Origin of the sequence: Micromonospora craniellae (genome assembly GCF_014764405.1) — a bacterium.
Lineage (GTDB): Bacteria > Actinomycetota > Actinomycetes > Mycobacteriales > Micromonosporaceae > Micromonospora > Micromonospora craniellae.
Genome location: NZ_CP061725.1, coordinates 4876539 through 4934209 on the forward strand (window position 1 = coordinate 4876539; position 57671 = coordinate 4934209).

The following is a 57671-nucleotide window of genomic DNA, read 5'->3' on the forward strand; positions in this document are numbered from 1 at the left end:
ACCAACCGGTTCGTGGTCGAGGAAGACGCCGCCGAGGACTTCGCCGCCCGGGCCCACGCAGCCCTCGCCGCGCTCTCCGCCCGGCCCGGCTACCTGCGAGGACAGCTCGTCCGGGCACTGGACGCCCCGCGCCACTGGTGCCTGGTCACGGAGTGGGAGTCGGTGGGCACCTACCGTCGTGCCCTCGGCGGCTTCGACGTCAAGATCACCGCCGTGCCGCTGCTCGCCGAGAGCGTCGACGAGCCGTCCGCGTACGAGGCGCTGGCGACCGCGGCACCCGGCGGGGACGTGGTGGTGGTCGCCAGCGATCGGGCCGCGGGTCCTTACCGGTGAGCCGTCGGGCACTACGCTGGCTTCCATGACCGCTCCCGGACCGGCAGCCCCACCACCGCACCAGCCGCTGCCCGGCCAGCAGGGACCTCAGGTCCCGGTCGAACCCGGCCCACCGCCGGCCCCGTCCGGCGTGCCGCCCACCGGCGGCCCCGGCGCGCCGTACCCGCCGAACGGTGTCGGGCTTCCGCACCCGCCCGCCGGTGCTCCCGGCCTGCCGCACCCGCCCGGTGGATCGGACCCCGGCGTACCAGCACCGCCTGCCGGGCCCGGCGTGGCCCCGCCGTTCGCGGCCCCACCGACCGAGGGGGGTCGGTCCCGGCTCTGGCTCGGCCTCGGTGCCGGCGCCCTGGCCCTGGTGCTGTGCTGCGGTGGCGGCGGTACGGCGATGGTCGGCCTGCTGGTGAGCGGGGTGCAGGCGATCGACGAGCAGGGGCGGACCGTCTCCGGCGACTACTACCGGGCCCTCGCCGACGGTGAGTTCGGCCGGGCCTACGACCAGCTCTGTGAGGACGCCCGGCGGCGCGAGTCGCGCCAGGAGTTCGAACGCCGGGCGGCTGCCGAACCGCAGATCTCCTCCTACCGGGTCGGCGAGGTGGACACCACCACGCTCACCGTGCCGGTGGACGTGACCTTCAGCGGCGGCGGTCAGGAGCGCCAGCAGGTCGTGCTCCAGCAGAGCCAGCAGACCGGTGGCATGGAGGTCTGCGGAGTCAACTGACCGACCGCAGGTAATGTGCTGGGTCCGGGACGGCCGCGGTCGTACCGTGATCCCGGACCGTTCGATCCATCCCACCGTGTCCCCGCCGACCGCCAGTCGGCGTAGGAGGAAAAATGCCAGCCGACCGTATCGACGCCGTCGTCAGCCTCGCCAAGCGTCGAGGCTTCGTCTTCCCCTCCAGCGAGATCTACGGAGGCACCCGGTCGGCGTGGGACTACGGTCCGCTCGGCGTGGAACTCAAGGAGAACGTCCGCCGGCAGTGGTGGAAGACCATGGTCCAGCAGCGTGACGACGTGGTGGGCCTGGACTCCGCGGTGATCCTCTCGCGCGACGTGTGGGCCGCCTCGGGTCACCTGGACGCCTTCGTCGACCCGCTGACCGAGTGCCAGTCGTGCCACAGGCGGTTCCGCGCCGACCACCTTGAAGAGGCGTACGAGGCCAAGCACGGCAAGCCGCTCGCCGCCCTGACCGAGCTGAACTGCCCCAACTGCGGCAACAAGGGCACCTTCACCGAGCCGCGGATGTTCAACGGCCTGATGAAGACCTACCTCGGCCCGGTGGAGAGCGACGAGGGCCTGCACTACCTGCGGCCGGAGACCGCCCAGGGCATCTTCGTCAACTACAAGAACGTCGAGACCGTCGCCCGCAAGAAGCCGCCGTTCGGCATCGCGCAGACGGGCAAGTCGTTCCGCAACGAGATCACCCCGGGCAACTTCATCTTCCGCACCCGCGAGTTCGAGCAGATGGAGATGGAGTTCTTCGTCGAGCCCGGCACCGACGAGCAGTGGCACGAGTACTGGTTGCAGGAGCGCTGGAACTGGTACATCGATCTCGGTCTGGCCGAGGAGAACCTGCGCTTCTTCGAGCACCCGCAGGAGAAGCTCTCGCACTACTCGAAGCGCACCGTCGACATCGAGTACAAGTTCCGGTTCGGCGGCACCGAGTTCGCCGAGCTGGAGGGCATCGCCAACCGCACCGACTTCGACCTGTCCACGCACAGCAAGCACTCCGGCGTCGACCTGTCGTACTTCGACCAGACCAAGCAGGAGCGCTGGGTCCCGTACGTGATCGAGCCGGCCGCCGGCCTCACCCGTGCGGTGCTGGCGTTCCTGCTGGAGGCGTACGACGAGGACGAGGCGCCGAACACCAAGGGCGGCGTGGACAAGCGCACCGTGATGCGCTTCGACCCTCGGCTGGCCCCGGTGAAGGTGGCGGTGCTCCCGCTCTCCCGCAACGAGGCGCTCTCGCCGAAGGCCAAGCAGCTCGCCGCCGACCTGCGCAAGCGCTGGGTGGTCGAGTTCGACGACTCGCAGGCGATCGGCCGCCGCTACCGCCGGCAGGACGAGATCGGCACCCCGTTCTGCGTGACGGTCGACTTCGACACGCTCGACGACAACGCGGTGACCATCCGGAACCGGGACACCATGGCCCAGGAGCGGATCGCGCTGGACCAGGTCGAGCGCTACCTGATCGACCACCTCCCCGGCTGCTGACGCGGCGCTGCTGACGTGAAAGGAAGGGCCCCCTGTTAACGCCTGGTGCATAGCAGGGGACCCTTCCTAACACCGTCAACCGCGCGGATCGCCGGTCGGTGGTGTCGGCGTCACCGATACGTCGACCCGCAACCGGACGCCGGCACCGAGGCCGCGCCGGGACTCGTACGCCTCTTCCACCGACCGCCGCACCCGGTGCGGCTCGCGGCGGATCTGTGCCGGCGTGAAGTGCAGTACCAGCACGCCGAGTCGGCTCAGCTCGTTGTGCCGGTCGAGGGTCCGTGCCCAGTCACCGGGGCGGAAGTGGTACTCCTGCGAGTCGACCTCCAGAGCCACCGCCGCCTCCGGCAGGTAGCCGTCGGGCGTCGGCACCGCCCGGCCTCCCACGTCCCGGAGCCGGGGATTCCACAGGATCTCCGACAGCACCGTGCTGGCCGCCAGGCAGTCCCGCAGCTCGGCCTCCGGTGCCGACCGCACGCCCTGCGTCACCTCGGCGAACGCCTTCCTGACCAGCGCCGTACGGCTGCGCCGAGCCCGACGGATCTCCTCGTCCAGGTCGGCGAGGTCCGCGTACCCCCGCTGCACGGCCTCGGCGACGACGGCCCGCACCGGACGGAGTTGCCGCAGGTCGCGCGCCGCGTCGACCACCGCGCGGGCCGGTGAGCACACGGGGTAGAGCGGCGTGGCGCGGGCCCGGCTGTCCAGCGTCAGGGCCCGCGAGATCACCGCGAAGCCGGCGGACGTGCGGCGTGCGTGATGCGGTACGACGAACTGCACGGCGTCGGTGCGCGGGCTCTGCCGGAAGCCGTACCAGATCAGCGCGGCGAGACCGGTCAACTGCGCCTCCGCTCCGGCGTAGAGCGCCGCCGAGATCCGCCGCTGCTCGTCGGTCAGAGCGCCGGTGACCAGGGCGTACGTCGCGGGCAGCACCCGCTGCCACAGGCCGCGTCGGGTCTGCCGGTAGAGATACATGTCGTCGAAGCCGGCGGCGAGCAGTTGAGCGCGGCTGACGATCTGCTGCTGGTGTTCGGCCAGGTCAGCGAAGTGGGGAGGATGGCTGCGCATGCCGGACAGCATCGATCGTGACCCTGTCCCGCGTCCGGCCCCCGGCCGTTCCTGTGGACAGCCGCCGGGCCTGTGGACAACCCCGCCGCGCCTCCGCCGATGTGGTATGCGTCGCGTTAGCAGGGGACCCCTGCTATGCACGAGGCGTTAGGAAGGGGCCCTTCCTTACACTTGGGCCCGTGCCGACGACCGCTTCCGTACTGCGCCCGCTGACCATCGGGCGGCATCAGGTGTGGCCGCCGGTGGTGCTGGCGCCGATGGCCGGCATCACGAACGTCGGGTTTCGCCAGCTCTGTCGGGAACAGGGCGGCGGCATCTACGTCTGCGAGATGATCACCACGGTCGCGTTGGTCGAGCGGAACCCGAAGACGCTGCGGATGATCGCCTTCGGGGCGGACGAGAGCCCGCGCAGTCTCCAGCTCTACGGCACCGACCCGGAGACCACCGCCGCCGCCGTGCGGATCGTGGTCGAGAAGAACCTCGCCGACCACATCGACCTCAACTTCGGCTGCCCGGTGCCGAAGGTCACCCGCCGTGGCGGCGGTGCGGCCCTGCCATGGCGGCGCCGGCTCTTCGCCCGCCTGGTGCGGGCCGCTGTGGACGCCGCGTCACCCGCCGGCGTGCCGGTCACCGTCAAGATGCGCAAGGGCATCGACGACGACCACCTGACGTACGTCGAGGCGGGGCTCGCCGCGCAGGAGGCCGGGGTGGCTGCGGTCGCCCTGCACGGGCGTACGGCGGCGCAGCGGTATTCGGGGACGGCGGACTGGGACGCCATCGCCACCCTCAAGCAGGCGCTGGACGTGCCGGTGCTCGGCAACGGCGACATCTGGGAGGCCGACGACGCGCTGCGGATGGTGGCGCACACCGGTGTCGACGGGGTGGTGATCGGGCGCGGCTGCCTCGGTCGGCCGTGGCTCTTCGCCGACCTGGAGGCCGCGTTCGACGGCCGTGCCGAGCGGCGACTGCCCGATCTCGGCGAGGTGGCGACGACCATGCGATGGCACGCAGAGTTGCTGGTGGAGCAGTTCAGCGTCGGGGCGCGTGACCCGGCCCGCGGCGAGCGGGACGGCTGCACCGACTTCCGTAAGCACGTCGCCTGGTACCTGAAGGGTTTCCCGGTCGGCAGCGAACTGCGCCGAGCACTGGCGATGATCGACAGCCTGGCCCAGCTCGACGACCTGCTCGGCAAGCTCGACCCGACGGTGCCGTTCCCGGTGGAGACGCTCGGCCAGCCACGCGGGCGGACCAACTCTCCGGGCAGGGTCTTCCTGCCCGACGGCTGGCTGGCCAGCCGCGACGACGACACCGTTCCGGTCGGCGCCGAGCTGGACGATTCCGGCGGCTGAGCTCCGCCGCCACCGCACCCACGCCGTGGGCCGGAGTTAGGAAGGGTCCCCTGCTATGCGCGAGGCGTTGGTAGGGGGCCCTTCCTTGCACGCGGAACGGCCGGCCCCCGTGGTGGGGGGCCGGCCGTTCGTGGTCAGGAGGTGGCGTAGCCGCGGGTGGCGATCCAGTTGGCGAGGTTGTCGATGTCGAGGTGGTAGCGGGCGTGGTGGGGGTTGGCGGAGTCGGCGATGGTGACGGTGTTGCCGTTGTCGGTGTAGCCGGTGACGCTGATGTAGTGGCCGCCTTCGAAGCTGTGGGTGGCGCCGGTGGTGTCGGTGGTGGTGCCGGCGATGTTGGCGACTACTGCGCGGCCGTCGTTGATGGTGCGGACGATGTCGTCGCGGAGGGTGTCGGTCTGGGTGGTGTTGGCGGTGGGGGTGTTGATTTCGACGGATTTGTAGACGTCCTTGCCGGTTTCGCGGTTGAGGACGGGGGTGATGTCGTTGATGGAGTCGGTGCCGTTCTCGGTGGTGCCCATGTCCTTGGCCATGGTGTGGACGTCGATGTTCTTGCCCTGGACGCTGAGGGCGTTGCGGGCGGCGGCGGGGCCGCAGTAGTAGAAGTTGGGCTGGGCTTCGTAGCGGACGTCGAGCTGGCGTTCGCTGTGGCCCTTGCGGTCGGCCTGCACGGCGACGGCGGGCTGGCCTGCCGGAGCGGCGTACGCGGTGGTGATGGGGCCGGCGATGGCGCCGCCGGTGAAGGCGAGGCCGGCAGCGGTCAGGGCAGCCTTGCGGAAGATAGCGGTACGCATGATGATCGGAACCTTTCGTTCGGGGGTGCGCGCGGCCCACATGGGGGTGTGCCGGGGCCGTGCGAAAGGGGGAAGTTCGATCCGGATCGCCGGGGGCCGCTCGCGGCGTCCGAGCCAGGTGTAACGCTGGGGGCGCCCGGTCATTCCGACCCGGGATGCACCCGGGGAGGCGTCGCGGTCATGCCATGTACAACCCCCGGCCGGGGCCGATGATTCCGCGATCGCGGTGGCCGGAGCCACCCCCGACCGGGCACGAATCGGACATCCGGGCCATGAATATCGGGTACGAACCGGATCTTCGATGGGAAACCGAATGCCCCCTCGCAGCCGGAGTGTCCGTCGGCGAGACCTCGACACCGCCTGTTACGCGCGAACCCGCCCAGGCTTGAGGCGCGGTGTTAGGAAGGGTCCCCTGCTATGCACCAGGCGTTAGCAGGGGACCCTTCCTTACATCCTGGTGTGGTCGGGGAGTGGGGATGTGCGCGTCGGTCGGCCAGGGCACCTCGGGTGCGTGGTGGAAAGCGATGCCGGCCCGGGTCCAGCGCGGACCGTGCTGTGCCAGACGCCTGCGGAAGCCCTCCCAGTCGTGGGTGCCCTGCGGCGACCAGCCCAGCTCAGCGATGGCGGGCAGGCGGGGGAGCAGCATGAACTCGATCTCGGCGAGGTTCGTCACCGATTCGGTCCAGAGCGGCGCCTCCACCCCGAGCACGGCCTCGGCGGGTACGCCGGGCAGGTGGGTGGCCGGGTCCCACTCGTACGCCCGGCGTACGTCGATGAGACCGGCCCAGTCGTGCCCGATCGGTGTGTCCGGGGCGTACTTCATGTCCAGGTATGCGTGGTTGCCGGGGGAGAGGATCAGCCGGGCCCCACGGCGGACGGCGTCGGCGGTCACCGGGTCGTCGCCATTGGTGCCCCACCATTGCAGGATCCGCCCGTCGACGTGCCCTGCCGGGGCGATCTGGTGCCACCCGACGACCGTCTTGCCGAGCCCGGCGACGATTCGTTGGACCCGCTCGACGAAACCGGCGTAGACGTCGGCGGGCACCTTGAACGCCTCGTCGCCGCCGATGTGCAGCCACTGGCCGGGGGTGAGCGCGGCGAGCTCGCCGAGGACGTCGGCGACGAAGTCGTACGTCCGCTCCTGCGCCGGGTCGACGTAGCTGAACCCGACCTCGGTGCCGGTGTACGGCGGCGGGGCGGTCCGGTCCGGTGACAGCTCCGGGTACGCGGCCAACGCGGCATTGGTGTGCCCGGGCAGGTCGATCTCGGGGATGACGGTGATGTGCCGGGCTGCGGCGTACGTCACGATACGGGAGTAATCGGCCCGGGTGTAGTGCCCGCCCGGCCCGCCGCCGACCTCGGTCGCCCCGCCGACGGTGCCCAGGTCGGGCCAGGAGTCCACCGCGATCCGCCAGCCCTGGTCGTCGGTGAGGTGCAGGTGCAGCCGGTTGATCTTGTGCCGGGCCAGGTGGTCGATCACCCGCAGCACGTCGGGTACGCCGAAGAAGTGCCGGGCCACGTCGAGCATGGCACCCCGGTGCGGGTAGCGGGGCCGGTCGAGGATCGATCCGCCGGGCAGCACCCAGCGTCGGGCGACCGGGGTGGGGCTCTCGACGTCGGCGGGCAGCAGTTGGCGCAGGGTCTGGACCCCGTGGAAGAGACCGGCGGCGGTGCCGGCGGTGAGCCGTACCCCGTCGCGGGTGACGTCCAGCCGGTAGCCCTCCGCGCCGAGGTCGGGGTCGCCGGTCAGGTCGAGGGCGATGCCTCCGGCCGGGGTGGGCGCGGTGGTGTCGGTCACCGGCAGCGGGTACCCGGTAGCGGGGCGCAGCAGCGCGGCGAGCTGCTCGGCGACGGCGAGGGCGGTGGGATCGGCGCTGACCCGGATCACCGCGTCGGCGGCGAGCAGGTGATCGGCGGTGGCGTCCGGGGTGACCCGTTCCGGGGCCGGCACCACGTCGCGGAGCCGGCCCGGTGCCGGCCGCGCGAGCAGCGCCGCCGCTTCCCGCGCGGCCGTTCCGGCCAGTTCCCCGGCGGTGCGTACCGCCTTGCCGGGCGCGCCGGCGGCGGCGGTCTCGGGGGCGGAGTTCTCGGCGGCGGTGGGCGGCGGCGTGTGGTCCGCGACGCCGTCGACCCGCGCGGCGGGTACGCCGGCCGGGTCGGTGTGCTCGGGCGGTTCCGGGGCGGTGGTGGAGGGCGTGGACACGACGACGGCTCCGAGGGGTGTAGTCGCGGCGGTTCTGGCAATGGTGCGAGCGTGACGCTGCGTGCCGTCAAGGGTACGGGGAAGTGGGCCGTTGCGTATTCGTGCACGTGGAAACGTTCCCAAAGACCGTGACGAACACCCCCGGCCGTGATTGCTGTGCCCATTGTCACCGAATGGTCCCGGGACTCGCGAAGTTCGCTTAGCCTTCGCCCACCGATCGGAAAAGTCCCGGATTGCCAGTGGTTGATGCCGGGGTATCCGGAAACTGAACCTTCGTTAAGTGTCAATCCGGGCGCGTGGGAGGCTCTGGTGACGCAGGAAACGGTCGAACGCAAGTACGTCTACGATTTCGCCGAGGGCAACAAGGACCTCAAGGACCTGCTCGGCGGCAAGGGCGCCAACCTGGCTGAGATGACCAACCTCGGCCTGCCGGTTCCGCCCGGCTTCACCATCACCACCGAGGCATGCCAGGCGTACCTCGCCACCGGTGCGGAGCCCGACGGGTTGGCCGACCAGATCGCGGGTCACCTGGCCGCTCTGGAACGGGGGATGGGCCGCCGGCTCGGTGACCCGGACGACCCGCTGCTGGTCTCGGTGCGGTCCGGGGCGAAGTTCTCCATGCCCGGGATGATGGAGACCGTCCTCAACGTCGGGCTCAACGACCGTAGCGTCGAAGGGCTGGCCCGGCAGGCCGGCGCCTCCGCCGATCCGGCCGCCTCCGGCGGCAGCGACAGGTTCGCCTGGGACTCCTACCGCCGCCTGATCCAGATGTTCGGCAAGACCGTCTGCGAGGTGCCTGGGGAGGAGTTCGAGCAGGCGCTCGACGACGCCAAGCGCGCCCGGGACACCACCGACGACCTCGACCTGGACGCGGACGACCTGCGGGGACTCGTCGACGCGTACAAGAAGATCTTCAAGGAGCACACCGGGCGGGAGTTCCCGCAGGAACCGCGCGAGCAGCTCGACCTGGCCATCCGGGCGGTCTTCGACTCGTGGAACGCGGAGCGGGCGATGGTCTACCGGAGGCAGGAACGCATCCCGGCCGACCTCGGCACCGCCGTCAACGTGGTGGCGATGGTCTTCGGCAACCTCGGGCCGGACTCCGGCACCGGGGTCGCCTTCACCCGCGACCCGGCCAGCGGCGCGCAGGGCATCTACGGCGACTACCTGGCCAACGCCCAGGGCGAGGACGTGGTCGCCGGCATCCGCAACACCGTGCCGTTGCAGGAGCTGGAACGGATCGACCGCAACTCCTACCACGAACTGCTCGACTACATGGCCCGCCTGGAGCGGCACTACCGGGACCTGTGCGACATCGAGTTCACCATCGAGCACGGCAAGCTCTGGATGTTGCAGACCCGGGTGGGGAAGCGGACCGCCGCCGCCGCGTTCGTCATCGCCGGGCAGCTCGTCGACGAGGGCCTGATCGACCTCGACGAGGCGCTGCACCGGGTCAACGGCGCCCAACTGGCCCAGCTCATGTTCCCGCGCTTCCAGCTCGACCACGGGTTCCAGGCGGTCGCCACCGGCATCGGCGCCTCGCCGGGGGCCGCGGTCGGCGCGGTCGTCTTCACCTCGGCCCGCGCGGTGGAACTGGCCGGCGAGGGCCGGGACGTCATCCTGGTCCGCCGGGAGACCAACCCGGACGACCTGAACGGCATGATCGCCTCCCGGGGCGTCCTCACCTCGCGCGGCGGCAAGACCAGCCATGCCGCCGTGGTGGCCCGGGGGATGGGCAAGACCTGCGTCTCCGGTGCCGACGAGCTGGACATCGACGTACCCGGCCGGCGGTTCACCGTCGCCGGACAGACGGTCACCGAAGGTGACGTGGTCTCCATCGACGGCACCACCGGCAAGGTCTACCTGGGTCGGGTGCCGGCCACCCCGTCCGAGGTGGTGCAGTACTTCGAGGGCGAACTCGACCCGGAGACCACGAACGACGCGCTGGTCAAAGCCGTACACCGGATCATGTCGCACGCCGACGCCGCGCGGCGGCTGGCGGTACGCACCAACGCCGATACCGCCGCGGACGCCGCCCGGGCCCGGCGCTTCGGTGCCGAGGGCATCGGCCTCTGCCGCACCGAGCACATGTTCCTCGGCGACCGGCGGGAACTGGTCGAACGGCTGATCCTGGCGCGGGAGCCGGACGAGCGGGAGGCGGCGCTGGCCGCGCTGCTGCCCTTGCAGCGGGCGGACTTCGTGGAGATCTTCCGGGAGATGGACGGGCAGCCGGTCACCGTCCGGCTCATCGACCCGCCGCTGCACGAGTTCCTGCCCCCGCTGGAACAGCTCGCGGTCGACGTGGCGGTCGCTCAGGAGCGTGGCGAGGACGTCGCCAAGGAGGAGGCACTGCTGGCCGCCGTACGCCGGATGCACGAGGAGAACCCGATGCTGGGGCTGCGCGGCGTACGCCTTGGCCTGGTGATCCCCGGTCTGTTCGCGATGCAGGTACGGGCGATCACCGAGGCGGCGGTGGAGTGCACCCGGCAGGGCCTGCGCTCCTGCCCCGAGATCATGGTGCCGCTGGTCGGCGCGGTGCAGGAGCTGGAGACGGTACGCGCGGAGGCAGAGCGGATCATCGGCGAGGTGGTCGGCGGCAGTGACATCGAGGTGCTGATCGGCACGATGATCGAGGTGCCCCGGGCGGCGTTGACCGCCGGCCAGATCGCCGAGGCGGCCGAGTTCTTCTCCTTCGGCACCAACGACCTGACCCAGATGGGCTGGGGTTTCTCCCGCGACGACGTGGAGGGTGCGTTCTTCTGGCGCTACCTGGAGCTGGGCATCTTCGGGATCTCACCGTTCGAGTCCATTGACGCCGACGGGATCGGCCGGCTGGTGCGGATCGCCGCTGAGGAGGGACGGGCGGCCCGTCCCGGGCTGAAGATCGGGGTCTGCGGCGAGCACGGCGGTGACCCGGACTCGGTGCACTTCTTCCACTCGGTCGGGCTGGACTACGTCTCCTGCTCGCCGTTCCGGGTGCCGGTGGCCCGGCTGGAGGCCGGGCGTGCTGCGGTGGTCACGACGGGCTCGGACAGCCGGTGAGCGGACGGGTCGGTGGACGGGCGTCCGCCGGCCCGGTCCCGGGCCGGTGTCATCGGCTCACATCGGCGGTCGACGCCAGGTGATGTGCGGGTCGCGGGGCGGGCGTCGGCTGGGCAAGGTGGCCATCGGGGTGCGTACCGCCAGCGGGGCGTGCGGATCGTGCCGTTGCATCGGCAACGTCGGGCGGTGTCGGGCGGCGAGCGCCGCACCGGCCCGGTGGACCACGCCCCGCGCCTCCTCCCGCAGCGCGACCAGATCCGCGCCCGGCTCGGCGACCAGGGTCAGCAGGGCGTCCTGCCCGGCGGGATAGGTGACCACGCAGCCGGCCGCGGTGTGCACCACGGACTCGTGGAACTCTCCCCGCCGGACGGTGGTGGCCATCCGGTGTCCGAGGCCGAAGCTGGCGGCGGCCAGGGCCGCGAGGTGGGTGGCGTCGGTCGTGGGCAGGTCGCTGGAGATCAGCAGGCCGTCCATGCCGGCGAGGACCACGCCGGCGATCTCGGGGCGGCGGCGACGCAGCCCACGCAACTCGGTGCCCATCATCGTTTCCGCGTTCACGAGCGTGTCTCTCCCCCCGGTTGTGTCTCCGCCTCAACAGGTGACGTTCCGCAGTGGCGACGCTACCGGTTGGCGTCACGTTAGGCGATCCCGTAACCGTCGGCGATCGGTCGGCAACTCTCGACTGATCGGGGGATGTGACCACGACGGGGCACGTCGTGACTCAGCCGTACCGGCCGAGCGGGCGTAACCTGGGCTCGCCCGTGGACCGTCGCGAAGGGTGGCCGGATGGAATCGCATACCGTACTGCTGGGAAGTCCTGCCGACGGCCGGCCGGCGGTGTCGGCATGACCAGCGTCTGGACCCAACTGACCGTGGACGCCCGCGACCCCGGCCGGCTGGCCCGCTGGTGGGCCGAGGCGCTCGGCTACCAGGTGGTGCGCGAGCTGCCCCACGAGGTCGAGATCCGGCAGTCCGCCGACCGACTGCCCGGCATCCTCTTCGTGCCCGGCGGGGTCAAGGAGGGCAAGAACCGGCTGCGCCTCGACCTGCGTCCGGCCGACCGGGAGGCCGAGGTGGAGCGGTTGGTCGACATGGGAGCGCGGCACGTGGACGTCGGCCAGGACGGCGACGACTGGACGGTGCTCGCGGACCCTGAGGGCAACGAGTTCTGCGTACTGCGGCAGGCGGACGATTGAACGCTGACGGCGCCGAGGCGCGTTGGGTGGCCGAGCCGGCCAAGGACACCGGCCACGGCCGGTCGCCGTACGAGCGGGACCGGGCGCGGGTCCTGCACTCGGCGGCGTTCCGCCGGCTCGCCACCAAGACCCAGGTGCACACGGCCGGCACGGACGACTTCCTGCGTACCCGGCTGACCCATTCGCTGGAGGTGGCGCAGATCGCCCGCGAGATGGGCGCGCGGCTGGGCTGCGACCCGGACGTGGTGGACACCGCCGGGCTCGCCCACGACCTGGGGCACCCGCCGTTCGGGCACAACGGCGAGGCGGCGCTGGACGCCGTCGCCGCCGACTGCGGGGGCTTCGAGGGCAACGCGCAGACGTTGCGCGTGCTCACCCGCCTGGAGGCCAAGGTGTACGCCGCCGACGGCACCTCCGCCGGGCTGAACCTGACCCGTGCCGCGCTGGACGCGGTCGGCAAGTACCCGTGGACCCGCCGACCGGGCCGCCGCAAGTTCGGGGTGTACGCCGACGACCTGCCGGTCTTCGACTGGCTGCGGGAGGGAAGCCCGGCCGGCGAGCGTCGCTGCCTGGAGGCGCAGGTGATGGACTGGGCCGACGACGTGGCGTACTCGGTGCACGACGTCGAGGACGGCATCCACGGCGGGTACCTGACGTTGGCGCCGTTGCGGGCCGACGCCGACGAGCGGGCCGCGCTCTGCGCCGACGTGGCCGCCGTCTACTCGGCCGAGTCGCCAGATTACCTGGGGCAGGCGCTGGTGGACCTGCTCGCCGACCCGGTGCTCGCCCCGCTGGCCGGGTACGACGGCAGCCACCGGGCGCAGGCCGCGCTCAAGGTCACCACCAGCGTGCTGACCGGCCGTTTCGTGGCGACCGCGGTGGCGGCCACCACCGACCGGTACGGGCCCGGCCCGCACCGCCGGTACGAGGCCGACCTCGTCGTACCCCGGCCGTTGTGGGCCCGGTGTGCGCTGCTCAAGGGCATCGCGCTGCGGTACGTGATGCGCCGACCCGGCGCGTCGGCACGGTACCAGCGGCAACGGGAGATCCTGACCGACCTGGTGGCCGTGCTGGCGCGGCGGGCGCCGGAGGCGCTCGACCCGGTGTTCGCGCCGTCGTGGCGGGCCGCGCCGGACGACGCCGCCCGGCTGCGGGTGGTGGTCGACCAGGTGGCCTCGCTGACCGATCCGGCCGCGCTCGCCTGGCACGCCCGCCTGCGCGACGGCTGACCGGCCGGGGTGTGATGTAAGGAAGGGTCCCCTGCTAACGCCTGGTGTATAGGAAGGGACCCCTCCTAACATCAGACCCCGCCGCGTGCCGTCGGCGGCGGCGATCGGGCACCGGGGTGGACGACCACCCGGCGAGTTAGGTTAGCCTAACCAGATGACGGAGCGCCCGATCAAGGTCACCACCGCCCGCGTGCTGCGCACCGGGCGGCCCACCGCGCACGTGATCCGGCTGGTGCTGGGTGGGGAGGAACTGGCCGGCCTGCCGCTCGGCGAGTTCACCGACACCTACATCAAGATCGTGTTCCCGGTCGACGGTGTCGACTACCCACGTCCGCTGGACCTCGCCGTGATCCGGCGCGAGCTGCCCCGGGAGCACTACCCCCGGCTGCGGGCCTACACGGTCCGGAACTGGGACGCGGTGGCCGGGGAGATGACCGTGGACGTGGTGCACCACGGCGACGAGGGGCTCGGCGGGCCATGGGCCGCCGCGCTGCGCCCCGGCGACGAGGTGCTGTTCGTCGGCCCCGGCGGGGCGTACGCGCCGAGCCCGGAGGCGGACTGGCACCTGATGGCCGGCGACGAGAGCGCGCTGCCGGCGATCGCCGCGTCGCTGGTCCGGCTGCCGGCCGGCGCACCGGCGTACGTCTTCGTCGAGGTCGACGGGCCGCTCGACGAGCAGCCGCTGCCCAGCCCCGGCGCGGTGGCGGTGACCTGGCTGCACCGGGGGGCCCGTCCGGTGGGCGAGGCGCTCGTCGACGCCGTACGCGGGCTCGACTTCCCGCCCGGTGCCGTGCAGGCGTTCGTGCACGGCGAGGCGGGTTTCGTCCGTCAGTTGCGCCGCCTGCTGCGGGTGGAGCGGGGTGTGCCGCGCGACGCGCTCTCCATCTCCGGCTACTGGCGGCGGGGCATGGACGACGAGGGCTGGCGGGCCAACAAGCCCGACTGGAACCGTCAGGTCGATCTCGACGAGCAGTCCCTGGTCGGTTGATCAAGGGCCTGAGCCCGTATCCCTCGGCCAGGACCCGCCTCGCCTCCACCGCCCTGTGTCACCGGTCGCTCTAACGTCATGATCCAACAGGGTTCGAGGCGCCCGAGCCCTCCATGAGCGTCCCCGTCCTGTCGGCGGCCACCATCGGTGTGCCGCCGATTTCCTGGTCCCGTCAGGGTGATTCGTGCTGATTGCGGCACGCGCCGGTGCAGGGCCGGGAGGATTGGCTCGGGGCGACCATGAGCGAAGAGGCACCGCAGCGGCCCGACCGGACGGCCGGTGAGGTCGACCGGATAGTTCTCGGGCTGGGCGTCGGCGGAGTGCTGACCGTTCGTGGTGGTGATGCTCGGGCTGGCCGCCGCGCTGGTCAGGGAGATGTCCGACGATCCGCTGCTCGCGCCGCCGACCCGCAACCGCCGGTACGGCCTGGCCGCCGCCGTCCGCACCGCCCGCTCGTACGACGACGAGGATCCGCCGCCCGTCCGGCACTACCTGCGCCGCCGCCCCCGCTGAATCTGGTGTTAGGAAGGGACCCTTGCTATACCGCAGGCGTTAGTAGGGGGCCCTTCCTTACAGCGTCGGTGGGGCAGGGCAGGATGTAGCCCGAGGAGGTGGCGACATGGCGGGGCGGATCCGGGACGAGGACATCGCGCTGGTCCGCGAGCGCTCGTCCATCGCCGAGGTCATCTCCGACACGGTGACGCTCAGGTCGGCCGGCGGCGGCAACCTCAAGGGGCTCTGCCCGTTCCACGACGAGAAGTCTCCCTCGTTCAACGTCTCACCCGCCCGTAACGTCTGGTATTGCTTCGGCTGCGGCGCGGGCGGCGACGCGATCAAGTTCCTGATGGACGCCGAGCACCTCAGTTTCGTCGAGTCGGTGGAGCGGCTCGCCGAACGGGCCGGCGTGCAACTGCGCTATATCGAGGACGACCGGTCCACCCCGCGCAGCCGCCCGCAGCAGGGCCAGCGGCAGCGGCTCGTCGCCGCGCACGCCGCCGCCGTGGAGTTCTACACCGCGCAGCTCACCACCGCCGGTGCGCGTACCGCCCGGGAGTTCCTGGCCGAGCGGGGGTTCGACCGCGCCGCCGCCGAGCGGTACGGTTGCGGCTTCGCCCCGGAGGGCTGGGACCCGCTCACCAAGCACCTGCGCCAGCGCGGGTTCACCCACGACGAGCTGGTCACCGCCGGGCTGTCCCGACCGGCCCGCTCGGGCAGCCTGATCGACCGGTTCCGGCGCCGGCTGCTCTGGCCGATCCGCGACCTCACCGGCGACGTGATCGGTTTCGGCGCCCGCAAGCTGTTCGACGACGACGACGGCCCGAAGTACCTGAACACCCCCGAGACGCCGATCTACAAGAAGTCGCACGTGCTCTACGGCATCGACCAGGCCAAGCGGGAGATCGCCAAGCAGGGCCGGGTGGTGGTGGTCGAGGGGTACACCGACGTGATGGCCTGCCACCTCGCCGACGTGCCGACCGCCGTGGCGACCTGCGGCACCGCGTTCGGCGCCGACCACATCGGCGTACTGCGCCGGCTGCTGCTGGACACCGACGCGGTGGCCGGCGAGATCATTTTCACCTTCGACGGGGACGCCGCCGGGCAGAAGGCCGCGCTGCGGGCCTTCGAGGACGACCAGCGGTTCGTCGGGCGTACCTTCATCGCGGTCAGCCCCGACAACATGGACCCGTGCGAGCTGCGCCTGGCAAAGGGCGACCTGGCCGTACGCGACCTGGTGGCCCGCCGCGAGCCGCTGGTCGACTTCGCGCTACGGCACATGCTCAACCGCTTCGACCTGGACACCGTGGACGGTCGGGTGGAGGCGATGCGCCGCGCCGCGCCGCTGGTGGCCAAGCTCAAGGACCAGGAAAAGCGTCCCGAGTACGTCCGCAAGCTCGCCGGTGACCTCGGCATGGAGATCGAGCCGGTGCAGCGGGCGGTGCTGGCCGCCGTCTCGGGGCGCCCGGCGGAGACGTCGACGCGTTCCGCCCGCGCCGAACCGGCGGTGGACAGCCCGCAGTCGATGGTCGAGCGAGAGGCCCTCAAGCTCGCCCTCCAGGAACCGGCGCTGGCCGGGCCCATGTTCGACGCCGTCGAGGCGAGCGACTACCGGCACCCGGTGCACGTGGTGGTCCGCGAGGCGCTGGCAGCGGCTGGCGGTGCCGCGTCGGCGGCCGGTGGCGCGGTGTGGATCGAGTCGGTCCGGGACGCCTGCACCGACCTGGCGGCCCAGGCCCTCGTCGGTGAGCTGGCCGTGGAGCCGCTGCGGATCGACGGCGAGCCCGACCCGAGGTATGTCTCGGTCACCATGGCCCGCCTCCAGTGGGGCTCGGTCACCGCCCGCATCCGAGAACTCAAGTCGCGGATCCAGCGGATAAACCCGGTGAACAACAAGGACGAGTACTTCGCCACCTTCGGCGAGTTGTTGTCGCTGGAGCAACACGCCCGCGCGCTGCGCGAGCAGGCGGCAGGAGGGCTGTAGAGATGGGGCTGTTCCGCCGCCGACGCAAGCTGCCGCCGACCGACCGGCCGCCGCTGGAACGCGACGAGCGGGTGCTGGCCTGGTCCGCCGCCGGCAACGGCGAGGGGGATGGCGTGGTGGTGGCCACCAACCGGGGGCTCTGGCTGCCCGGACGCGGCCACCGGATCGGCTGGCACGACATCGTCAAGGCGGTCTGGTCGGGCCGGGAGCTGACCGTCACCCCCGGTGAGCAGGTCTCCGAACGGGACGGCTACGTGGTGGTCGCCGACTGCCCCGCCGAGCGCTACCTGTTGCTCGACCCCGGTGAGCTGCCGCACCAGATACGTACCCGGGTCACCAAGTCCGTGGCGTACACCCAGCACCACGCCCTGCCCGGCGGCGCAGGTCGGATCGTCGGCCGCCGGGTGTCCGGCATCGACGGCCTGACCTGGATGGTCCGCTACGACCCCGGCACCCCCACCGACGCCCCGGACGTACTCGCCGAGACCGACCACCTCGTCGCCGCCGCCCGCGCCGCCACCACCCCCACCGACCTCTAACTCGGAAGTAGACCCATTTCCTCCCGACTAGGCCGTGTGTCATAAGTGCCCGTGGCCCTGCTGTGAGGTGATCGGCTGGGTGTGTCGGTGATCGATATGCGGTGAGGTCTCCGGTAGATGGGTTATCGACCAAGACAACCATCTGCACGGAGACCTCGTGGCCAGCGTAGCGGTGACGAGGCGGCACGACCTGACCGACGCGCAGTGGGCGGTGCTGGAGCCGTTGCTGCCCGGGCGGAAGAAGCCGGGTCGGCCGCCGAAGTGGAGCAAGCGGCAGCTCATTGACGGGATCAGGTGGCGGGTCCGTACGGGTGCGCCGTGGCGGGACGTGCCGGACTGCTATGGGCACTGGCGCACGGTGTACGGGCTGTACCGGCGCTGGCAGCGGGCGGGGGTGTGGGCGGGGATCCTGGCCGGGTTGCAGGGTAGGGCCGACGCGCTCGGGTTGATCTCCTGGGACGTGAGTGTGGACTCCACGATCGTGCGGGCGCATCAGCACGCCGCCGGCGCCCGCCGGGGCAGTCACACGCAGGTCGAGCCGCCGGGCGGCAGCAGCGCCGCCGAGCCGGCGGATCACGCGCTGGGCCGGTCCCGGGGCGGTCTGACGACCAAGCTGCACCTGGCCTGCGAGCAGGGCCGCATGGTGCTGGCGTTCGTCATCACCGGTGGGCAGCGCGGCGACAGCCCGCAGTTCACCACTGTGCTGGACCGCATCCGGGTGCCTCGTCTCGGTGTCGGCCGGCCCCGGTGTCGGCCGCAGCGGGTCCTGGCGGACAAGGCGTACAGCAGCAAGGCCAACCGCGGCTACCTGCGGCGCCGTGGTATCGGCTGTGTCATCCCGGTCAAGGCCGACCAGGCCGCGAACCGCCGTAAGAAGGGCTCGGCGGGTGGCCGGCCACCCGCCTTCGACCCCAGCGCATACCGGCAGCGTCACGCCGTGGAGTGCGGCATCAGCCTGCTCAAACAGCACCGTGCCGTGGCCACCCGCTACGACAAACTCGCAGTGCGCTACGAAGCCACCGCCACCATCAGCATGATCGACAACTGGCTCCGGCGCCTCGAACGGCACTTATGACACACGACCTAGGGCCGCTTCGCGTAGCGGAGCGACAAGGACTAACCCCGCCCCGCTGCCTGTCCTCGCCGTCCGTCGGGGCGGCCACTCGCGTCGATCATGGACTTGTGGCGAGGAGAAAAGAGGGCAAAGCGCAATCTTTCGGGTGCCACAACTCCTTGATCGGCAGGGGCCGGGTGGTGCGAGGGCAGTGTGCGATCGGGTGGCATGGGGTCGGCAGGGCGGTGTGGGGTGGGTCAGCGGGGGCGGGCCCAGGTGAGGAAGCGGGCGGCCAGGGCTTCCGGTGGGGAACTGCCATCCAGGTCACCGGCGGCGTCGTACATCATCGAGCCGAGGTAGACGAGCAGGCCGGTACGGTTCTCCCGGTACTCGCCGAGCAAGGCCAGCCGGGCCGGCGAGCACGGCCAACAGGCACCGCAGACCCGGCACCGCCAGGACGGTCGGGCCGCGACGTGGGGGCGGTAACGGGGCATCAACGCTCCCTGCTCCTGTAGGGCGACGACATCCACCGTCCGGCATTGGCCCGCCACCGTCCGGCGAGGGTGAGCCACCCCAGAGGTCCCGGCCCGTTGAGCGGAAGTATCTCCGTCGGGGCGCTCGCCCAGGCAGGCCGCACGGCGGGAGCATGCCCGGCCGTTGGCAGCGCGAGGGCGGTCGGCAGAGGGCTGGTGTGCGCTCCGTGCCGGGGGAGTGGGACGGGGATTGTCGGGGGCGGGCATCGCCAGAACCGGAATCGCATGAGGGCCTCCGTCGAGGTGAATGGGGCGCCGGCCGAGTCGGGTACGCTGACGCCCCGGCCTGGTTCCGCCCGCCGTCCGATCCCGTGAGCGGTCCCGCTGCGTGACAGCCTGGTGAGGACGCGACTACGGTGGGAGGCTTGGCGCGGTGACGACGAGCGAGTCCCGAGCCGTCCCCAGGCGGTACGACGATGTACGGAGGGTGTCCGTGGACCGCTCGTCCATGCTGGAGCATTTCGCGGAGGAGTTACGGCTGGTCCGAGCCACCGCCGACATGTCGCAGACCGCGCTGGCCGAGGCACTCAGCTACTCGGCGGCGCTGGTGGCGAAGGTGGAGACCTGCGAGCGGAAGCCGAGCCTGGACTTCGCCCGCCGCTGCGACGCCGTGTTCGGCGCCGACGGACGCTTCGAGCGCATCCAACGCCGACTCAGCCGGGAGTCCGTGGTGCCGTGGTTCCGCGACTGGGCAGGCATCGAGGCAGAGGCCACCGCGCTGCGCTCGTTCGAGCCGCTGTGTGTGCCGGGGCTGCTGCAAACTGAGGCATACGCCCGTGCGTTGCTGTCGGGTGGCGGATTGTTCGCTGACGACGAGGTCGAGCAGCAGGTGACCACCCGGTTGGATCGCCAGGCGGCGCTGACCCGTGACCGGCCGCCCCTTTTCACTGTGGTCATCGATGAGTATGTCCTGCGCCGCCGGATCGGCGGGCAGGAGGTGATGCGGGAGCAACTGCGACACCTGGGGAAGACGGGCTCAGTCATGCCCCGGGTTCGGATTCAGGTCGTGCCGCTGGCAGCCGGAGCATATGCAGGGCTTGGCGGCCCCTTCGTGATCGCCACCTCGGCCAATGGAGACGATGTCGTCTACCTGGAGGGCCAACGCCACGGGCAGGTGGTGGACCGTCCCGACTACGTTCAACAGATGGTCGAGGTTTGGGAGTCGATCCGGGGTGAGGCACTATCGCAGCAGCAGTCCCTCGATCTGATAGCGGAGTTGGCAGAGACATGGAGCTGACCGGCGCCCGATGGCGCAAGACCACCCGCAGTGGTCCCGATGGAGGCAATTGCGTGGAGGTGGCCGACAACCTGTCGGGTGTGGTGGCCGTACGTGATTCCAAGGATCCAGCTGGGCCGGTGTTGGTCTTCGGTCCCGGCTCCTGGCGTGCGTTCGTCAGCCAGCACACCCAACGCCCATAGCGGACGCCGGAGAGGCCCGAACGGACCTTGGTGCGAAAGCACCCCTCCGAGGGCACTTCCGCACCATGATCTATCCCGTCCGACGTCGAGGCAGCGCGGCGGCGGCGGTCAGCCGCCCTGGTAGTAGCGGGCGGCGCCGGGGTGCAGGGGGATCGGGTCGGTGGAGGCGGCGCTCTGGCGGTCGAAGTTGCGCGCCTCGGGATGTGCCAGGGCCAGGTCGGTCTGGTACGTGAAGAGGAGTCGGGTCAGGTCGTACGCCAGTTGTTCGGGCATGTCGACGTTCACCAGGATCACGTTGGCCACCGTGACGGTGGGGGTGCCCCTCGGCGTGTCGTAGGCGTCCTTGGGCAGCTCGGCAGTGGTGTAGACCGAGCCGTGCTCGGCGTTCAGCGACTCGACCAGGTCGGCGATCGGCAGCAGGGCGAACCGGCCCGGTGCGCTGCTCAGCAGGTCGGCGATGCCGGGGGTGGGTAGGCCGCCGGAGAAGAACATCGCGTCCAGGCTTCCGCCGCGCATCCGGGTCACCGTCTCCGGCAGGGACAGCCGGGCCCGGCGTACGTCCCGGTCGGGGTCCAGACCGGCGGCGGTGAGCAGCCGGGCGGCGATGACGTCGGTGCCGGACTTGGGTGAGCCGGTGGAGACCCGCTTGCCACGCAGCGCCGCAAGGTTGGTGATCTGGGCGTCCGCTCGGACGATCACGTGGGTGTAGTTGCTGTAGACGCGGGCCAGGGCCCGGACCGGTTGGGGCTGGCCGGCGAAGGCGCCACGGCCGGCGCTGGCGTCGGCGGCGGTGTCGGCCAGGCTGAAGGCGATCTCCATGTCGCCCTCGACGAGGCGGGTGATGTTCTCGCCGGAGGCCCCGGTCGGTTCTGCGCGGGCCTCGTAGCCGGGCAGATGCCGGCTGATGACGTCGGCGTACCCGCCGCCGAGCTGGTAGTAGACGCCGGTGGTGTTGCCGGTGGCCAGGAAGATGCGCCCGTCGTGCCACGGGCGGGGCTCCGGAGTGGCCTCGGCACCGCAGCCGGTGACGAGCGCGACCGCCAGCACCGCCGCCACCAGACGCCGACCCCGCCCGGTCACGCCGGTACCCGGCCCGGTCACGCCGGCACCCCGCCGTGTTCCGCCCAGGTCCGGGTCGCCGGTTCGAGTGCCTCGGCGACCCGCTGGACCAGGGTGGCCGTCTCGTAGCCGATCTGGCCCAGGTCGCAGCCGGCGGAGGCGAGCACCCCGATCAGGGCGCGGTCGCCGACCGCCATCACCAGCAGCACCCCGCCGTCCATGTCGACGATCTGCTGGCGTACCCGGCCGGCGGACATCAACCGCGCCGCGCCGACGGTCAGGCTGGCCAGACCGCTGATCACGGCGGCGAGCTGATCCGCCTGGTCGGTGGAGAGGTGGGGTGAGGCGGCCAGTCGCAACCCGTCGCCGGAGACGGCGAGGGCGTGCGACACGTCCGGAACCTGCTCGGCGAAGTTCGCCAGGAGCCAGTCCAGGCCGGCGCTGACGTTGGGCATCATTCTGGTCTCCCGGTGTGTCTGGTCTGCTGGTTGCGTCGCATTGCCTGGGCCACCCCGGCCGACAGGGCGGTGAGTCGGGCTCGGACCACCTCGGGGTCGAGCAGGTCGGTGCCGGCCGGTGGGGGTGGCGTGCCGTGCAGTTCGGACTGCAACCCGACGCCACGGGTACGCCGGGGCAGCCCGTTCGCGGTCGCCGCGCCGGCTGTCGACCAGGTGGGGCGACCGTCCGAGGGGGCGTGCGCCGACCAGTCCGGCGGCGGTTGTCCCGTCCCGGTGCCGAGCCAGCTCGGCGGTGCCTGGCCGGGCCCGCCGCCTGCTCCGACGCCCGTCCCGGCACCTGCCCCAGCGCCCGTCCCGGCACCCGACCAGCCGGACGAGCCGTTGGCGGCGGCGCGGACCACCGGCAGGGTCATCGTCGGGGCTCGGTGGACGTTGAACTGCTCCGGCGCGGTGCCCACGTCCACCCGGGGCCGCGGTACGCCGACCCCGCCGGGCTCACCGTCGTGCGACCGGAACCAGGCGGTGCCGGCGGGCGTGGCCCGGGGTGCGGCGGACGGCCGCCCCTTGACCTCCTCGACCCGGGTGAGGATCGCCTCGGGCACCTCGACCTGGGCGAGCGTGCCGGCACCGGCGCTGTGCAGCCGCACCTGGACGCCGTGTCGGGCGGCCAGGTGGGCCACCACGTGCAGGCCCATGCTGCCGGCCGCCGCGCTGGACAACACGGCCGGAGCGCGCAGCCGCTCGTTGATCTCGGCCAGCCGGCCTTCGCCGATGCCGATGCCCTGGTCGTGTACGCGCAACGTCAGCCCGTCGACCGTGCGCCGACCGTCCACGTGCACCTGTGCGTGCGGCGGGGAGTAGGCGGTGGCGTTCTCCAGCAGCTCGGCGAGGAGGTGGACGAGGTTGCCCACCGCCGAGCCGTGCACCGCGGCGGCCGGTACGTCGATCTCGACCCGGGCGTACTCCTCGATCTCCGAGGCGGCGCCCCGGACCACGTCGGCCAGCAGGTGCGGGCCCTCGTGCGAGCGGCCCGGTTCGCCACCGGCGAGGACCAGCAGATTCTCCCCGTTACGCCGCATCCGGGCGGCCAGGTGGTCGAGCGCGAACAGCCGGGCCAGCGCGTCGGGATCGGTCTCCTCCCGCTCGAACTCGTCGAGCAGGCGCAGCTGTCGGGTGATCAGGGTACGGATCCGCCGGGCCAGCGCCTCGACCATCCGGGTCACATCCATGCGCAACTCGGCCTGCTCGCCGGCGAGCCGCAGGGCGGCCCGGTTCACCGTGTCGAACGCCTCCGCCACCTGGGCGATCTCGTCACGTCCACGACTGATACCGGCGGTGATCTGGGAGGCCGGACCGGCGCCGGAACCGCTGTCGCCGGCCGAGATAGCGGTGATCCGATCGGGCAGTTCCCGATGCGCCATGGTCAACGCCGCCACCCGCAGCCGCCGCAGCCGGCGGCTGGTGCGTACCGCAAGCATCGCGGCGGCGATCAGCGAGGCCAGCGCGAGCGCGCCGGTGGCGCCGCCGGTGACCAGGGCCCGCTGGCGGGCGTCGGCGGCCAGCGCGGCGGCCCGGCGGTCGAGTTCGTCGGAGAGTTCGCGGCCGAGCAGGTTGAACCGGCGGATGGTGCCGCTCTGCGCCACGAACCAGGCGTCGCCGTCGGTGCCGAGCGCGGCCGGCTCGCGGTCCGCGTTCAGCGCGCTGTCGCGCATCCGCCGGGCGGTCGAGACGTCACCGCCGGCCAGCAACCGGGTGTACGCGGCGGTGGCGTCCGCCCCGGCGATGCGGGAGAACTCGGCCTGCCGCTGTTCCGCCGCGCCCCGCAGCCGGCCCAGCCGGACCAGTTCGCCCTCGGCCAGCTCGCCCCGCACGAACACGGTCCGCAGCAGGTCACGTTCCAGCGAGGCCAGGTGCTCCTGGGCGGCGACCGCGGCCACCTCCCGGGCCCGGTTGGCCAGCTCCGGGTCGCGTACCTGGGCGGGGAGCGCGTCGGCCACGGTGAGCAGCGACTCGACCAGCGCCACGTAGGTCGGGTCGGCGGTCGCGGAGCCCAGCGCGGCCACCCGCGCCTCGTCGAGCTGAACGAGCTGTTCGTCCACGCCGTCCAGCGAGCGGCCCAGGTCGGGAGCGGCCCGTCGGGCGTCCTCGCTGGCCGACCGGTACCGTGCCACGGCCTCGTCGACGCGCTGCCGCTGGGCGTCGACCAGTTGCCGGCCGGAGGTCCCGCCGCGCTGGCGCAGGGCGGCCGTTTCGCCGAGTTCCCGTTCCACCTCGTGCACCAGCGACACGGTGGCGGTGGCGGTGCCGGCCAGTACCCGGGCGCGTTCGGCGTCGGTGCTGGCGGACAGGGCGTTCCCGGTCTGGATCGCGCCCAGGGCGAGCAGTCCGGCGGTGGCGACGAGGATCGGCGCGAGGAGTTGTGTCCGCACCGACCACAGTCGACCGGTGTGATCGGACGGACGGTTGTGCCGGCGTACGCGCGCCAGTGAGGGCAGCGGCACGGGGGTCTCCCGAGGTAGTGGTGGCCGGGCCGGGCCCCCCACGGGAGGCACTGGCCCGGCCGGGTCGGTCAGCTCGCGCCGAGGTCCTGCAACGCCTTGTCCGCACCCCTGTGCAGACCGACCGGGTCGGTCTTGCGGGCGGTGTCCAGGGCGATGCCCTTGGCAGCGGGGTTGGCCTGGGCCAGCGCGTCCTTCTTCTCGAACACCGTCCGGGTGATCGCACAGGCCACGTTGGCGTCCAGGTCCTTGCGGACGAGCAGCACGTTGGGGACCACGATGGTCGGGGTGTCCGCCACAGTGGAGTACACGTCCTTGCCGATCGTGCCGGCCTGGTACGCGGGGTTCAGCTCGCTCATCTTAGGCAACAACGGCGTGATGTCGATGAACTTGACCTTGTCCCCGGCAGTGGTGAAGAGATCCGTCACACCGCCGGTGGGTACGCCGCCGGACCAGAAGAAGCCGTCGAGACTGCCGTCCTTGACGCCCTCGACCGTCTTGGTCAGGTCCAGACGCTGGGCCTGGATGTCGGCGGCCGGATCGAGTCCGGCAGCCTCCAGCAGGCGGTTCGCGATGACCTCGGTGCCGGACTTGGGGGAGCCGGTCGATATCTTCTTGCCCTTCATGTCGGCCACGGAGTTGATTCCCGCGTCGGCCCGGACGACCACCTGGGTGTAGTTGTCGTAGATCCGGGCCAGCGCCTCGACCGGCTGCGGAGTGGTGAAGGTGCCCTTGCCCTGCACCGCGTTGACGGCGGTGTCGAAGAGCGAGAACGCCACGTCGTACTGGCCGCCGACGAGCTGTTCGATGTTCTGCACCGACGCGCCGGTCTCGGCCGCCGTGCCGGTCAGCCGGCCGGCGGTGCTGTTCGAGAGCTGCCCGGCCAGGGCGTTGCCGACCACGTAGTAGACGCCGGTGGCGTTGCCGGTGGCGATGCCCACCCGGGTGTTCTCGGCCACCTCGCAGGTGACGGCGTTCGCGGTGTCGTCCGTGGCGGCGGCGCCCTGACGGCCGCCGCAACCTGCGGTACCGGCCGCGACGAGGGCGAGTGCTCCCACTCCCGCCACGAGCCGCACGTTGATCCGTCCCACTCTTGCTCCTTCCTCGGTCATGCCGGTGATCCGGCTCGCGTCCCGCCGGAGGAGCCGACGGATCCGCGTCGTACGAAAACGCCCACCGCCATGACGCCGGCCAGTACGGCACCGATGGCGACGGGTACGGGTTCCAGCCAGAGCAGAGTCAGCCCGGCGACCGCGCCGATCACGCGTTCCGGTACGCCCGCCGGGCCGACACCGGGCAGCCAGCCGCCCGCCGCGACGGCCAGCACCGCGACGCTGAGTGCGGTGACCGTGCCGGCGACGAGGATCCGCTGTGGACCACCCATGCCGAGCAGGCCGAGCCCGGTCGGGGTGACCACGAAGGCGAGCGGGATGAGATAGGCCGGTAGCGCGTACCGCAGGGTGTGCCACATGGTCGGCACCACCCGGCCGCCGGTGACCGCGGCGGCGGCGACGGCGGCGAGCGCGGTCGGCGGCGACACCTCGGACAGCACCGCGAAGTAGAAGACGAACATCGCCGCGGCGGGGCCGCTGACCCCGAGGTCGAGCAGGGCCGGGCCGATGATCACCCAGCCGATCACGAAGGACGCGGTGACCGGGATCGCCAGGCCGAGCAGGCTCAACGCGACGGCGGCGAGCAGCGCGGTGAGCGCCAGCACCACGGCCGGGTCGGAACTGACCGCACCGGCGGTGTCGACCAGCAGCGCCGCCGCCTGCGGCCCGAGCCCGGTCTTCGTGGTGGTGGCGGTGATGATGCCGGCCGCCGCGCAGACCACGGTGACCGCGAGGACCCCGCGTGCGCCGCCGGAGAACGCGTCGAGCAGGCGGGGCGGGGTGAGCCGGGGGCGCCGGTCCAAGTAGGACAGCACGATCGCCAGCAGGGTCGCCAGCACCACCGCGCGGGTGGCCGACACACCGACGGCGAGCAGGCCGACGATCGCGAACAGCGAGGCGAAGTGGTAGCCGGAGCGGGCCAGCAGCCGCCAGGCGGAGGTGGCCGGCAGGGCCGCCGCCCGTACCCCGGAGCGGCGTGCGTCGATCTCCACCGAGAGCACGATGCCGAGGTAGTAGAGCACCGTCGGCACCATCGCCCAGCCGAGCACCTGGAGGTAGGAGACGCCCAGGTACTCGGCGATGATGAACGCCGCCGCACCGAGCGTGGGCGGGGAGAGGATCGCCCCGACACCGGCCGCCGCGAGCATGCCGCCGGCCCGCTCCGCCGGGTAGCCGGCGCGGCGCAGGATCGGCCAGGTGACCGCGCCGATGCTGACGGTGGTGGCCGCACCGGAGCCGGAGACGGTGCCGAGCAGGAAGCCGGAGGCGACCGCAGTACGGCCGGCGGCGGTACGGGAGCGACGGAACGCTGCGGCGGACAGGTCGACGAAGAATCGGCCCGCGCCGGAGCGGTCGAGCACCGCCCCGTAGATGGTGAACAGCACGATGTACGTGGCGGCCACGTCCAACGGGGTGCCGTAGAACCCGCTGTCGGAGTTGTAGAAGGCGTCCACGAGTTGGCCGAAGTCCAGCCCGGCGTGGGCCACCGCCCAGGTCTGCGGCAGCAGTCCGCCGTAGTAGCCGTAGCCGAGGAAGAGCAGGCACACCAGGGGCAGGATCCAGCCGGTGGTGCGTCGGCACGCCTCCAGCAGCAGGAGCAGCAGGACGGTGCCCATCACCACGTCGGTGCCGACGAGCAGGCCCTGCCGGTCGAGGAAGGCGTCGTAGCCGCCGCCACCGCCGGCCAGCGCGACCGGCAGCACCGGGTAGAGGCAGGCGGCCAGCGCGGCGACGGCCAGCGCCCAGTCGACCCCGCTGGGTCCGGTGCGCAGCGGCCGGGCCTTGGCCGGGGGCGTGGCGTTCCCGTCGGTGGCGGCGGGGATGGCCGCGCCACGGCGGAGCCGGGGCAGCCGCAGGTCGGCCGGGTAGGCGAGGAAGACCAGCGGGAGCACGCCGGCCAGGAAGAAGACCAGGTAGTACTTGCTGCCCTGGGCCAGGGGCCGGAACACCTGCCAGAGCGCGAGCAGCGCGATGACCAGGGTCGCGCCGGTCAGCAGGACCGCGACCGGACCGGTCAGCGTACGACCGGGCTTCTCGTCCTCGAAGCGGCCGGCCAGTTCCCGAGCGTCCACCTCCGGCGGCGCGTCGGTGCCCCCGGTGCCGGGTGCGAGTCGGTCGCTCTCGCCCGTGGCGCGATCCGGGCCGGACCGTTGCCGGGGGACGGTGACCGGGGTGCTCCGGGCGTCGGGCGCATCGGCCTCGGGGTCGGCCTCCGCCACGCGGGCACGGGCGCGATTGCCCTCGGGTCCGGAATCATCGGTGAATCGGATAGCCGACACGAGGGGGGACGATACGCGAATAGACACTTCGTTGGGAACATAGTCGACCATCAGTCTCCCTGAGTGACTTTCATTTTGTTTCAGTCGCTCCCCGCTGCGGATGTTTCAGAATCGGTTTCGCGATCGGTGCGGGACGTGCGCGTTAGTCTGCGGAGCGTTCCGTTCCGCCTCGCGCGCCGGTGCCCGGTTTCGGAGCCTTTGGTGGCAGTTCACTGTCACATGTCGACGTCGAAATGACAGCGAAACGATTACTCTCCGTATATCTCGTGACGGATCGTGGCGGTGTCCTCGGGGTGGGTCACCGCAGTGCGGAGGAGAGGTGGGGGCGCGTACCGGTACGGTGCCCGGCGCGAGTCGGCCGCCGGGTTACCCGAGCGTCCTGGCGGGGCATGTGTCGGGCGAGAACACCGAGCTGAGGGGAGGGGCGATGGCCTCCGAGAAGTCTTCCCGTCCGGACGGGCACGACGTGGTGCGGCGGCCCGCCGACGATCCGCAGAGCGGTGCGGGCCGTCCGGCGGTCGACCGGGACGCGCCCGACGGGCCGACCCGGCTGTCGCGGGCCGCATGGGTGGCGGCGGCGCGGCGCACGGTGCGGGAGTTCAGCGCCGACGGCCTGACCGACTGGGCGGCCGCGCTCACCTACTACGGGGTGCTCTCCATTTTCCCCGGCCTGCTGGTGCTGGTCTCGGTGCTCGGCCTACTCGGCCCGAGCGCCACCCAGGGCGTCCGGGACACCGTCGACCAGGCGGTGCCGGAGCAGAACATCCGCCAGATCCTCGACGCCGCCATCGACCAGGCGCAGCAGAACGGCGGCCTCGCCGGCCTCGCCGCCGTGGTCGGTCTGCTCGGCGCCTTCTGGTCGGCCTCCGGCTACGTTGCCGCCTTCATGCGCGCCTCCAACGCCATCTACGACGTGCCGGAGGGACGCCCGATCTGGAAGACGCTGCCGATCCGGGCCGGCGTCACCGCCGTGATCGGAGTGCTGCTGCTGGCCAGCGCGGTGATCGTGGTGTTCACCGGACGGTTCGCCGAGCAGGTCGGCGACGCGATCGGGGTCGGTCGTACGGCGGTGACGGTCTGGGACTACGCCAAGTGGCCAGTGCTGCTGATCCTGGTCAGCCTGATGTTCGCCATCCTCTACTGGGCGTCGCCGAACGCCCGGCAGGGCGGCTTCCGCTGGATCAGCCCGGGCGGGGTGCTGGCGGTGGTGATCTGGCTGCTGGTCTCCGGCGTCTTCGCGCTCTACGTGGCCAACTTTGGCTCGTACAACAAGACCTACGGTGCGCTCGCCGGTGTGATCATCTTCCTGGTCTGGCTCTGGCTCAGCAACGTCGCGATCCTGTTCGGCGCCGAGTTCGACGCCGAGTTGGCGCGCGGCCGGGCGATCGCGGGCGGGCTGCGCCCCGTCGACCGGGAGCCGTACGTCGACCTGCGCGACGACCGCAAGCTGCGGCAAAACGGTGACGACGACCAGCAACCCTGACTTCCGGACGGTCGTGCCGTAGGTGCGTGACGGATTCGCCGGAACTTTTGCTAGATCGCACAAAAGTTACCGGCGAATCGTTCTAAGGTCTGGACAAGCGCGGGCCGAAGCCTCCTACTGTATCGGGCGCCACACATCGGTGCCTGTCGATGTAACCCGAGCCACGTGGAGGTGAGCCGTGCACGCCGCCGACCCCCTGCACGTACGGCTGTTGCGGCTGCTCCGTGACGAGGGCGCGCTCTCGCGGGCCGAGCTCGCGGACCGCCTGCAGATGCCCCGACCCAGACTGCTCGCCGAGCTGGAACGACTGGTCGCCCTCGGCTCCGTCGCCGAAGCCGGCAAGGCCGCGTCCCGGGGCGGTCGCCGCTCCACGCTTGTCGAGCTGAGCCCGCACCTGCGGTTCGCCGCCGTCGATCTCGGCGCCAGCTCCATCGACCTGACGCAGTACGTCACCGGCCAGCGGATCGCCGGGGTCAGCGCGGTCACCGAGACGTTCGTCAAGGAGCGGCCGTTGCCGACCGGTTCGAGCGGGCTGGCGGCGCAGGCTGACGGTGCCGCCGCCACCGGCCCGGTGACCGTCGACGACGCCGCGATCTTCGTGGCCCGACTCGACGGTGGCGCGCTGGCCACCTTCCGCAACCGCGCGCCGCGTGCCTAGAGTGAAGGGCGGCGACCGGGAGGTGGCCGGTGCACCGACGGGAGGCGCAACCCGTCGGTCCCAGGCGCCACCGCGCCCACCGGTTCACCCCCTCAAGGTCGCCGCATCCGGCCGCCCTCGCCCCGGTCACGCAGGTAGGGAATTCCCACCACACGCACAGGGGAGAAGGACATGGCGCGACCGATCACGCTGTTCACCGGCCAGTGGGCCGACCTTCCGTTCGACGAGGTGTGCCGGCTCGCCGCCGAGTGGGGCTACGACGGGCTGGAGATCGCCTGCTGGGGCGACCACTTCGAGGTCGACAAGGCCCTGGCCGACGACTCGTATGTCGACCGCAAACGGGAGACGCTGGCCAAGCACAACCTCCAGGTCTTCACCATCTCCAACCACCTGGTCGGCCAGGCGGTCTGCGACCACCCGATCGACGAGCGGCACCAGGACATCCTGCCCGCCCGGATCTGGGGCGACGGCGAACCCGAGGGCGTACGCCAGCGGGCCGCCGAGGAGATCAAGGACACCGCCCGCGCGGCGGCGAAGCTCGGCGTCAACACCGTCGTCGGCTTCACCGGCTCGTCGATCTGGCACACCCTGGCGATGTTCCCGCCGGTGCCGCCAGCCATGATCGAGCGCGGCTACCAGGACTTCGCCGACCGGTGGAACCCGATCCTGGACGTCTTCGACTCCGTCGGCGTCCGCTTCGCCCACGAGGTGCACCCGAGCGAGATCGCGTACGACTACTACACCACCAAGCGCACCCTGGAGGCGATCGGGCACCGGCCGGCGTTCGGACTGAACTGGGACCCGTCGCACTTCGTCTGGCAGGAGCTCGACCCGGTCAACTTCATCTTCGACCTCGCCGACCGGAGCTACCACGTCGACTGCAAGGACGCCAAGGTACGCACCGGCGACGGTCGGCGCGGCCGGCTCGCCTCCCACCTGCCCTGGGCGGACCTGCGGCGCGGCTGGGACTTCGTCTCCACCGGGCACGGCGACGTGCCGTGGGAGGACTGCTTCCGTGCCCTGAACGCGATCGGCTACGACGGCCCGATCTCGATCGAGTGGGAGGACGCCGGCATGGACCGGCTGGTCGGTGCCCCCGAGGCGCTCCAGTTCGTCCGACGCCTCGCCTTCGACGCCCCGTCCGCAGCCTTCGACGCCGCCTTCAGCAGCAGGGACTGACCACCGTCGACCGGGGGCCGGCGGCACGCCCGCTCCCGGTCACCGTGGCCTGCGCACATAGCCCGGCCCACCCCTGGGGCCAACCGGGCCCGCGGCGACCCGTGGCGAGGATCGCCCGTCCGCCGGTCAGCCGACGGCGAAGACGTGTTCGCTGGCCAGCCGGGCCGCGCCCACCAGGCCGGCCCGGTCCGGCGTCGCCGCAGTACGCCTCCACGCAGCCGACCTCCCCGCACGCGCAGGTCGGCCCCTCCTCGGCCAGCACGTTCAACTCGCCGTCGGTGATCGCCACGCTGACCCGATCGGCCCCCACGAGGACGCCGACGAACCGCGCCCCGGCGGCGAGCCTGAGCAGCGACGAGCGCCAGTCCGCCCCGGGAGGCACGGCCGGGCCGGCCGTCGCGACCAGGCCACGGCCGACGAGGCGATCCTGCTCGGTGGTGAGGGTGGTACGCGACAGCCAGAGCAGGTCACCCAGCTCGACCCGGGACCGAGGGCCCTCGTCGCGCAGCAGCCGGACCAGTCGCGCCTGCTGCGGTGGGGGGATCGGTTGGTGGGTACATCTGTGGTCGCCGGAGCGACCACAGATGTACCCACGCTCGGCTCGGCCGGGGCGGTGGCACAGCGACAGGCCCGGCCGCCGAGGTGGTGGCCGGGCCCGTTCGCGTACGGCTCAGAGTGTGCTGCCGTTGGTGCCGGACGACTTGCTGCGCGGGGCGGCCGACGTCGAGCTGGTCGCGCTCGACGAACTGCTGCCCGCCGTCGCCGGGGTGCCCGCGTAGGTGTCGTCGGCCGGGGTCAGCCCCTGCTTGCCATTGCTGTGCAGCTTCTCGCCCAGCTTGGACTGGCCGAGCTTGTCCTTGCCCTCCTGGTAGAGGCGGTTGGCCTGGGCCTGCGCGACCCCGGCTGCCTCCTGGACCGTCGGATGGTCGAGGACCTTGCGGCCCTGGACCATCAGCTCCTCGTACTTCTCACGGCCGGCACGGGCGCCCAGGACGAACCCCGCAGCCAGCCCGCCAAGGAACATGATCTTTCCGCGCATGGCGGCTCCTTTCGTACCTGGCGCACTGTCTTCCGCACCCCGGAGACCGGGTGGCGATCGATCAGACTCGCGCCTGCGTCATGTCGTCGGCAGTTATCTACCCATCCTCCTCTCCGCTCATGCCTCCTTGTGCTGGGATGGCGATTTATCCGCTTGAGTCCGGTTGGTGGCCTGCCGGACAAGAGGGTAACCCCCTGGACCATGACCCCCCGGAATCCTGTACTCTTGTGCCGGTCGCGCGGCGCCGGAGAGATTCGCACCGAGCGGTCGCACGGTCCCCCGTAGCTCAATTGGCAGAGCAGCCGGCTGTTAACCGGCAGGTTTTTGGTTCGAGTCCAAACGGGGGAGCTCACCTTCTCATCCCAACGCCCACCGGCGATCCGGTGGGCGTTCGTCGTTCCGAGCCTGACCAGTGCCGACCCCCGGGACCGGCTGACTCGGACCTGCCCGCACGGCGGCGCCGGGCAGCGAAAACGGGGACACCGGAGCCGAAGATGATCGTCTATCATCCTCGCCATGCCCGCACCCCTCCCGCCGGTGATCTTCGACATCGCGGCGGCATATCCGCAGGTCGCGGCCGGTCGTAGCGCCCTGGCCGCCGGCGACTGGCCGGCCCTGCGCGCGCTCGTCGACGCCCAGGACGCACACGGAGGGACCATCCTGGTCGGCGAGGTCGGCGGCGCCCCCGACGCGGAGCAGGCACTGCTCGGGGTACTCGCCGAGCACCCCGAGGACCCGGTGGCCGGCGCGATGCTCGGCGCGCACCTGATCCGGGCCGGCTGGCGCATCCGTACAGCCCAGCGGGCCCAGTACGTCAGCCGGAAGCAGTTCGCCGACTTCTTCGCCCACCTGCGCCGGGCCGAGCAGATCCTGATCGAGGTCACCGCCCGCCACCCGCAGGACGCGGCGGCCTGGACCCAGCGGGTCACCAGCGGCCGGGGGCTACAGGTCGGGCAGGCCGAGGCCCGCCGCCGCTACGACCGGCTCGCCGCCCGCCACCCGCACCACCTGCTGGCACAGGCGTCGCTGCTCCAGCAGTTCTGCCCCAAGTGGAGCGGCACCTGGGAAGAGACGCACGCGTTCGCCCGCGAGTGCGCCGAGGCCGCACCACCCGGCGCCCCCAACGCGGTACTCGTCGTCGAGGCGTACCTCGAACAGGCTCTTGAGCACGACCGGGTCTCTGCCACGAGCCAGGTCCTGCGCGACCCGGCGGTGGCCGCCGGGATCCGCGCGGCGGCGGAACGCTCCGTCTGGCACCCCGACCACCGCGACGGCTGGGGTTGGGTGTGGGTACGCAGCACCTTTGCCCTCGCGTTCTGCCTGATGCAGGAGTGGCACCCGGCGGCGCCGGCGAGCCCAACCTCAGCCTCGACGAGCACCGCGCCGCGCTGAGGGCGGTCACCGTGGCCGACCTGCACGACGTCGCCCAGGAGGCGCACGCCTCGGCCCTGCTGATGGTGCCCGAGGGCACCCGCGCCGACTGGGCCGGTTTCGTCGCCGCCCCCACCGTCTCCGAGGCGATCCCCGCCGGTACCACCCACCGCTCCCGTGACGACGACGGCCAACTCCGCGTCGGTCCCGACGGCATCAGCTACCTCGGCGACGGCGGCCCGCTCACCGTCCGCTACGCCGACTGCGCCGTCATGCTCGCCTGGCCCGACGGCGCCCGCCAACTGATCGGCCACGACGCGATCGTGCTGCACGTCGAGCCGACCCTGTTCGACCTGCGCCCACCCGGACTGGCCCTGCTGGACACCGCCGTACCCGCCGACCGGCAGGTCGCCATGCCGCCCCGCGACCCCCAGCAGATCCCACAACCCGGCGCCGCACGCGAGTACCGCGAACACCTCGCCCGACCTCGGCGCGCCTGGTGGGAGACCCTGCTCATGGCGCTCAGCGGTCTGGCCACCCTCGGCATCGGCGGCTTGACGCTGCTGCTCACCATCGGCATGTTCATGGAACCCGCCGTCGGGGCGACGGCTGGCTGTGGGGTGCGGTCGCCGTGGGCTGGCTGCTCACTGTTATCCTCGCGTTGCCCATCGTGCTGTTGGCGCGGGGGCGACGCCGGTGAGAACCGTCCACCGATGCTGGCCGGTGATCGACTGGGCGGGATAAGATCCGCGCGGTGCCGGGGCGGTAGCTCAGCCGGTTAGAGCAGGGGACTCATAATCCCTCGGTCACGGGTTCGAGTCCCGTCCGCCCCACCGACCGCACCATTGTGCGAACCGGTGGTTGTTCATCGTGAGTGCCCCCGTCCGGGTTGGGCGGGGGCATCGTCGTGTCGGTGGGGATCTTGAAGACGGGTACGACGCCCTGGTCGGTGATCTGGACTTCGGCGATGAGAGTCTCGATGGCGGCCTTGCGTTCGCTGGTCGTGCCGCTGGCCATGATCGTGGTGAGGTGCTCGCGGATCCGGGTGATGGTGGCGGGCGGCGGGGGCGCGGGTGGGGCGGCGAGGTCGACTTCGAGTTCGGCGTGGCGCGTGTGGAGTTGAGCCAGACGCTGGCGGAGTTCGCGGATGCGAGGCCCGGCGGTGGCGTCGTCCATGGTGCCGTTTTCGAAGGCGGTGTGGTAGCGGCTGATGGCTGCCTCGGTGGTGGTGATCTGATGGGCGGTCGCGCCGAGTTCGGCGCGTCGGTCGTCGCTGGTGGTGTCGCGTTGGGCGTGAGCGCGTTCGATCATGGCGGTCAGGACGGGTTCGGCGGTGGCGTAGAAGTCGTGTAGGGCTTGAAGGACGAGTTGGTCGAGGTCGTCGGCGGGGAGTCTGGGCGCGGTGCAGGTGGCGTGTTTGCCGTATCGGGTGCGGGTGAAGCAGGTGTAGTAGCGGTAGCGGCGGGTGCGGCCTTTGGCGGAGGTGCCGATGTAGCGCTGTCCGCAGTGGGGGCAGGTGAGTAGGCCGGTGAGGTAGTAGTCGGAGTCGGACATGGCGCGTTGGGTTTGGGTGTCTCCTCGGGCGTTGGCGATGTCTTGGGCGCGTTGGAAGGTGGCCCGGTCGATGAGGGGGCCGTGGGCTTCGGGGACGTAGACGTCGCGGTAGGCGATGTCGCCGACGTAGGCGGGGTTGTCGAGGATCCGGTTGATGGTGTGTCCGGACCACTTCTTTCCGGTGCGGTTGGGGACGCCGCGTTCGTTGAGGATGGTGGCGATGGCGCGGGTGCCGTGTCGGTCGCGGGTGTAGAGACGGAAGATGTCGCGAAGGATGGGTGCTTCGTCGGGGTGGGGGACGAGGCGGTGGTCGGGGGCGAGTTGGTAGCCGTAGGGGCGGGTGCCGCCGGCCCATTTGCCTTTGCTGGCTTTCGCGGTCATCCCACTGAAGTTATCTCAACAAGATTCGGATAGGTATTTGTATTCGAAGTGGGTCAGGTGTAATGCGGCGGCGACGATGTCGCCGATTCGGCGTGGGCTGATGTTCGTGTGGCGGAGCGTCTTCCAGCGTCCGATCAGGATGGCGAAGCCGCGTTCGCCTTGCCATCGCAGGCCGCGGAGCAGTCGGTTGTAGGCGCGGTTGTCGGGCGCGAGGCGGCTGCCGTCGGTGGGCTGCTTGATCGGGGTCTTGATGCCGTGGCCTGTGCTTTCGTAGCCGGAGTCGGCCAGGGCGGGCAGGTCGAGTTCGGCGGCGGACCAGTTCAGGGCGGCGGTGACGCCGAGTTCGCGGGCGCAGCTGGTGTCATGCAGATGCCCGGGCATCGCCGCCGATGTCCAGATCGGTAGCCCGTCCGGGCGCATGACGGCTTGGATGTTCGCGCCGAAGTCGCGGTGCTTTCCCGAATACCAGGCGTCGATGGTCTCGCCCTTGACGGACAGGGTGGTCTCGGTGAGCCGGTCGCAGTCGAACAGTTTGCCGTCGAGGATCACGTGGGACCAGCCGTCGGCGGCGGCCCGACGCAGAGCGGTGTGCAGGTCGGTCGCCTGGGCGGCGAGTACGGCTACGCCCTCGTCGCGGTAGCGGTAGGCGGTGGCCCGGGAGATCCCGAAGCCGGCTGCCAGCAAGGTCATGTCCTCACCCTTGCGGAACCACACGAGCACCATCAGGGCCTGGTAGAAGCAGGTCAACGCACGAGTGCCACGGCGAGTGCCGCAGGCCCGGCGCTGCACGTACAGCAGCCGCGCGAGATGCTGCACGAGTTCCCTCGGGACGTCGATCATGGCACGATAGGCAATCACGTGGAGCCCTCTCGAAGACGTGGATCTGTCGCAAGGACATGTCTATCGATGGCTCTACGCCTGTTTCCACTGCCGCCCGACTCGCCGCCTTCGCCCGTGTCGCGCCAATCAACCCATATGCGTTGCTGAGATCACCTCTTGTGAACACGAACGTGGAAAGCGAGGCAAAGATTGATGACGGTCTCGTGGACTGCGGTGCTGTATGGGAGATGGAGGTTGTTTGGCCCTCCGGAGCCGGCTTGCGGAAGCAGGCTTCAAACCACCACGAGGGGCGTTGGCTGAAGACCGTCGTCCTGAGCGTCGTTGGAAAAGGCGTGACTGTGATCGCGTCAGGTATGGACCGGGAAGATGAGCGATGAACGTCGAGTTCTCTGCCGTTGACGTGTCGAAACTCAGTCAGACGACATCAGAACCGAGGCCGGAGGTGAGTCTCGGGATGAGCCTGGGGGATATCCGCTTACTGCCCAGGTGGTGTCCGGCATATAGGCAGCATGAGCCCGGTCCAGGCTCTCATACGGAACGTGTGAAGGCGGACCCCGATACCGTCCGTCGGTTTACCGGCGGCGAGAGGGAGGACTCCAAGCGGAGGAGACCGCGAGGAGCAGAGTACCGATGCGGGGACGCTGGCGGACTCGCCCGTAGTAGCTGTGAACCGCCTGCGTATCGCAGTGGGTCGGGGAGCGAAGGGGCGGGGTCGTTCAGGCTGGTTTGTGCGGTCAACCGTGAGGGAGGAACCGCGTGAGTCAGCCAGGGTTGACAGGCAAGTCGCACGATATCCCAAAGCGGCTGATCTGGGCCGCGTGGTTGAAGGTGAAAGGTAATGGCGGAGCGGCCGGGTAAACATTCAGGGCCACTCCGGGTGGTGGCCGTGAGTGGCTGTCTGTGATTGACGGGCTGGGTCGATCTTGACGGTGTGTCGATGCGCGGCCGGGTGCGATCGATGTGTTGTGATCGGTGGGTGCCGGGCTTGGAGGAGTTGTCGCGCGAGGAGTTGATCGGACTCACGCGACGGCTGATCGTTCAGGTGGAACAGTTGACCCAGGCGAACCGGGAGTTGACTGATCGGGTCGCGCGGTTGGAACGCCTGGTGTCGCGTAACAGTGGGAACTCGGGGATGCCGCCGTCGAAGGATGATGATCCGGGACGGACGCCGCCGGCGGAGGTGTCCACGCCGGTGCCGGCAGCCGGTGCTGGTAAGCGGTCGCGGGGTAAGCAGCGGGGTGCGCCGGGTGCGCAGCTGTCCTGGTCACCGTTTCCGGACGGCATTGTGGATCATTTTCCGGGCGGGCCGTGTGGATGCGGATCGGATCTGGCATCGGCGGCTGATCTGGGGGTTTACGCCTCGCATCAGCAGGTCGATGTGCCGGCGATGACGGCGACGGTCACCCAGCATGATCGGCACGCGGTGCGCTGCGGGTGCGGGGCGATGCACGTGGCGGCCCGCCCCGAGGGGGTGCCGGACGCAGGCGTCTCGTACGGGCCGAATCTTCAGGCGTGGTGCGTCTATCTGATGGTGGTGCACGCGATTCCGGTGGCCCGGTGCGCTGACCTGGTCGCCGCGTTGACCGGCTCGCGTCCGTCGGACGGGTTCGTCCACGCGTTGATCGGCCGGGCCGCGGCGGGGGTGGCCGAGTCGAACCGGATCATCCGCACGCTGATCGCCCTCGCGCATGTGGTCTCCTGCGACGAGACCCCGATCCGGGTCGGTGCCCGCAAGGTCAAGAAGTACCTTCTGGTCGCCTGCACCCGCCTCTACACCTGGTACCTGCTCGGTGACCGCAGCCTCGACACGTTCAAGGTGTTCGTCCTGCCGGACCTGACCGGGGTGGTCGTGCACGACCGTTACCAGAACTACGACGCGAAGATCTTCGCCCACCTGGTCCACCAACTCTGCGTAGCCCACCTGATCCGCGACTGTCAGGACGCCGCCGAGACCTACCCCGACGCGCACTGGCCGATCCAGATCCGCCAGGCGCTACAGGGACTCGTCCACGCCGCGAACCTCGCCCGCGCACAGAACCTGCCCGCGATCGGCGAACACATCGCCGGCCCGCTGATCGACGCCTACCGGCACGGCGTGCGGATCGGGCTCAAGGAGGTCGCCCGGGTGGACGGCCGTAAACAGCCGAAACACCGGGCACTGCTGGAAGACCTCCACGACCGAGAAGCCGACATCCTGCGATTCACCACCGACCTGCGCATCCCACCCACGTCGAACCAGGCCGAACGCGACCTACGGCCCGCGAAGACCCAGCAGAAGATCTCCGGACGGCTCACCAGCGAGAAGGTCACCGAACACCGCTACGCCATCCGCGGTTACGTCTCCACAGTGACCAAACACGGCGCGGATGTCATGACCGCCATCCGCGACGCCATCCTCGGCCGACCCTGGACACCACCCGCCTGGGCACCCGGCTAACCCACCACGAGCAACGACCGCCACCACCCATCACACACTGCCACCAACGGCTACGTCATGGAGTGGCCCTGAATGCTTACGCGGCCGGGGCCGACGGAGTGACGATCGAACAGTTCGAAACGAGGTTGGCTGACAACCTCTACCGACTGTGGAACCGTATGTCGTCGGGCAGCTATTTCCCCGGCCCGGTCCGGGCGGTGGAGATCCCGAAGAAGGGTGGGGTCAGGATTCTGGGCATTCCCAATGTGGTCGACCGGGTGGCGCAGACGGTGGCGGTGCTGGTGTTGGAGCCGGAGGTGGAGAAGGTGTTCCACGACGACTCCTACGGATATCGTCCCGGACGGTCCCCGATTGATGCGATTCGGGTGTGTCGGCAGCGGTGTTTCAAGAAGGACTGGGTCGTCGATTTGGACGTCAAGGCCTTTTTCGACTCCGTGCGGTGGGATTTGATGCTCAAGGCGGTGGCGCGTCACACGACTCACCCGTGGGTCATGCTGTATGTGGAGCGCTGGTTGAGAGCGCCGATTCTGATGCCCGACGGGACCCTGACCCATCGGAACAAGGGGACACCGCAGGGTGGTCCGATCTCCCCGTTGATCGCCAACATTTTTCTGCACTACGGCTTCGACACCTGGATGGGCCGTGAGTTTCCCGGGGTCGGGTTCGAGCGGTTCGCAGACGATGTGGTGGTCCACTGCGTGACCGAACGTCAGGCGCAACAGGTGCGTCAGGCGATCGATCGTCGGTTCGCGGACATCGGGTTGCAGTTGCACCCCGACAAGACGCGCATCGTGTACTGCAAAGACGACCGGCGCCGTCTCGACTACGAGCTGGTGACGTTCACGTTCTGCGGGTACGCGTTTCGTCCCCGGAAGGCATGGGACAAGATCCGCGGAAGGGCCCGGACCGGGTTCCTACCCGCGGTTGCCCCGGGGAAGCTGACCGATATGAGCCGCAAGGTCGCGTCCTGGCGGCTACATCGACGCACGACCGGCAACCTGGCAGACCTCGCCGTAGAGGTCAACCCTGTCCTTCGGGGCTGGTTGAACTACTTCACCGTGTTTTACCCGAGCGCGGTCTACCCGATCGGCAAGCGCATCGATCGTCATCTGATGCGCTGGGCGAAGTGGAAGTACAAGCGACTCAAACGCAGCGACGACAGAGCTCGAGTATGGCTACGAGACGTCCGGCAACGGTCGCCCGACCTGTTCGCGCACTGGGCGATGCGGTACACGACCTGACAACCGAACGGCACGAGCCGGATGAGTCGAGAGGTTCACGTCCGGATCTGTGGGGGACGGCGGGTGAAACTCCCGCCGTCTACCCGGCACTCTTCACTCGGTCGATGATGATGTTGCGTTCGAATTCTGCGAAGACGGCGAGGAGTTGGAGCATCATGCGACCGAAGGGTCCGCCGGTGTCGACGGGTTCGGTGGCGGATGAGAATCGGACGTTTGATGCTTCGAGGATGGTGATGAGGTCGAGGAGGTCGGCGACGCTGCGGCTGAATCGGTCGAGTCGGTAGACGAGCAGGACGTCGTAGAGGCCGGCTTTCGCGGCGTGGAGTGCTTTCTTGAGTCCGGGGCGTTCGGTGGTGGCGCCGGAGGCGTCGTCTTCGTATTCGGCGACGATGGTCCAGCCAGGCTGAGAGGCGACGTACTTTTCGAGGGCGGCGCGTTGGGCGTCGAGGGAGAAGGGTTGGTGTTCGTCGTCGGTGGAGCGGCGGATGTAGACGCAGACTCGACGAGGGCCGGTCGGCTGCTCGGCGGTGGGGGTGTGGGCGCGTCGGCCGCGTCGTCTCGGTGGGGTGAGGGGTGACGTGGCAGGCATTGTGGCAGGTTGTCCTTCGAATTCCAGAGGGGCTGGAGTGCTGGCGGCCCGGGGCGAGCCGCCAGCGGCTGTCCGGGCTGGCTGGTCTACGGGGTGAGGTGGGGGTGGTCGTCGAGGAAGTGGTTGAGTAGGACGGCGAGGGCTTCGGCGGCGTTGTCGAGTTCGTCGGTGGTCATGGGTACGGTGTCGATCCGCGCGATAACCATCGGGATCGGCTGCTCCATTTTGCTAGCGCGGTTGGGTATTGCACCACCGTTTGTTCTGGTGGTACCGGGATGCGGATCGTCAGGATACCTCCGGACGGCGTTTTCGTGGTGGGGCGTTTTCGCCACTGTCCTCCGAAAAGCATGCGAGTCAACTGGAGTCGGAGTCCTTCACTCATGGGTGTCCTTTCTGCTCGACATCAACAGCATTAGCGGTGCTGAAAGTGGATGGATCGTTCGTGCTTCTGGGCTGAATAGGGCGATGGCTGAGGGGCGTGCGGCCCAGCGACCAGCGGCGCTGGCAGTCAGCAGGGGGTCGTGTGCTGGCAGGGATGACTTGACCTTTTGGCAGAGGTGAGCGTCGATCATGTCCGTGCCGTCGGCCGGGTAGGCGGGCGGCCGACCACGTGCCCCTCTCGAGAAAGGTCTGCCATGCCCCGCGAACGACTCAGCCTCCTGGCTGTCATCCCTGACGATGTGACCGATCCACTGCTGTGGCGGCTGGCCCTCGACGTCGTCGCCGCTCACCAGCCGGACTCGCGGGGCGACTGCCGGAACCTGCAGTGCGTCGGGCAACGGGGCGTGTGCGCTGCCGCCCGCAACGCCCGCCGGGCCATGACCCTCGCTCGCGCGAGCCGACCAGCGCCTCCTCGACCGACCCCGGCGATGATCCAGGGTCGTGCTCACGTGACCGCCCGACGGAGGGGTGCCTCCTCCGGCTGGTTCACCTGACCGATGTCGGTGCCGCTGCGGTTGACGGAGCCGCTGGTCGCCGCCTGACGGGGCTGCGATGGGCGCACGGCGCCATCGGGTGGTCGGGCGGACGTTCGGCGGCGCGTTGGCCACACACGCCGCCCAACGCGCCGCCCTTCCCAGGGCCGTCAGGGTGCCTGTCCGTTCGGACCTGTTGGCGCGGGTGTGGGGTATTGGGTGTCGTGTTGGGTGTCGGTGTAGGGCAGGTCGACCAGCCGCATCCGGCCGGCGGTGCCGAGGCCTGCGATTTGCCAGACCGGTTCGGCGGGGCTGGCGTTGAGGGCGGTGCGGAGTTCGGCGGTGGTGGTGGCGATGACCGTGTCCAGGCCGGGGAGGTCGGCGAGGCGGTGGTGCAGGTTCGTCTCGCGGTGGGCGGAGGGTAGGTGGAACAGCACGGGCCATGCCCAGGTGCTCATCGCGTATAGCCGCTCGTATTTGGCGATCTTCTCGGTGAGGATGTCGAGGCGTTCACGGCCGGTGTCGTACTCGAGGAAGAAGGGCACGGACCGCCTGTGTTCGGTCCATACCCCGGCCCCGTCGGGGCGGGGCAGTCCTTTCGGTCCGAGGACCATCATCTGCGGGTCGCCGCCCTTGCGGTAGAACACGCCGGGCTCGTGGAAGGCGGAGGCGGGTTGCCAGCGGTCCAGGACGGTGTGCGGGTGGGTGCGGGCGTGGGCGGCGAGGTCGATGAAGACCTGGTTGCCGCCGAGCAGGTGCGGCAGGTCCCGGCGTGAGGTGAGGGATTGTTTGCGGCGGCGGGCCTGGTCCCGGCGTGGTGGTCCGAGGCCGCGTTGGGCGTGGACGTGGTCGTAGCCGAGCTGGTCCAGGACGTAGTGATAGGGGTAGGAGCCGCCGTCTGGTCGGTTGGGTCGGAACCGGTCCACCGCCCCCACCGTGGTGAGGCGCAGGAGCCGGCGTTGGGCGAAGTCCAGGGACGGGAACAGGGCAGCGGCGACCTGGTCGGTGGTCATGGCGCCGTGGTCGTAGAGCCAGCCGAGGAGACGGTCGTCGCGGCCGGTGATGCTGGCCTGCAACCGCAGCAGCGGATCCGGAGCCGGTAGGCGTTTACGCATACGCGCCCCCAGGGGGGAGACCCCCAGGATGAGGGTCTGTCTGGAGCCGTACCGCAGCCCTGGGAGCGGGGCTGACCTGGGCTGTGAGGTGGGGTGAGGGGTCGGTTCGGGGGTCGGTGTCAAGACCGACGGTCACACGGCGATCGACACCGACAGCCACACGGCCGACCACACCGGAGCGATGGCCATGATGGGGCGAGAAGACCCGCAACGTGGACCGGCGATCGTGTCGCCGGCCGAGATAGTGGACGTTGAGCTGGGTGAACACGTTCATGCTCCTTGATCGGGAAGTGATGGCTGGTGCACCTCAGTTGAACCGGCGAGACGGACGGCGGGCGCACGCTCGTCGGATCGGGTCAGGTTCTGTCAGACACGGACTTCCTGACAGAACCTGACCGAGCCGCGAAGGGCTTCGACTGACAGAAATCGGGGATCTGTCACGCGACATCCGCTGGTGACAGATCCGGCGAGAGCTGACGGGGCGGGGTGGGTTCGGCGCGCAGGACACGTACGAGCGCCGAGGCGGTGGCGTTGGACAGTTGGTGCCCGTCAGCGCGCAGCTGCCGCGCGAGGGCCTTACGGGACAACGGTGTCCCCTGGGCCGCGAGGGCACGGGCGGCGGTCCGGGCGACCGGGACCAACGCCTCGATCTCCGGCCCACCGTCCCGGACCCGCTCGTGGAGGTTGCGCCGGTCCGGGACCGTCGACTGACCGCCCAGAGCGGTGGCGGTGACCGCGGGGGTGGAGTCCGGGACCGTCGCCGTGCCGGGGTGGACCGGCGCAGCCGGTCCGGGGACCGTCTCAGCGGCGTCCGGGACCGTGGCGTCGGTGCCGGAAACGGGCCCGGAGCGCCCGGACCGCCCGGACCGGTTGCTCGGGGCGGGCGGGGCTGTCCGGCGGAGTGGGGCAGGGTCGGCGCGGCCGAGGGCGATCTTCACCATCGCCAAGAAGCCGAGTGCCGGCAACGCGGCGGCGATCCAGCCGATCACCGACGGCTCCGCCCCGACGACCTGAGCCGCCAGGGACAGGAACACCGCCACCGTCAACACGGTCGCCGGGAACGCCACGCTCTTGCCCAGCCGCCGGTTACGGCGCAGCTCCAGGCCCGCCGCGATCGACGTCAACTCCAGCACGACCGCGTCCGCCCACGCCAGCCAACCCGGCTGCCCGTGCGCGGCGGCGACGTCATGGACGTGGCGAAAGGACGCCGCGCCCGCCGCGCCACCGATCAACAGCATGATCAGCACCTGGACGCGATCCTCCAGCCGCTCCCGCCCCGACCGCACCTCGACGGACCAGTCATCCGGTCGATGCTCAGGTCTCGCCAACGGCCCACCACCCGTCGACAGACAGCCCGCGCATGGCCCCAACCAACAAGGCCAGGACAGCGCGGACCGGAACCGCGGGCTCGACGGACACCGCCGCCAGCCCTACCAAATCGATGTTGAATGAAGTCACTTGTTTGCTCCATGAATGGTCGTAGGGTTTCGAGGTACGGCGAATGAAGCCGCCCGGGACGACCGCCTGCGATCACGCTTCCGGGCAGACGTGGTCCTGCCGGGTGACGCCCGGCCGGGCGGACCTCAATCGCACGCAGAGGTCGTAGAAACACTGTGGACGAATCAACGAACAAGCCAAAACCCGTGCAGGGGCAGGCCAAGAGGGCAGAACGCGTCGCGCAGCCCGCACGACAGGCCACGCTCAGCACCGGACACAAGACAGGGCCAGCAGAGCCACAAAGGGGCAAACTCACCAGCAGCGCCCATTTGGAGCGCCAGAGGTGGAGCGGCGGCTCAACTCGCCGACAGCCGAACCTTCATGTGGGTCCTCCCATCACTCCACGCCCTCGACATCATCGCCACGAACGACAGCAGGCACCCCAAGCTTCGGGAATGCCTGCCTCTCCATGGCCCGCCGTGCGAAGCGGCAGTACGAGAACGCACAACCAGTACGCCCCGGCAACACCCACCGAGTCAACCCCGAATTCAACAGGCAGCCCGTCCGTCCTACGCCGTCAGTCCGGATGAGTCCAGGATCGCAGCCTCCGGTGACCGGCAGTGAAGTTATCTCAACAAGATTCGGATAGGTATTTGTATTCGAAGTGGGTCAGGTGTAATGCGGCGGCGACGATGTCGCCGATTCGGCGTGGGCTGATGTTCGTGTGGCGGAGCGTCTTCCAGCGTCCGATCAGGATGGCGAAGCCGCGTTCGCCTTGCCATCGCAGGCCGCGGAGCAGTCGGTTGTAGGCGCGGTTGTCGGGCGCGAGGCGGCTGCCGTCGGTGGGCTGCTTGATCGGGGTCTTGATGCCGTGGCCTGTGCTTTCGTAGCCGGAGTCGGCCAGGGCGGGCAGGTCGAGTTCGGCGGCGGACCAGTTCAGGGCGGCGGTGATCCCGAGGTCGCGGGCGCAGCTGGTGTCGTGTAGATGCCCGGGCATCGCTTCCGAGGTCCAGATCGGCAGCCCGTCTGGACGCATGATCGCTTGGATGTTCGCGCCGAAGTCGCGGTGTTTTCCGGAGTACCAGGCGTCGATTACCTCGCCCTTGACCGACAGGGTGGTCTCGGCAGGGCGTTCGCAAGGTCGAGGTATGTCCGTTCTAGGTGAGTCCGAGTATTTGTAGGGATCGGTATGGATCTCGGCTGTTTCGGCGCAGGGTTGCTGCGATCGAGGTGGCGCCGTTGAGGCGGAGGAGGCTGATCGCGGTGTTGCGAAGGGTGGCCAGGGCGCGAGGCGCGTTGCCTGTGCGTAGCCGGCTGGCGTCCTCGCGGTAGGTGGTGTCGCGAATATGGTGAAGGACCTCGATGGCCCAGTGTCCGCGTAGCCAGTCGGCCAGGTCAGCGGGACCGGCCGCGGCTGCGGTCAGGCTGGTGATCGCGTACACGGTGACGGTGGACCAACGTCCGGTGGCCGGGTTGTGTCGGCGGCGCCGGATACGCAGGGCCTGGGCCGCGTGTGGGAAGTCCAGCGCGAGCGGCCCCAGACAGGTGACCGCCTGCAACTCCCGGATGTCGTAGCGGCCGTGCCCGCGCTCACGGGTGGCGTCCAGGGCGGGGATCTTCCCCCAGGGCAGGGCCTTGACCTGTCGGTAGAGCCGTGGCTGATTGCGCTTGACGACGAAGACGTATCCGGCGTGTTTGTCCTCGACCAGCCAGCGGGCATGCTCGCGCTGGGTGTGCAGCGCGTCCGCCGTGATGACCGCCCCGGCCAGGTCCAGACCGTCGAGCAACGGCTGGAACCGGCTGATCTCATTCGTCTTCCCATTAACGTCGATCTGCGCCAGGACGATCTGCTCGGCCTGGTCCAACGCGGCCAGCAGGTGCGCCTGAGACCCGGCCGGGCCGCTGCCACGCAGCGTCTTGCCGTCAACGGCGATCACCCGCCGACCCCGCCCGGTCACACCGGCCCGGCCGAGCAGCCAGCGACACACCGCGGCATCCAACGCGTCGGCGTCGATGCCGGCCAGCACCCGGCCCAGCGTGCCGTCATCAGGCACCCGCCGGGCCCCGGTCAAGGCGTCGCGGGCCGCGCCGAGACGGTCCCACACCGCGTCCGGCAGATCCGCAGCCCACTCGACGATCTCCACGACCCGGCTGGATCCCGAGAGCACCGCCGCGATCGCCATCGCGAGCAGCCCCGGCAGCGCATAGATCCGACCCCGGGCATCACGCGGGTCCGGCACCTCGGCAAGGACCTGCAGCAACCCCGGCGTGTCCCGCTCCGACAACGGCGACACGCCACCCAGGCGTGCGGACAACCCGCCGATCAACAATGATGCTTCCACGAGCGCGGTCTTCCTCGATCATCCAGTCTAGACACCTGAATGATCACCAGAAGGCCGCGCTCTCTCACGTACCCGCCGGAACCGGCGTGACTACCCCACAATCGGCAATCCGGTCATCTCACTACCTTGCGAACGCCCTGGTGGTCTCGGTGAGCCGGTCGCAGTCGAACAGTTTGCCGTCGAGGATCACGTGGGACCAGCCGTCGGCGGCGGCCCGACGCAGAGCGGTGTGCAGGTCGGCCGCCTGGGCGGCGAGCACCGTGATGCCCTCGTCGCGGTAGCGGTACGCCGTCGCCCGGGAGATACCGAAGCCGGCTGCCAGCAAGGTCATGTCCTCACCCTTGCGGAACCACACGAGCACCATCAGGGCCTGGTAGAAGCAGGTCAACGCACGAGTGCCACGGCGAGTGCCGCAGGCCCGGCGCTGCACGTACAGCAGCCGCGCGAGATGCTGCACGAGTTCCCTCGGGACGTCGATCATGGCACGATAGGCAATCACGTGGAGCCCTCTCGAAGACGTGGATCTGTCGCAAGGACATGTCTATCGATGGCTCCACGCCTGTTTCCACTGCCGCCCGACTCGCCGCCTTCGCCCGTGTCGCGCCAATCAACCCATATGCGTTGCTGAGATCACCTCTTGTGAACACGAACGTGGAAAGCGAGGCAAAGATTGATGACGGTCTCGTGGACTGCGGTGCTGTATGGGAGATGGAGGTTGTTTGGCCCTCCGGAGCCGGCTTGCGGAAGCAGGCTTCAAACCACCACGAGGGGCGTTGGCTGAAGACCGTCGTCCTGAGCGTCGTTGGAAAAGGCGTGACTGTGATCGCGTCAGGTATGGACCGGGAAGATGAGCGATGAACGTCGAGTTCTCTGCCGTTGACGTGTCGAAACTCAGTCAGACGACATCAGAACCGAGGCCGGAGGTGAGTCTCGGGATGAGCCTGGGGGATATCCGCTTACTGCCCAGGTGGTGTCCGGCATATAGGCAGCATGAGCCCGGTCCAGGCTCTCATACGGAACGTGTGAAGGCGGACCCCGATACCGTCCGTCGGTTTACCGGCGGCGAGAGGGAGGACTCCAAGCGGAGGAAACCGCGAGGAGCAGAGTACCGATGCGGGGACGCTGGCGGACTCGCCCGTAGTAGCTGTGAACCGCCTGCGTATCGCAGTGGGTCGGGGAGCGAAGGGGCGGGGTCGTTCAGGCTGGTTTGTGCGGTCAACCGTGAGGGAGGAACCGCGTGAGTCAGCCAGGGTTGACAGGCAAGTCGCACGATATCCCAAAGCGGCTGATCTGGGCCGCGTGGTTGAAGGTGAAAGGTAATGGCGGAGCGGCCGGGGCCGACGGAGTGACGATCGAACAGTTCGAAACGAGGTTGGCTGACAACCTCTACCGACTGTGGAACCGTATGTCGTCGGGCAGCTATTTCCCCGGCCCGGTCCGGGCGGTGGAGATCCCGAAGAAGGGTGGGGTCAGGATTCTGGGCATTCCCAATGTGGTCGACCGGGTGGCGCAGACGGTGGCGGTGCTGGTGTTGGAGCCGGAGGTGGAGAAGGTGTTCCACGACGACTCCTACGGATATCGTCCCGGACGGTCCCCGATTGATGCGATTCGGGTGTGTCGGCAGCGGTGTTTCAAGAAGGACTGGGTCGTCGATTTGGACGTCAAGGCCTTTTTCGACTCCGTGCGGTGGGATTTGATGCTCAAGGCGGTGGCGCGTCACACGACTCACCCGTGGGTCATGCTGTATGTGGAGCGCTGGTTGAGAGCGCCGATGCTGATGCCCGACGGGACCCTGACCCATCGGAACAAGGGGACACCGCAGGGTGGTCCGATCTCCCCGTTGATCGCCAACATTTTTCTGCACTACGGCTTCGACACCTGGATGGGCCGTGAGTTTCCCGGGGTCGGGTTCGAGCGGTTCGCAGACGATGTGGTGGTCCACTGCGTGACCGAACGTCAGGCGCAACAGGTGCGTCAGGCGATCGATCGTCGGTTCGCGGACATCGGGTTGCAGTTGCACCCCGACAAGACGCGCATCGTGTACTGCAAAGACGACCGGCGCCGTCTCGACTACGAGCTGGTGACGTTCACGTTCTGCGGGTACGCGTTTCGTCCCCGGAAGGCATGGGACAAGATCCGCGGAAGGGCCCGGACCGGGTTCCTACCCGCGGTTGCCCCGGGGAAGCTGACCGATATGAGCCGCAAGGTCGCGTCCTGGCGGCTACATCGACGCACGACCGGCAACCTGGCAGACCTCGCCGTAGAGGTCAACCCTGTCCTTCGGGGCTGGTTGAACTACTTCACCGTGTTTTACCCGAGCGCGGTCTACCCGATCGGCAAGCGCATCGATCGTCATCTGATGCGCTGGGCGAAGTGGAAGTACAAGCGACTCAAACGCAGCGACGACAGAGCTCGAGTATGGCTACGAGACGTCCGGCAACGGTCGCCCGACCTGTTCGCGCACTGGGCGATGCGGTACACGACCTGACAACCGAACGGCACGAGCCGGATGAGTCGAGAGGTTCACGTCCGGATCTGTGGGGGACGGCGGGTGAAACTCCCGCCGTCTACCCGGCAGTACCTCTGCGTCCACCCAGCCACCGCGAATCTTCCGCCCGTTTCACCCAACCCTCGGGACAGTCGTCTCATCATGCAGACGATGCGGGCGCGCAGCGGCCAGCGAGTAGGCCATCCACGCGTGGTCGCGGCATGCCGCCCGTCTCCACGCAGGGGCGAGTGTCGTTCCTTGCGGATCAGGTCGTAGCCGTCGAAGGTCGAGAGTATGCAGAGATGGGATCCGCTGAAGGAACATCAACTGCTGGTGCTGCGGCGAATCGGCGACGGGGACGACCTCAGCGGCCCCGACGGGGCCGACCAGCGTCACACGGCCCGGGCCTTGCAGACCCGTCGACTCGTCGACATCAGCTGTCGAGGTGGCGTGTGGCGGGCCCAGATCACTGACGCCGGACGCTTCTACCTCGACAACGGCATCCACCCCGACCACCCCGACCGTCTCTCGGGCGACACCACGCCACCCCGTCAGCGCGTCCGGACCACCGCCACCGCCAAGCAAGGCAAGTCGGCCCCGGATCTCTTGGGAGCCGGTGCCGCCACCGCGGCGGCTGGCACGCCGCCGTCCCCCGCCGCCGCGACGGTCGAGCAGGCCCGACAACTCATCGAACGCCTCCAAGCCGAGGGCGGAACCGTGCGGGTGGAGAGTCCCGATACCGAGGAACGCGCCCGGTATCGGCGGGTCATCCACGCCGCCAAGCAGCACGGCCTCGTACCCGCCGGGTGCCACCTCAAGCACACCGGCCGCGCCGCCGGCGACTTGATCATCCGCCTGTCCGACGACAACGACCCGGACGAGACGGACTGGAACCGGATCCGACTCAACACCCGTCGCGTCACCACCGATCCTGACCTCGTGTTCGCCGCCCTGGACAAGAACCCAGCCGGGCTGGAGGTCACCGAGGCATCCGTCCCCCGGGCGCTGGACCTGATCCGTGGCCTCGCCGCCGAGGCCCGACGACGAGGCCACCGGGTCGGAGTGAACACCAAGACCAAGAACCCCTCCGTCTACGTGCAGGTCGACAAGACCCGCCGAAGGGTCAGACTGATCGAGGAGTACGACGAAGTCCCCCACGTCCCCACCGCCGAGGAGACTCGGCAGCTGCGGCGAAACCGGTGGCTGGTGATCCCCAAGACCGACCGGGTCGCCTCCGGCCGGCTGCGGCTGGAAATCGCCCGCGCCGGCTGGGACAAGAAAGACACCTGGACCGACGACAAACGCACCACGCTGGAGAAACGCCTCCCCCGAATCATCCGAGACGTCGAAGCCGGCATCACCGCCGACGAGGAAGCCAAACTCGCCGCCCAACGCGCCCACGACGAATACGTCGCCGAGATGAAGCGGCAGGAGACCGAAAAGCGCCGCCGCTGGCAGACAGCCCTCGACGAGGCCCGACCCCAGGCCGCCGAACTCCTACGCAAGAAGGCATTCCGGCGCGCCTACGACTCCTGGACCTCCGCCAACGAGATCCGCGCCTTCTGCGACGCCCTCGAACAAACCGCGCCCGACGAAACGGCAAACTCGGCAAACCGCACCCGATGGATCGACTGGGCACGAGCCGCCGCCGACCGCCTCGACCCCACCCGAGGAGACCGAACCCTCGCCGACATCGACTTCGACATCGAACCCAAGCCCGACGACCTACGCCCCTTCATCGGCGACTGGAGCCCACACCAGCCCCACCGCGAATACCGCTCCGACCGCGACCAACAGGCCATCGACAACACCCGGCACCTAGCCGACACCTGGCACCACGGCATGCGCGGCCGAGCCACATGGTGGCGCAAATAGCTACACCGGTAACGGAGCACGTCGTCCTGGTGGAGGATTGGGGTCTCGCCCAGTGGCTGCTTAGATCGGACGGTTCGGCCCTTCTTAGGTCGTTGGCAGATTGGATAGTTTGACTTGCAGGACTATCCCGGTGGGCACGTATGTAGGGATGTTGCGTGAACGCCAGCCACGACCGAGGCTATGACCAACGAGATTAGCGAGGCCGGTCATCACTGAAGACGCCTTGAAGATCCCGAACCTGTGGGCCGAATGCACCGTTGTAGACGGCAACCGAATTCGCCAGCTCGCGGTTCCGTCCTGCCTGACCAGTCTAGAGACTGACGATTCCGGCGACTGGCATGTGTCGAGCTATGGGCGCTGGCGGCTTGTAGATGGAACCCAAACCGGCAGAGATGATAGACAACTGCTGATCCAGGACGGTGACGAGGCGACGCTGTGCTGGAGCGGACCCAACCCGCCCCTTTCCGACCCCGCTGAGGTGCTTGAGTCGCTGCATGGGCGGTTCCGCTTCGTGGAGGACAGTCTGAGCGGTTCCCGCCGAGGGCTGAGAACTCCGCAGCTCGGCGCCGTCCATGCCGTGTTGGGTTACTGGGCCACAGCACCCACGCAGCCCGCCACGGTCGTCATGCCCACCGGCACAGGGCGTTCGCAAGGTCGAGGTATGTCCGTTCTAGGTGAGTCCGAGTATTTGTAGGGATCGGTATGGATCTCGGCTGTTTCGGCGCAGGGTTGCTGCGATCGAGGTGGCGCCGTTGAGGCGGAGGAGGCTGATCGCGGTGTTGCGAAGGGTGGCCAGGGCGCGAGGCGCGTTGCCTGTGCGTAGCCGGCTGGCGTCCTCGCGGTAGGTGGTGTCGCGAATATGGTGAAGGACCTCGATGGCCCAGTGTCCGCGTAGCCAGTCGGCCAGGTCAGCGGGACCGGCCGCGGCTGCGGTCAGGCTGGTGATCGCGTACACGGTGACGGTGGACCAACGTCCGGTGGCCGGGTTGTGTCGGCGGCGCCGGATACGCAGGGCCTGGGCCGCGTGTGGGAAGTCCAGCGCGAGCGGCCCCAGACAGGTGACCGCCTGCAACTCCCGGATGTCGTAGCGGCCGTGCCCGCGCTCACGGGTGGCGTCCAGGGCGGGGATCTTCCCCCAGGGCAGGGCCTTGACCTGTCGGTAGAGCCGTGGCTGATTGCGCTTGACGACGAAGACGTATCCGGCGTGTTTGTCCTCGACCAGCCAGCGGGCATGCTCGCGCTGGGTGTGCAGCGCGTCCGCCGTGATGACCGCCCCGGCCAGGTCCAGACCGTCGAGCAACGGCTGGAACCGGCTGATCTCATTCGTCTTCCCATTAACGTCGATCTGCGCCAGGACGATCTGCTCGGCCTGGTCCAACGCGGCCAGCAGGTGCGCCTGAGACCCGGCCGGGCCGCTGCCACGCAGCGTCTTGCCGTCAACGGCGATCACCCGCCGACCCCGCCCGGTCACACCGGCCCGGCCGAGCAGCCAGCGACACACCGCGGCATCCAACGCGTCGGCGTCGATGCCGGCCAGCACCCGGCCCAGCGTGCCGTCATCAGGCACCCGCCGGGCCCCGGTCAAGGCGTCGCGGGCCGCGCCGAGACGGTCCCACACCGCGTCCGGCAGATCCGCAGCCCACTCGACGATCTCCACGACCCGGCTGGATCCCGAGAGCACCGCCGCGATCGCCATCGCGAGCAGCCCCGGCAGCGCATAGATCCGACCCCGGGCATCACGCGGGTCCGGCACCTCGGCAAGGACCTGCAGCAACCCCGGCGTGTCCCGCTCCGACAACGGCGACACGCCACCCAGGCGTGCGGACAACCCGCCGATCAACAATGATGCTTCCACGAGCGCGGTCTTCCTCGATCATCCAGTCTAGACACCTGAATGATCACCAGAAGGCCGCGCTCTCTCACGTACCCGCCGGAACCGGCGTGACTACCCCACAATCGGCAATCCGGTCATCTCACTACCTTGCGAACGCCCTGCCCACCGGCACCGGCAAGACCGACACAATGAACGCCTTGTTCACTGCGGCACGGATCGACCGACTGCTGGTGGTCGTCCCGACCGATGAGCTTCGCACGCAACTCGCAGGCAAGTTCGAGACGTATGGCGTCCTGCCTGCCGTCGGGGCTCTCGATGAGCCGGTCCTCCGGCCGGTCGTCGGGACGATCGAGCATGCATTCGCCTCAGCGGCTAGTGCCATTGCCTTCGCGGAACGGTGCAACATCATCGTGGCGACCGTCAGTGCACTTGCCGCGTCTGCCGAGCCGGCGCGCCGGGCACTAGTCGATGAGTGCAGCCACCTGTTCGTAGACGAGGCGCATCACATTGTCGCGACACAGTGGGAGCAGATCCGCGACTACTTCCATGATCGCTACGTCGTTCAGTTCACCGCTACGCCGTTCCGCGCAGATGGCAAGCATCTAGGTGGTCGCCTCATATTCGCATTTCCGCTGCGCGAAGCTCAACGGCAGGGCTACTTCTCTGGAATCGACTACATCCCTGTCACCGACTTCGCTGATCCGGACGTCGCAATCGCCATGAGGGCGGTCGAGAGACTACGCAAGGACCTCGCGAATGGATTCGACCATCTACTCATGGCGCGCGCCAAGACGAAGGCACGCGCCGATGAGATTATCGGAATCTACACGCAGATCGCGGCCGACCTAAACCCCGTAAAGATCCACAGCGGTGAGACGAAGCGGCAGCGACTTACCCGGCTCAGATCCGTCGAGCAACGAGCAAGTCGGATCATCGTCTGTGTCGACATGTTGGGTGAAGGGTACGACCTTCCCGCCTTGAAGATCGCCGCGATCCATGATGCCCACAAGAGCCTGCCAGTAACGCTTCAGTTCATCGGCCGCTTTGCCCGCGTGGGCGATGGAACCTTGGGCGACGCGTGCGCCGTAGTGAACAGGCCGGATCCTGAGTACGACGAAAACCTGCGCCAGTTGTACGCCGACGATGCTGACTGGAACCTGATAATCCGAGAACTGGCCGAGGCCGCAGTCGGCGCCGAGGACCGGATCAGCGAGTTTGAGGCCGGGTTTGGGTCGACCTTGCCGGACGCCGTGCCGGTCCGTTCGCTCGAGCCCAAACTCAGCACGGTTATGTACCGTACTAGATGCACAGACTGGACCCCGGAGGCTGCCGCTAATCTCTTCGGCGAAGATCGCCTGTTGACATCCTCAATAGCTGTGAACAGGCAGAAGAACCTCGCATGGTTCGTCAGTGTGGAGCGCGTCGAAGTGCGGTGGGGCGCAATAAAGTCGGTCGAAGATGTCAGACACGATCTCTACGTTCTCTACTGGGACAACGACAAGAACCTGCTTTACGTCAACAGCTCCAACACAGACAGCGTCGTAAGCATTCAGGGCCACTCCATGACGTAGCCGTTGGTGGCAGTGTGTGATGGGTGGTGGCGGTCGTTGCTCGTGGTGGGTTAGCCGGGTGCCCAGGCGGGTGGTGTCCAGGGTCGGCCGAGGATGGCGTCGCGGATGGCGGTCATGACATCCGCGCCGTGTTTGGTCACTGTGGAGACGTAACCGCGGATGGCGTAGCGGTGTTCGGTGACCTTCTCGCTGGTGAGCCGTCCGGAGATCTTCTGCTGGGTCTTCGCGGGCCGTAGGTCGCGTTCGGCCTGGTTCGACGTGGGTGGGATGCGCAGGTCGGTGGTGAATCGCAGGATGTCGGCTTCTCGGTCGTGGAGGTCTTCCAGCAGTGCCCGGTGTTTCGGCTGTTTACGGCCGTCCACCCGGGCGACCTCCTTGAGCCCGATCCGCACGCCGTGCCGGTAGGCGTCGATCAGCGGGCCGGCGATGTGTTCGCCGATCGCGGGCAGGTTCTGTGCGCGGGCGAGGTTCGCGGCGTGGACGAGTCCCTGTAGCGCCTGGCGGATCTGGATCGGCCAGTGCGCGTCGGGGTAGGTCTCGGCGGCGTCCTGACAGTCGCGGATCAGGTGGGCTACGCAGAGTTGGTGGACCAGGTGGGCGAAGATCTTCGCGTCGTAGTTCTGGTAACGGTCGTGCACGACCACCCCGGTCAGGTCCGGCAGGACGAACACCTTGAACGTGTCGAGGCTGCGGTCACCGAGCAGGTACCAGGTGTAGAGGCGGGTGCAGGCGACCAGAAGGTACTTCTTGACCTTGCGGGCACCGACCCGGATCGGGGTCTCGTCGCAGGAGACCACATGCGCGAGGGCGATCAGCGTGCGGATGATCCGGTTCGACTCGGCCACCCCCGCCGCGGCCCGGCCGATCAACGCGTGGACGAACCCGTCCGACGGACGCGAGCCGGTCAACGCGGCGACCAGGTCAGCGCACCGGGCCACCGGAATCGCGTGCACCACCATCAGATAGACGCACCACGCCTGAAGATTCGGCCCGTACGAGACGCCTGCGTCCGGCACCCCCTCGGGGCGGGCCGCCACGTGCATCGCCCCGCACCCGCAGCGCACCGCGTGCCGATCATGCTGGGTGACCGTCGCCGTCATCGCCGGCACATCGACCTGCTGATGCGAGGCGTAAACCCCCAGATCAGCCGCCGATGCCAGATCCGATCCGCATCCACACGGCCCGCCCGGAAAATGATCCACAATGCCGTCCGGAAACGGTGACCAGGACAGCTGCGCACCCGGCGCACCCCGCTGCTTACCCCGCGACCGCTTACCAGCACCGGCTGCCGGCACCGGCGTGGACACCTCCGCCGGCGGCGTCCGTCCCGGATCATCATCCTTCGACGGCGGCATCCCCGAGTTCCCACTGTTACGCGACACCAGGCGTTCCAACCGCGCGACCCGATCAGTCAACTCCCGGTTCGCCTGGGTCAACTGTTCCACCTGAACGATCAGCCGTCGCGTGAGTCCGATCAACTCCTCGCGCGACAACTCCTCCAAGCCCGGCACCCACCGATCACAACACATCGATCGCACCCGGCCGCGCATCGACACACCGTCAAGATCGACCCAGCCCGTCAATCACAGACAGCCACTCACGGCCACCACCCGGAGTGGCCCTGAATGTTTACACAGCGTCCACAAGACGATCGCCGAGGCCGTCTGCGGAACAGATGCCGAGATCATCAAAGGCGAGACCGTGTACCGCGTCATGGCCAAGGTCAATCGCCTCGTGCCGACAAACGTCGGACTCATCGACGTACGCAGTCGTGCCCGACGGTTTTCCATGCACGTCGGTGCCGACGTTGTCGAAGGATTTCCGACGGCCGAGGCCCAAACCAAATCCAAGACAAACATCTTCGCCAATGGCTACGAGAACGGTTTCCATGTCGGCTTTGGTGGCTCCCTCAAGGGACGCATCTGGAGCGCCAGAACCGTGAAGTCTCTGAGCGAGTGGGCCGATTGGTGTGACCGGGTCGGAGCGAAGATCACCGACGAATCCATCTCCGTCGACGAAGTGATGAAGGATTTCATCCGACCCCAAATAGTCCGAGAACGGCCTGACCTTGCCATCCTTGCTGTCGACTGGCCGTACGAGCTGTACTTCAACACCAGCGATGAAACCACGCTGTAACTGGATAGGTGTCGTTGATCTTTCAGAGGTGTTTGGCCGGGGTGGGTCGTTGACCGTTCGTGCCCGCCGATCCTTCGCAGCCGTCGTATGAGCAGCTGCTTGCGCTGAACGCGGACCTGTTCGCCCGGTTGGATCAGGCGCTCGGGCGGATCGCGGAGCTGGAGGCTGACCTCAGTACGGCGAAGTGCCGGATCGCTGATCTGGAAGCCCAGCTGAAGCAGTCGTCGAAGAACTCCTCGAAACCGCCGTCGACGGACGGGCTGGCCAAGCCGGCACCCAAATCTTTGCGCGGTAGGTCCGGGCGGGGGCCGGGGCGCCCGGCCGGGCAGCCCGGCGCCACTCTGGAGCAGGTCGCCGACCCCGACGTCATCGTGCGGCACACCCCCGAGGTGTGCGCGGGCTGCGACAACGATCTGGCCGGCGCGGCCGAAGTGTCCGTGACCCGGCGGCAGGTGTTCGACATTCCGGAACCGACGGTCGTGGTGACCGAGCATCAGATCGTCACCCTCGCCTGCCCGTGTGGACATCGCACCACCGGCATCGGGCCCGCCGAGGCCACCGCGCCTGCCGTGTACGGGCCGCGGATCGCCGCGATCGGGGTCTACCTGTTGCACGGGCAGTTCCTGTCGATCGGCCGTACCGCCGACGCGCTGCGGGACCTGTTCGGCCTGCCGGTCGCGGCGGCCACGGTCACCGCCTGGGTCAAACGCACCGCCCTCGGCATCATCGAGCAGGTGCTGCCGGTGATCCGCGACCGGATCCGGCAGGCGCCGGTCGTGCACTTCGACGAGACCGGGATGCGCGTCGAAGGCCGTCTGGCCTGGCTGCACTCCGCGTCCACCGGCACCGACGTGCTCCTCACGGCGCACCGCAGACGCGGCGCCGCCGCCATTGACGACGCCGGTGTCCTGCCCGGCTTCACCGGTGTCGCCGTGCACGACGCGTGGGCGCCATACGACACCTACACCAGCGCCAACCACGCCCTGTGCAACGCCCACGTGCTGCGTGAACTGGTCTACGTCACCGACACCGCCACCGGCCCCACCGCCGACCTCGCCACCCAAGCCATCAACGCGCTGCGCCGGCTCAACCGCCTGGCCGACGACGCCCACACCGGGCAGGACACAGCGAACCCGGACGCCCTACGCGAGCAGCAGTACCTGCTGCGCTCCGCCGTCGTGCTCGGCGCGCAGGCCACCGCCGGCCGCGACGGCAAACTCCAGCGCAAACACCACGCCCTGTTCGTCCGGCTCCGCGACCGCCGCGACGACTACCTACGATTCGTCACCGACCCGGCCGTCCCCTTCGACAACAACGCCGCCGAACAGACCATCCGTATGCCGAAACTAC

At 69.5% G+C, this 57671-nt stretch carries 51 protein-coding genes, 2 tRNA genes and 2 pseudogenes (2 of these 55 cut by a window edge); 32 read left to right on the forward strand and 23 right to left on the reverse strand.

Going from position 1 to position 57671, the window contains the following annotated elements; genetic code table 11:
- From ID554_RS22220 to ID554_RS22230, 3 genes are all read left to right on the forward strand, one after another.
- Positions 1-333, forward strand: the 3' portion of a protein-coding gene (locus ID554_RS22220) for an antibiotic biosynthesis monooxygenase family protein (RefSeq protein WP_117229479.1). The gene continues 9 nt to the left of window position 1, outside the view; only the last 333 of its 342 coding nucleotides appear in the window; its start codon lies off the left edge, out of view; it ends in the stop codon at positions 331-333.
- Positions 334-544: 211 nt separating this feature from the next.
- The gene (locus tag ID554_RS22225; protein ID WP_117229539.1) at positions 545-1051 is read left to right on the forward strand and encodes an Rv0361 family membrane protein; all 507 of its coding nucleotides are present in this window, start codon (positions 545-547) and stop codon (positions 1049-1051) included.
- A 113-nt stretch (positions 1052-1164) separates the two neighbouring features.
- A complete protein-coding gene (locus tag ID554_RS22230; RefSeq protein WP_117229478.1) occupies positions 1165-2544 on the forward strand; it encodes a glycine--tRNA ligase in 1380 nt (459 codons plus the stop codon).
- A 75-nt stretch (positions 2545-2619) separates the two neighbouring features.
- Here ID554_RS22230 and ID554_RS22235 read toward each other — a convergent pair whose 3' ends face one another.
- Positions 2620-3609: a type IV toxin-antitoxin system AbiEi family antitoxin domain-containing protein gene (locus ID554_RS22235; RefSeq protein ID WP_117229477.1), complete on the reverse strand. Its 990-nt coding sequence runs from the start codon at positions 3607-3609 to the stop codon at positions 2620-2622.
- A gap of 179 nt (positions 3610-3788) precedes the next feature.
- Between ID554_RS22235 and dusB the strand changes: the two genes are divergently transcribed.
- Positions 3789-4958, forward strand: coding sequence for a tRNA dihydrouridine synthase DusB (gene dusB, locus ID554_RS22240; protein ID WP_117229476.1), 1170 nt, complete (start codon positions 3789-3791; stop codon positions 4956-4958).
- Positions 4959-5092: 134 nt separating this feature from the next.
- On the opposite strand, the gene ID554_RS22245 is transcribed toward dusB, so the two are convergent.
- Both ID554_RS22245 and ID554_RS22250 read right to left on the reverse strand, forming a co-directional pair.
- Positions 5093-5749, reverse strand: a complete 657-nt coding sequence (locus ID554_RS22245) for a C39 family peptidase (RefSeq protein ID WP_191088602.1) — start codon at positions 5747-5749, stop codon at positions 5093-5095.
- Positions 5750-6164: 415 nt separating this feature from the next.
- Positions 6165-7952: a beta-N-acetylhexosaminidase gene (locus ID554_RS22250; protein ID WP_117231178.1), complete on the reverse strand. Its 1788-nt coding sequence runs from the start codon at positions 7950-7952 to the stop codon at positions 6165-6167.
- Positions 7953-8258: 306 nt separating this feature from the next.
- Here ID554_RS22250 and ppdK point away from each other — a divergent pair, with 306 nt between their 5' ends.
- Positions 8259-10994, forward strand: a complete 2736-nt coding sequence (gene ppdK, locus ID554_RS22255; protein ID WP_117231186.1) for a pyruvate, phosphate dikinase — start codon at positions 8259-8261, stop codon at positions 10992-10994.
- Between the two features lie 57 nt (positions 10995-11051).
- On the opposite strand, the gene ID554_RS22260 is transcribed toward ppdK, so the two are convergent.
- Positions 11052-11552, reverse strand: a complete 501-nt coding sequence (locus ID554_RS22260; RefSeq protein ID WP_117231179.1) for a roadblock/LC7 domain-containing protein — start codon at positions 11550-11552, stop codon at positions 11052-11054.
- A gap of 287 nt (positions 11553-11839) precedes the next feature.
- On the opposite strand from ID554_RS22260, the gene ID554_RS22265 reads away from it, so the two are divergent.
- The 7 genes from ID554_RS22265 to ID554_RS22295 all read left to right on the forward strand — a co-directional run bounded on the left by ID554_RS22265 (position 11840) and on the right by ID554_RS22295 (position 18500).
- Positions 11840-12190, forward strand: a complete 351-nt coding sequence (locus ID554_RS22265) for a VOC family protein (RefSeq protein WP_117231180.1) — start codon at positions 11840-11842, stop codon at positions 12188-12190.
- A complete protein-coding gene (locus ID554_RS22270; RefSeq protein WP_117231181.1) occupies positions 12187-13419 on the forward strand; it encodes a deoxyguanosinetriphosphate triphosphohydrolase in 1233 nt (410 codons plus the stop codon). Before ID554_RS22265 ends, ID554_RS22270 begins: the two co-directional genes overlap by 4 nt.
- 154 nt (positions 13420-13573) lie before the next feature.
- Positions 13574-14407 (forward strand): siderophore-interacting protein, encoded by an 834-nt coding sequence (locus ID554_RS22275; RefSeq protein WP_117231182.1) that lies wholly within the window; start codon positions 13574-13576, stop codon positions 14405-14407.
- A 333-nt stretch (positions 14408-14740) separates the two neighbouring features.
- On the forward strand, positions 14741-14920 hold the full coding sequence (locus tag ID554_RS22280; protein WP_117231183.1) for a hypothetical protein: 180 nt from the start codon (positions 14741-14743) through the stop codon (positions 14918-14920).
- A 106-nt stretch (positions 14921-15026) separates the two neighbouring features.
- Complete coding sequence (gene dnaG, locus ID554_RS22285; protein WP_117231184.1) at positions 15027-16886, forward strand: DNA primase; 1860 nt, start codon at positions 15027-15029, stop codon at positions 16884-16886.
- A gap of 2 nt (positions 16887-16888) precedes the next feature.
- Positions 16889-17425 carry a hypothetical protein gene (locus ID554_RS22290; protein ID WP_117231185.1) on the forward strand — a complete coding sequence of 179 codons (537 nt, stop codon included), beginning with the start codon at positions 16889-16891 and terminating at the stop codon, positions 17423-17425.
- 157 nt (positions 17426-17582) lie between these two features.
- Positions 17583-18500 (forward strand): IS5 family transposase, encoded by a 918-nt coding sequence (locus ID554_RS22295; protein WP_113974896.1) that lies wholly within the window; start codon positions 17583-17585, stop codon positions 18498-18500.
- 236 nt (positions 18501-18736) lie between these two features.
- Here ID554_RS22295 and ID554_RS22300 read toward each other — a convergent pair whose 3' ends face one another.
- Positions 18737-18973 (reverse strand): flavin reductase, encoded by a 237-nt coding sequence (locus tag ID554_RS22300; RefSeq protein ID WP_117231035.1) that lies wholly within the window; start codon positions 18971-18973, stop codon positions 18737-18739.
- Positions 18974-19460: 487 nt separating this feature from the next.
- Here ID554_RS22300 and ID554_RS22305 point away from each other — a divergent pair, with 487 nt between their 5' ends.
- Together ID554_RS22305 and ID554_RS22310 are read left to right on the forward strand one after the other, a co-directional pair.
- Positions 19461-20249, forward strand: coding sequence for a helix-turn-helix domain-containing protein (locus ID554_RS22305; protein WP_117231048.1), 789 nt, complete (start codon positions 19461-19463; stop codon positions 20247-20249).
- Complete coding sequence (locus ID554_RS22310) at positions 20240-20431, forward strand: DUF397 domain-containing protein (RefSeq protein WP_117231036.1); 192 nt, start codon at positions 20240-20242, stop codon at positions 20429-20431. The genes ID554_RS22305 and ID554_RS22310 overlap by 10 nt, the downstream gene beginning before the upstream one ends.
- Before the next feature lie 108 nt (positions 20432-20539).
- Here ID554_RS22310 and ID554_RS22315 read toward each other — a convergent pair whose 3' ends face one another.
- From ID554_RS22315 to ID554_RS22335, 5 genes are all read right to left on the reverse strand, one after another.
- Positions 20540-21532, reverse strand: coding sequence for a TAXI family TRAP transporter solute-binding subunit (locus tag ID554_RS22315; RefSeq protein WP_223884189.1), 993 nt, complete (start codon positions 21530-21532; stop codon positions 20540-20542).
- Positions 21529-21945 (reverse strand): roadblock/LC7 domain-containing protein, encoded by a 417-nt coding sequence (locus ID554_RS22320; RefSeq protein WP_199489310.1) that lies wholly within the window; start codon positions 21943-21945, stop codon positions 21529-21531. Before ID554_RS22320 ends, ID554_RS22315 begins: the two co-directional genes overlap by 4 nt.
- The gene (locus ID554_RS22325; RefSeq protein WP_117231038.1) at positions 21945-24449 is read right to left on the reverse strand and encodes a sensor histidine kinase; all 2505 of its coding nucleotides are present in this window, start codon (positions 24447-24449) and stop codon (positions 21945-21947) included. The genes ID554_RS22320 and ID554_RS22325 overlap by 1 nt, the downstream gene beginning before the upstream one ends.
- A gap of 68 nt (positions 24450-24517) precedes the next feature.
- Positions 24518-25537: a TAXI family TRAP transporter solute-binding subunit gene (locus tag ID554_RS22330; protein ID WP_117231039.1), complete on the reverse strand. Its 1020-nt coding sequence runs from the start codon at positions 25535-25537 to the stop codon at positions 24518-24520.
- A gap of 17 nt (positions 25538-25554) precedes the next feature.
- On the reverse strand, positions 25555-27837 hold the full coding sequence (locus tag ID554_RS22335; protein WP_223884190.1) for a TRAP transporter fused permease subunit: 2283 nt from the start codon (positions 27835-27837) through the stop codon (positions 25555-25557).
- A 427-nt stretch (positions 27838-28264) separates the two neighbouring features.
- On the opposite strand from ID554_RS22335, the gene ID554_RS22340 reads away from it, so the two are divergent.
- The 3 genes and pseudogenes from ID554_RS22340 (at position 28265) to ID554_RS22350 (ending at position 31157) form a co-directional block, all read left to right on the forward strand.
- A complete protein-coding gene (locus ID554_RS22340) occupies positions 28265-29320 on the forward strand; it encodes a YihY/virulence factor BrkB family protein (protein ID WP_117231040.1) in 1056 nt (351 codons plus the stop codon).
- A gap of 178 nt (positions 29321-29498) precedes the next feature.
- Positions 29499-29954, forward strand: a pseudogene (locus tag ID554_RS22345) (Gfo/Idh/MocA family protein); the annotation flags it as partial.
- Positions 29955-30149: 195 nt separating this feature from the next.
- Positions 30150-31157, forward strand: coding sequence for a sugar phosphate isomerase/epimerase family protein (locus ID554_RS22350; RefSeq protein WP_117231041.1), 1008 nt, complete (start codon positions 30150-30152; stop codon positions 31155-31157).
- Here the strand turns inward: ID554_RS22350 and ID554_RS22355 are convergent.
- Both ID554_RS22355 and ID554_RS22360 read right to left on the reverse strand, forming a co-directional pair.
- Positions 31141-31539, reverse strand: a complete 399-nt coding sequence (locus tag ID554_RS22355; protein ID WP_117231042.1) for a hypothetical protein — start codon at positions 31537-31539, stop codon at positions 31141-31143. The genes ID554_RS22350 and ID554_RS22355 overlap by 17 nt on opposite strands.
- Positions 31540-31827: 288 nt before the next feature.
- The gene (locus ID554_RS22360; protein ID WP_117231043.1) at positions 31828-32196 is read right to left on the reverse strand and encodes a hypothetical protein; all 369 of its coding nucleotides are present in this window, start codon (positions 32194-32196) and stop codon (positions 31828-31830) included.
- Between the two features lie 275 nt (positions 32197-32471).
- Here ID554_RS22360 and ID554_RS22365 point away from each other — a divergent pair.
- The 5 genes from ID554_RS22365 (at position 32472) to ID554_RS22385 (ending at position 34920) form a co-directional block, all read left to right on the forward strand.
- A tRNA-Asn gene (locus ID554_RS22365) sits at positions 32472-32544 on the forward strand.
- A 168-nt stretch (positions 32545-32712) separates the two neighbouring features.
- A complete protein-coding gene (locus tag ID554_RS22370; RefSeq protein WP_117231044.1) occupies positions 32713-33588 on the forward strand; it encodes a hypothetical protein in 876 nt (291 codons plus the stop codon).
- The gene (locus ID554_RS22375) at positions 33528-34349 is read left to right on the forward strand and encodes a hypothetical protein (RefSeq protein WP_117231045.1); all 822 of its coding nucleotides are present in this window, start codon (positions 33528-33530) and stop codon (positions 34347-34349) included. The genes ID554_RS22370 and ID554_RS22375 overlap by 61 nt, the downstream gene beginning before the upstream one ends.
- Positions 34327-34400, forward strand: a tRNA-Ile gene (locus tag ID554_RS22380). The genes ID554_RS22375 and ID554_RS22380 overlap by 23 nt, the downstream gene beginning before the upstream one ends.
- 37 nt (positions 34401-34437) lie before the next feature.
- Positions 34438-34920 carry a hypothetical protein gene (locus ID554_RS22385; RefSeq protein WP_158573866.1) on the forward strand — a complete coding sequence of 161 codons (483 nt, stop codon included), beginning with the start codon at positions 34438-34440 and terminating at the stop codon, positions 34918-34920.
- Between the two features lie 9 nt (positions 34921-34929).
- Here ID554_RS22385 and ID554_RS33180 read toward each other — a convergent pair.
- Positions 34930-35502, reverse strand: a pseudogene (locus ID554_RS33180) (recombinase family protein); the annotation flags it as partial.
- Between the two features lie 15 nt (positions 35503-35517).
- A complete protein-coding gene (locus ID554_RS22400; protein ID WP_396888400.1) occupies positions 35518-36360 on the reverse strand; it encodes a transposase family protein in 843 nt (280 codons plus the stop codon).
- Positions 36361-36398: 38 nt separating this feature from the next.
- Between ID554_RS22400 and ID554_RS22405 the strand changes: the two genes are divergently transcribed.
- From ID554_RS22405 to ltrA (ID554_RS22415), 3 genes are all read left to right on the forward strand, one after another.
- Positions 36399-36719, forward strand: a complete 321-nt coding sequence (locus ID554_RS22405) for a hypothetical protein (protein WP_191088603.1) — start codon at positions 36399-36401, stop codon at positions 36717-36719.
- Between the two features lie 599 nt (positions 36720-37318).
- A complete protein-coding gene (tnpC, locus tag ID554_RS22410) occupies positions 37319-38779 on the forward strand; it encodes an IS66 family transposase (RefSeq protein ID WP_117231431.1) in 1461 nt (486 codons plus the stop codon).
- A 62-nt stretch (positions 38780-38841) separates the two neighbouring features.
- A complete protein-coding gene (gene ltrA / locus ID554_RS22415) occupies positions 38842-40020 on the forward strand; it encodes a group II intron reverse transcriptase/maturase (protein WP_223884191.1) in 1179 nt (392 codons plus the stop codon).
- Between the two features lie 79 nt (positions 40021-40099).
- On the opposite strand, the gene ID554_RS22420 is transcribed toward ltrA (ID554_RS22415), so the two are convergent.
- A complete protein-coding gene (locus ID554_RS22420; RefSeq protein ID WP_117231324.1) occupies positions 40100-40609 on the reverse strand; it encodes a recombinase family protein in 510 nt (169 codons plus the stop codon).
- Positions 40610-40695: 86 nt separating this feature from the next.
- Positions 40696-40833 (reverse strand): hypothetical protein, encoded by a 138-nt coding sequence (locus tag ID554_RS31860; protein ID WP_223884192.1) that lies wholly within the window; start codon positions 40831-40833, stop codon positions 40696-40698.
- Positions 40834-41289: 456 nt separating this feature from the next.
- On the opposite strand from ID554_RS31860, the gene ID554_RS22430 reads away from it, so the two are divergent.
- Positions 41290-41544, forward strand: coding sequence for a hypothetical protein (locus tag ID554_RS22430; protein ID WP_396888402.1), 255 nt, complete (start codon positions 41290-41292; stop codon positions 41542-41544).
- A gap of 149 nt (positions 41545-41693) precedes the next feature.
- Here the strand turns inward: ID554_RS22430 and ID554_RS22435 are convergent, their stop codons facing one another.
- From ID554_RS22435 to ID554_RS22455, 5 genes are all read right to left on the reverse strand, one after another.
- Positions 41694-42638 (reverse strand): replication-relaxation family protein, encoded by a 945-nt coding sequence (locus ID554_RS22435; protein WP_117231327.1) that lies wholly within the window; start codon positions 42636-42638, stop codon positions 41694-41696.
- Positions 42639-43075: 437 nt separating this feature from the next.
- Entirely contained in the window at positions 43076-43876 is an 801-nt protein-coding gene (locus ID554_RS22440) for a DUF2637 domain-containing protein (RefSeq protein WP_117231328.1), read from the reverse strand.
- Between the two features lie 830 nt (positions 43877-44706).
- Complete coding sequence (locus tag ID554_RS22445; protein ID WP_263407300.1) at positions 44707-45111, reverse strand: transposase family protein; 405 nt, start codon at positions 45109-45111, stop codon at positions 44707-44709.
- Positions 45112-45232: 121 nt separating this feature from the next.
- Positions 45233-46390 (reverse strand): ISAs1 family transposase, encoded by a 1158-nt coding sequence (locus ID554_RS22450; protein WP_117230052.1) that lies wholly within the window; start codon positions 46388-46390, stop codon positions 45233-45235.
- A gap of 148 nt (positions 46391-46538) precedes the next feature.
- Positions 46539-46916 (reverse strand): helix-turn-helix domain-containing protein, encoded by a 378-nt coding sequence (locus ID554_RS22455; RefSeq protein ID WP_223884194.1) that lies wholly within the window; start codon positions 46914-46916, stop codon positions 46539-46541.
- A gap of 38 nt (positions 46917-46954) precedes the next feature.
- Between ID554_RS22455 and ID554_RS22460 the strand changes: the two genes are divergently transcribed.
- The 3 genes from ID554_RS22460 (at position 46955) to ID554_RS22470 (ending at position 50780) form a co-directional block, all read left to right on the forward strand.
- Positions 46955-47275: a hypothetical protein gene (locus ID554_RS22460; RefSeq protein WP_191088603.1), complete on the forward strand. Its 321-nt coding sequence runs from the start codon at positions 46955-46957 to the stop codon at positions 47273-47275.
- A 379-nt stretch (positions 47276-47654) separates the two neighbouring features.
- Positions 47655-48905, forward strand: coding sequence for a group II intron reverse transcriptase/maturase (gene ltrA, locus ID554_RS22465; protein ID WP_223884098.1), 1251 nt, complete (start codon positions 47655-47657; stop codon positions 48903-48905).
- Between the two features lie 294 nt (positions 48906-49199).
- Positions 49200-50780: a hypothetical protein gene (locus ID554_RS22470; protein WP_117231381.1), complete on the forward strand. Its 1581-nt coding sequence runs from the start codon at positions 49200-49202 to the stop codon at positions 50778-50780.
- Positions 50781-51450: 670 nt separating this feature from the next.
- Here the strand turns inward: ID554_RS22470 and ID554_RS22475 are convergent.
- A complete protein-coding gene (locus ID554_RS22475) occupies positions 51451-52608 on the reverse strand; it encodes an ISAs1 family transposase (RefSeq protein WP_117230052.1) in 1158 nt (385 codons plus the stop codon).
- A gap of 17 nt (positions 52609-52625) precedes the next feature.
- On the opposite strand from ID554_RS22475, the gene ID554_RS22480 reads away from it, so the two are divergent.
- Positions 52626-54185 carry a DEAD/DEAH box helicase gene (locus ID554_RS22480; protein WP_223884688.1) on the forward strand — a complete coding sequence of 520 codons (1560 nt, stop codon included), beginning with the start codon at positions 52626-52628 and terminating at the stop codon, positions 54183-54185.
- 50 nt (positions 54186-54235) lie between these two features.
- Here ID554_RS22480 and tnpC (ID554_RS22485) read toward each other — a convergent pair whose 3' ends face one another.
- Positions 54236-55696 carry an IS66 family transposase gene (tnpC, locus tag ID554_RS22485; protein WP_117231431.1) on the reverse strand — a complete coding sequence of 487 codons (1461 nt, stop codon included), beginning with the start codon at positions 55694-55696 and terminating at the stop codon, positions 54236-54238.
- Between tnpC (ID554_RS22485) and ID554_RS22490 the strand changes: the two genes are divergently transcribed.
- Together ID554_RS22490 and tnpC (ID554_RS22495) are read left to right on the forward strand one after the other, a co-directional pair.
- Positions 55650-56321, forward strand: a complete 672-nt coding sequence (locus ID554_RS22490) for a hypothetical protein (RefSeq protein ID WP_191088604.1) — start codon at positions 55650-55652, stop codon at positions 56319-56321. The genes tnpC (ID554_RS22485) and ID554_RS22490 overlap by 47 nt on opposite strands.
- Before the next feature lie 59 nt (positions 56322-56380).
- Positions 56381-57671, forward strand: the 5' portion of a protein-coding gene (gene tnpC, locus ID554_RS22495) for an IS66 family transposase (RefSeq protein WP_191088556.1). It continues 158 nt past the right edge of the window; only the first 1291 of its 1449 coding nucleotides appear in the window; its start codon is at positions 56381-56383; the stop codon falls past the right edge of the window.

Coding starts and splice junctions, on each gene's coding strand:
- ID554_RS22230 (WP_117229478.1), top strand. CDS start 1,165: ATGCCAGCCGACCGTATCGACGCCGTCGTCAGCCTCGCCAAGCGTCGA.
- ID554_RS22235 (WP_117229477.1), bottom strand. CDS start 3,609: ATGCGCAGCCATCCTCCCCACTTCGCTGACCTGGCCGAACACCAGCAG.
- ID554_RS22245 (WP_191088602.1), bottom strand. CDS start 5,749: ATGCGTACCGCTATCTTCCGCAAGGCTGCCCTGACCGCTGCCGGCCTC.
- ID554_RS22265 (WP_117231180.1), top strand. CDS start 11,840: ATGACCAGCGTCTGGACCCAACTGACCGTGGACGCCCGCGACCCCGGC.
- ID554_RS22275 (WP_117231182.1), top strand. CDS start 13,574: ATGACGGAGCGCCCGATCAAGGTCACCACCGCCCGCGTGCTGCGCACC.
- dnaG (WP_117231184.1), top strand. CDS start 15,027: ATGGCGGGGCGGATCCGGGACGAGGACATCGCGCTGGTCCGCGAGCGC.
- ID554_RS22290 (WP_117231185.1), top strand. CDS start 16,889: ATGGGGCTGTTCCGCCGCCGACGCAAGCTGCCGCCGACCGACCGGCCG.
- ID554_RS22300 (WP_117231035.1), bottom strand. CDS start 18,973: ATGCCCCGTTACCGCCCCCACGTCGCGGCCCGACCGTCCTGGCGGTGC.
- ID554_RS22305 (WP_117231048.1), top strand. CDS start 19,461: ATGCTGGAGCATTTCGCGGAGGAGTTACGGCTGGTCCGAGCCACCGCC.
- ID554_RS22310 (WP_117231036.1), top strand. CDS start 20,240: ATGGAGCTGACCGGCGCCCGATGGCGCAAGACCACCCGCAGTGGTCCC.
- ID554_RS22320 (WP_199489310.1), bottom strand. CDS start 21,945: ATGCCCAACGTCAGCGCCGGCCTGGACTGGCTCCTGGCGAACTTCGCC.
- ID554_RS22340 (WP_117231040.1), top strand. CDS start 28,265: ATGGCCTCCGAGAAGTCTTCCCGTCCGGACGGGCACGACGTGGTGCGG.
- ID554_RS22350 (WP_117231041.1), top strand. CDS start 30,150: ATGGCGCGACCGATCACGCTGTTCACCGGCCAGTGGGCCGACCTTCCG.
- ID554_RS22360 (WP_117231043.1), bottom strand. CDS start 32,196: ATGCGCGGAAAGATCATGTTCCTTGGCGGGCTGGCTGCGGGGTTCGTC.
- ID554_RS22370 (WP_117231044.1), top strand. CDS start 32,713: ATGCCCGCACCCCTCCCGCCGGTGATCTTCGACATCGCGGCGGCATAT.
- ID554_RS22405 (WP_191088603.1), top strand. CDS start 36,399: ATGTCTATCGATGGCTCTACGCCTGTTTCCACTGCCGCCCGACTCGCC.
- ID554_RS22420 (WP_117231324.1), bottom strand. CDS start 40,609: ATGCCTGCCACGTCACCCCTCACCCCACCGAGACGACGCGGCCGACGC.
- ID554_RS31860 (WP_223884192.1), bottom strand. CDS start 40,833: ATGGAGCAGCCGATCCCGATGGTTATCGCGCGGATCGACACCGTACCC.
- ID554_RS22435 (WP_117231327.1), bottom strand. CDS start 42,638: ATGCGTAAACGCCTACCGGCTCCGGATCCGCTGCTGCGGTTGCAGGCC.
- ID554_RS22440 (WP_117231328.1), bottom strand. CDS start 43,876: ATGCTGTTGATCGGTGGCGCGGCGGGCGCGGCGTCCTTTCGCCACGTC.
- ID554_RS22445 (WP_263407300.1), bottom strand. CDS start 45,111: ATGCGTCCAGACGGGCTGCCGATCTGGACCTCGGAAGCGATGCCCGGG.
- ID554_RS22460 (WP_191088603.1), top strand. CDS start 46,955: ATGTCTATCGATGGCTCCACGCCTGTTTCCACTGCCGCCCGACTCGCC.
- ID554_RS22470 (WP_117231381.1), top strand. CDS start 49,200: ATGCAGAGATGGGATCCGCTGAAGGAACATCAACTGCTGGTGCTGCGG.
- ID554_RS22480 (WP_223884688.1), top strand. CDS start 52,626: ATGCTTCCACGAGCGCGGTCTTCCTCGATCATCCAGTCTAGACACCTG.